Annotated in this window: 28 protein-coding genes (1 of these 28 running past the window's edge); 13 read left to right on the forward strand and 15 right to left on the reverse strand. The window is 62.9% G+C overall.

Features of this window, described 5'->3' with window-relative positions:
* A partial coding sequence (locus A6A04_RS17465; protein ID WP_156612672.1) for a PAS domain-containing protein occupies positions 1-667 on the reverse strand: 667 nt, incomplete at its 3' end.
* Between the two features lie 108 nt (positions 668-775).
* On the opposite strand from A6A04_RS17465, the gene A6A04_RS22510 reads away from it, so the two are divergent.
* The 4 genes from A6A04_RS22510 to A6A04_RS17480 all read left to right on the forward strand — a co-directional run bounded on the left by A6A04_RS22510 (position 776) and on the right by A6A04_RS17480 (position 3,027).
* The gene (locus A6A04_RS22510) at positions 776-1,078 is read left to right on the forward strand and encodes a hypothetical protein (protein WP_156612673.1); all 303 of its coding nucleotides are present in this window, start codon (positions 776-778) and stop codon (positions 1,076-1,078) included.
* 181 nt (positions 1,079-1,259) lie between these two features.
* Positions 1,260-1,943, forward strand: coding sequence for a hypothetical protein (locus tag A6A04_RS23250; RefSeq protein ID WP_068495203.1), 684 nt, complete (start codon positions 1,260-1,262; stop codon positions 1,941-1,943).
* A gap of 19 nt (positions 1,944-1,962) precedes the next feature.
* A complete protein-coding gene (locus A6A04_RS17475) occupies positions 1,963-2,313 on the forward strand; it encodes a hypothetical protein (RefSeq protein ID WP_068495209.1) in 351 nt (116 codons plus the stop codon).
* 390 nt (positions 2,314-2,703) lie between these two features.
* The gene (locus A6A04_RS17480) at positions 2,704-3,027 is read left to right on the forward strand and encodes a hypothetical protein (protein WP_068495215.1); all 324 of its coding nucleotides are present in this window, start codon (positions 2,704-2,706) and stop codon (positions 3,025-3,027) included.
* On the opposite strand, the gene A6A04_RS21875 is transcribed toward A6A04_RS17480, so the two are convergent.
* Positions 2,978-4,411: a tyrosine-type recombinase/integrase gene (locus A6A04_RS21875; RefSeq protein WP_172822809.1), complete on the reverse strand. Its 1,434-nt coding sequence runs from the start codon at positions 4,409-4,411 to the stop codon at positions 2,978-2,980. The genes A6A04_RS17480 and A6A04_RS21875 overlap by 50 nt on opposite strands.
* A 380-nt stretch (positions 4,412-4,791) precedes the next feature.
* On the opposite strand from A6A04_RS21875, the gene A6A04_RS21880 reads away from it, so the two are divergent.
* Complete coding sequence (locus A6A04_RS21880; protein WP_245651269.1) at positions 4,792-4,902, forward strand: JAB domain-containing protein; 111 nt, start codon at positions 4,792-4,794, stop codon at positions 4,900-4,902.
* Here the strand turns inward: A6A04_RS21880 and A6A04_RS17490 are convergent.
* The gene (locus A6A04_RS17490; RefSeq protein WP_068495221.1) at positions 4,880-5,728 is read right to left on the reverse strand and encodes a division plane positioning ATPase MipZ; all 849 of its coding nucleotides are present in this window, start codon (positions 5,726-5,728) and stop codon (positions 4,880-4,882) included. The genes A6A04_RS21880 and A6A04_RS17490 overlap by 23 nt on opposite strands.
* Before the next feature lie 91 nt (positions 5,729-5,819).
* On the opposite strand from A6A04_RS17490, the gene A6A04_RS17495 reads away from it, so the two are divergent.
* Complete coding sequence (locus A6A04_RS17495) at positions 5,820-7,340, forward strand: PAS domain-containing sensor histidine kinase (protein WP_172822810.1); 1,521 nt, start codon at positions 5,820-5,822, stop codon at positions 7,338-7,340.
* Between the two features lie 2 nt (positions 7,341-7,342).
* Here A6A04_RS17495 and A6A04_RS23255 read toward each other — a convergent pair whose 3' ends face one another.
* The 4 genes from A6A04_RS23255 to A6A04_RS17510 form a co-directional block, all read right to left on the reverse strand.
* Positions 7,343-8,008 (reverse strand): hypothetical protein, encoded by a 666-nt coding sequence (locus tag A6A04_RS23255; protein WP_245651270.1) that lies wholly within the window; start codon positions 8,006-8,008, stop codon positions 7,343-7,345.
* Positions 8,009-8,014: 6 nt separating this feature from the next.
* The gene (locus tag A6A04_RS17500; RefSeq protein WP_245651271.1) at positions 8,015-9,406 is read right to left on the reverse strand and encodes a protein kinase family protein; all 1,392 of its coding nucleotides are present in this window, start codon (positions 9,404-9,406) and stop codon (positions 8,015-8,017) included.
* 76 nt (positions 9,407-9,482) lie between these two features.
* On the reverse strand, positions 9,483-10,772 hold the full coding sequence (locus A6A04_RS17505; protein ID WP_068495227.1) for an adenylosuccinate synthase: 1,290 nt from the start codon (positions 10,770-10,772) through the stop codon (positions 9,483-9,485).
* A 13-nt stretch (positions 10,773-10,785) separates the two neighbouring features.
* Positions 10,786-11,919: an ATP phosphoribosyltransferase regulatory subunit gene (locus tag A6A04_RS17510; RefSeq protein WP_068495229.1), complete on the reverse strand. Its 1,134-nt coding sequence runs from the start codon at positions 11,917-11,919 to the stop codon at positions 10,786-10,788.
* Between the two features lie 387 nt (positions 11,920-12,306).
* Between A6A04_RS17510 and A6A04_RS17515 the strand changes: the two genes are divergently transcribed.
* Both A6A04_RS17515 and A6A04_RS17520 read left to right on the forward strand, forming a co-directional pair.
* Positions 12,307-12,777 carry a hypothetical protein gene (locus A6A04_RS17515; protein ID WP_156612674.1) on the forward strand — a complete coding sequence of 157 codons (471 nt, stop codon included), beginning with the start codon at positions 12,307-12,309 and terminating at the stop codon, positions 12,775-12,777.
* Positions 12,778-12,805: 28 nt separating this feature from the next.
* Positions 12,806-13,141 carry a hypothetical protein gene (locus A6A04_RS17520; protein WP_068495233.1) on the forward strand — a complete coding sequence of 112 codons (336 nt, stop codon included), beginning with the start codon at positions 12,806-12,808 and terminating at the stop codon, positions 13,139-13,141.
* A 12-nt stretch (positions 13,142-13,153) separates the two neighbouring features.
* Here the strand turns inward: A6A04_RS17520 and A6A04_RS17525 are convergent, their stop codons facing one another.
* Entirely contained in the window at positions 13,154-14,488 is a 1,335-nt protein-coding gene (locus A6A04_RS17525) for a methyl-accepting chemotaxis protein (RefSeq protein WP_245651272.1), read from the reverse strand.
* A 370-nt stretch (positions 14,489-14,858) separates the two neighbouring features.
* Here A6A04_RS17525 and A6A04_RS17530 point away from each other — a divergent pair, with 370 nt between their 5' ends.
* Positions 14,859-15,695, forward strand: a complete 837-nt coding sequence (locus A6A04_RS17530) for a radical SAM protein (protein WP_068495238.1) — start codon at positions 14,859-14,861, stop codon at positions 15,693-15,695.
* 48 nt (positions 15,696-15,743) lie between these two features.
* Here the strand turns inward: A6A04_RS17530 and serA are convergent, their stop codons facing one another.
* Together serA and A6A04_RS17540 are read right to left on the reverse strand one after the other, a co-directional pair.
* Entirely contained in the window at positions 15,744-17,321 is a 1,578-nt protein-coding gene (gene serA, locus A6A04_RS17535; protein WP_068495239.1) for a phosphoglycerate dehydrogenase, read from the reverse strand.
* Positions 17,322-17,390: 69 nt separating this feature from the next.
* Entirely contained in the window at positions 17,391-18,569 is a 1,179-nt protein-coding gene (locus A6A04_RS17540) for a phosphoserine transaminase (protein WP_068495241.1), read from the reverse strand.
* 145 nt (positions 18,570-18,714) lie between these two features.
* On the opposite strand from A6A04_RS17540, the gene A6A04_RS17545 reads away from it, so the two are divergent.
* Both A6A04_RS17545 and A6A04_RS17550 read left to right on the forward strand, forming a co-directional pair.
* Positions 18,715-19,509: a YkgJ family cysteine cluster protein gene (locus tag A6A04_RS17545; RefSeq protein WP_156612675.1), complete on the forward strand. Its 795-nt coding sequence runs from the start codon at positions 18,715-18,717 to the stop codon at positions 19,507-19,509.
* Between the two features lie 165 nt (positions 19,510-19,674).
* Entirely contained in the window at positions 19,675-20,046 is a 372-nt protein-coding gene (locus A6A04_RS17550; protein WP_245651273.1) for an argininosuccinate lyase, read from the forward strand.
* 59 nt (positions 20,047-20,105) lie between these two features.
* Here A6A04_RS17550 and thiD read toward each other — a convergent pair whose 3' ends face one another.
* On the reverse strand, positions 20,106-20,903 hold the full coding sequence (gene thiD / locus A6A04_RS17555; protein WP_068495245.1) for a bifunctional hydroxymethylpyrimidine kinase/phosphomethylpyrimidine kinase: 798 nt from the start codon (positions 20,901-20,903) through the stop codon (positions 20,106-20,108).
* Between the two features lie 161 nt (positions 20,904-21,064).
* Between thiD and A6A04_RS17560 the strand changes: the two genes are divergently transcribed.
* Positions 21,065-21,253, forward strand: coding sequence for a hypothetical protein (locus tag A6A04_RS17560; protein WP_068495247.1), 189 nt, complete (start codon positions 21,065-21,067; stop codon positions 21,251-21,253).
* A gap of 16 nt (positions 21,254-21,269) precedes the next feature.
* Here the strand turns inward: A6A04_RS17560 and glmM are convergent, their stop codons facing one another.
* A complete protein-coding gene (glmM, locus tag A6A04_RS17565; protein WP_068495250.1) occupies positions 21,270-22,625 on the reverse strand; it encodes a phosphoglucosamine mutase in 1,356 nt (451 codons plus the stop codon).
* A 182-nt stretch (positions 22,626-22,807) separates the two neighbouring features.
* Here glmM and A6A04_RS17570 point away from each other — a divergent pair, with 182 nt between their 5' ends.
* The gene (locus tag A6A04_RS17570; RefSeq protein WP_068495251.1) at positions 22,808-23,266 is read left to right on the forward strand and encodes a hemerythrin domain-containing protein; all 459 of its coding nucleotides are present in this window, start codon (positions 22,808-22,810) and stop codon (positions 23,264-23,266) included.
* Here A6A04_RS17570 and A6A04_RS17575 read toward each other — a convergent pair.
* The 3 genes from A6A04_RS17575 to A6A04_RS22515 form a co-directional block, all read right to left on the reverse strand.
* Entirely contained in the window at positions 23,241-23,594 is a 354-nt protein-coding gene (locus A6A04_RS17575; protein ID WP_068495254.1) for a PilZ domain-containing protein, read from the reverse strand. The genes A6A04_RS17570 and A6A04_RS17575 overlap by 26 nt on opposite strands.
* A 143-nt stretch (positions 23,595-23,737) precedes the next feature.
* Complete coding sequence (locus A6A04_RS17580) at positions 23,738-25,294, reverse strand: alginate export family protein (RefSeq protein WP_068495256.1); 1,557 nt, start codon at positions 25,292-25,294, stop codon at positions 23,738-23,740.
* A gap of 425 nt (positions 25,295-25,719) precedes the next feature.
* On the reverse strand, positions 25,720-57,671 hold the 3' portion of the coding sequence (locus A6A04_RS22515; protein WP_068495258.1) for a LamG-like jellyroll fold domain-containing protein. Its footprint extends 5,395 nt past the window's final position; only the last 31,952 of its 37,347 coding nucleotides appear in the window; its start codon lies beyond the right edge, outside the window; it ends in the stop codon at positions 25,720-25,722.

Genomic DNA, 57,671 nt, shown 5'->3' on the forward strand with positions numbered 1-57,671 from the left:
ATGTCTCTTCTTCGGCATGGAATGTCCCCTTCATGGTCAGTTGAATTATTACATTCAACCTGGAGCCATTCACGGGGGGAGGGTCAACGGGATCAGGAACCAATTGTCGGATGCTCTTGCCGATAACTTCGTCAGCCTTGAAATCAAAAATTCGCTCAGCGGCAGGGTTGAAGGTCTGAACGATGCCGTTCTTATCGACGGTGACGATACCGTCGGCCACGGTATTGATGATCCCTTCAAGCCACTGCTCTCGTGCCCGTAGGGCACGGGCGGACTTCAGATGATCCGAGATATTACGGGCCTCAATGATGAATATCTCTTCACCGGGCATCCCCAGGCGGTTGACCCACATTTCCACATCAATTTCCAAGCCATCCCGATGCAGAAGCTTCAGGGGGATCACCTGCTCTTCGGCAAGCAATTCAAGGCCCAGACCGACAAGCTCGGCATAATCAGGGTGAAAGAGCCCACCAATTTCAGATTCCAGAAGCACAGATTTTTCGTATCCAAGCCAGCGTAGCCCTGCGGGATTGATGAAAACGATTTGATGGCTTTGGACGAGAATTATGAGGTTCTGCATCTGCTCAAGAAGATCAAGCCTGACCTCCCAGCCATCCTTCGCCGTGCCGCTGATCAGTTCCAATTCACGGAGAAACTTTGAAGCCATCAAACTTCCTATGGTTCCAATTCGTTGGTCGTGCCCGCAGGTGGGATATCGGCTTTGACAAGCCCAATGAGATCAATGCTCTCCAGGCCGTCACCAGTTCACTCTACCATGAAGATTTTCTGTGCGACATCGCCGCCAGCCATGCTCCCTGCTCAATATGATCTGCCCAGTGATGGCGATACGAACGAACGCCACCTGAAGCATGGTGGAGTCCGTTTAGCGGACATTCCGTCGCCGCCGCTGCACCGAGATTTGAAGATTTTTGAAACCGTGACATTCGGGCCGCACACTTCCATACGCTGCGGGAAAATAGGCCAGGACAAGAGTGTTCACTTTAAGTTCCAAAAAGACCGGCCAATTATTTTAAAAGTGTGCGAAACCGCAAATCAGCCTGATTTAAATATCAGGTGATTTTCAGACTGAATACAACCATGATGATATAATATTATAAGAATGATTTTGAACATGAGTGTTATTTTTGGCGTTGACGAACACCACATTGCGGCCGTAGTACGCAAAATAACACGGCAGAACGATCCGTAATTTCGGATAACATTGCCATTTGATTTATGCGTAACAGGAGGCAGTTGTGATGAATATTAAACGTGGACGTTTCGATCAGATCGAAACTGTCGACTCGAAGCCCGCAACCAGCATTTTGGATCACTTCAAGGCCGCTCTCCCTGAGCGGTTCGTAAAGTTCGACAATGCATGTCGCGGGGATGCCTTAAACCTCGATCTCTATGGGGTTGACCCCGAACAGGATGTGGCCGTGGTCCAGGTCCGGCACTCCTTCCGCCGCTACCGCAATGGCTTTCTCAACCAGCACAAAACCTACGTCCTCTGTGGGTACAACGAATTAACCAAGCAGCCTTTCCGTCACCCGGTTGGTGCCGCTGCTGTTCGTGCTGCAATCCGCCGCGATCCGACCGATCCAACAGCACCAGTTCTGGCTTCCCAGAGGTGGATGTGGAAGGTGACCAATCGCCAATTGGCAATGGGAATTCGCCAGGGCGATGTGCTGCTGGTCCCCGAACGCGGTCAGCCCAAGGTCGCTAAGGAAATCGGCACCCAACACACTGTCGGCCAAAGCCATGAAATCCGGGCCGCCAGGATCGTAGTCACCATTGATGGGCGGGTCTGGGCCTTCTCCCCAAGCGTTTGGCACGCCAAGAACCAGCACGACCCGATCTTTGCCGACCATGAGGGCTGGCACTCGGTTCGGGTCGCCCGTGAGGAAATGGCCTGGAACTTCAGCGTCAGACTAGGCGATTGAGACCAAGGAGGTCGCAGAAATGGACAAGATCATCAAACTGCTCGCCGCCGCAGTCGATCCTGCTGCAACAGACCCAGAACGGCTGACGGCCATGAGCAAGATTGCAGCAATCCTCAACGCCAAAGGAATCCACGCAAGCCAATTGTCGATCAGGACGGATGACATCGAAATCGGCAGTTCGTCCATCGATTGGGAAAAGGAGGCCAAGGAATCGTGGGAAGAGCTTACTCGCCTGCGGCGGGAGCTATCCAAGCTCAAGACCGTCCATAAACGGGCGGCCAAGCCTAACGACTGCCGGGGCTGGTCCTCAACGGTGAAGGCCAACGTGGTGACTGACAAGGACGGGTACGTGGTTGGGTCTTGGTCGTGACCCTATGCCGACAGGCAGACGATCAATGGGTGATGTAGCTCACCGTAGAGCGGCGGCGAAAGTCGCAGGCGATGGGTCGTTCCCATCCATCACTCCCGATGGCGGCGTTGAACACTCGTTGATAACGAACGGACTGATGGTGCAGGCACCGGAATCTATGGTTCCTGCACCATTTCGGACACAAGACTGCACTCGCAGCCTAAATAAATATGAAAGCGAGGTGCGTCATGCATGATAAGCCAAATAACGTAATTCTATTTACGAAAACTATAGATATAAACCCGGACCATTACGCCAGAACATGCCCAAAGTGTGGAGGAATACACTACCTAATAACTCTTACAAATAAGATAATCTGCGATAACTGTTTTGTAGCCGCCGAGTTTCCTGATGATGAAATCTGAAGAAGAACTGATCTTGGTTGCCGCAATTGAGCGTCGATTGGCGGAACTGTCCTCCCGATATCCATCGTCAATTATGCTGGCTGTTGATAACGAGGGCCGAGCTTACCTGGACGCTGCCCTGGAGGATCGCCTGGGGGAGGTGGTGCTCACCGATAACGGCGGCGGCCCTTTGACCGAGGTGCATTGGAAGACGGTTATCAACCACATCGGTTTCGTCGCCGTGATCGTGTGGCTGAGCGATCCACGAGACTTGGCCTTGGTCAGGCAGGCGTGTCGTGAGGTGGAGGAGATGCATCAGACAAACACTTAATTGTCGCAATAAACGCCCTCATTTCAACGCTATTATATGTGTATTCACCGTGGAAATTCCTGATTTCACTTCCAATACACTCATCGTCCATGCCTATCCAGTTCACCCCAATCTCTTGCCATATTCGTATTAATTCACGGGCGTCAGAAAGGAATGGGTTTTTAATTTCTCTTTTCGCACCCGCCTTAGCATCTTTAAATACGTCGGCCAGCCCGATATCGATAGTCCCCGCAAGAGCCTCCAAATTTTCTCGCAGATTAATATCAGATGCATAGTGCTTTCTGATTTGAACTTCAGATGTCCCCATATTTGCAGCAAGCTTGTATAAGTTAAATGGCGTCATATTATGTATCATCCATTGGCAGTATGAATGCCGCATACTACCAAGTGTACGATAACCACCCTTTCCATCACTCCACAGGCCAGCTTTTTGCAGTAGAACCTGGACACCATCATTAATGTGACATGGCTTCAACGGATTAAATTCATTTGAAAAAACATATTCAAGTGGGTCTTCAGTCTTTCTGTGTGCGAGCATTTCCACATATGTATTCATTATTTCAGACCGACAAACGACAGATCGCACCGGCTTCAGTTTTGACCTTACATTGCTAATGTGCAGTGTTTTCCCAGATTGAACGGGAATTACAGCAATATCACCCCACTTAAGACTATGCACTTCCGCAACACGCAAACCAGAATACAGCACAAACTCAAATGCACAAATCACCCTTCGCAATCTCCATTTGTGATAGTCCCGTTTCTCAGCATTAATTCTTTTCTGCTGTAAGTCACAAATAGCTTTAAATTGGTCGGCTGTGATGGATGAACGTGGTGAATCTAGACGATCCGTGTAGACAGTTTTTGTGAGGCGATGCTCCGTCCTAAAATGTGTTTTCGAAAATCGCAAAACTTCATTGATTGTCATTGCATATTGATTAATTGTATTTCTATTGGATACGCCGAGCTTCCGCCTTGTAGTTTCCTGAACACGTCCATTCTTAACAAAGCTCAACTTACTAATATTTTTCCCAGGCCCTTCAGTCCAATAAGTTGCGAAATGGGTTTTTGCCCTCCTTATATCATCATCGCTTATATCCTTTATTTCCTTATCCGCAAAAAATGGGATCAGATACGAGCGTATGTGATTAATTTTCTTACCAAGTGTTTGAGGATGCCGCAGACGATCACCGTTTGGGGCACGCTCTCCATATTTCTTACGTGCCTTCAATTCTTCCTCAAGCTCTTCAGCTAATTTTTCGGCCACTATGCGGAAGGTCACATCCTTCCGGGGCTTTCCACTGCTGATTCTCGTCTGTAGCTTGATAAATTCAGCTTGGGCCTTTCTTCGAGCATCAGCCTCATCGGCGGTTCCGGTGGTCAAGCGAACCGGTACTCGCTCTCCTGGTCTCCTGAAAAGGCAGTACCAGCGATCCCCACGCCAATATAATTGCTGAGTTCCCTCTGATGCGGGCGTAAAGTTGAGCAGGATCGGTTCCCTGTGCTGCACTGTGTCCGTTGTTTTTTCAGCGTTTTTCGTGTGTCGCATTTGTGTTTTTACCACCAGATGGATGACGAATCATACAGGGTGGATTGGCAGGTTTCAACGGCCTCGCGACGCAACATTTTGGGCATCACTCGGAAAATTACAGCTTATATGGTAAGTGTTGGGTTATTTGCTCTTTAAAGCGAAAATAAAAGGTCACCGGCTAACGACACAACCACCCCTCGGGCGATCCCAAGCCGTCGCGCGCAGATATCGACATGACCCGTGCCGTCAAGGAGGCACTGGGCGCGGTCGGCATCGGAGTCCACGACCATGTGGTCATCGGCCGCAAGGGCCACGCCAGCTTCAAGGCGATGGGGATTTTGTGAGCCTGTCCAGCCGCTCCGCCACCCGGGGCAGCCACAGATTGGCCAGCAGGGCGCAGACCTCGTCGCGGGCGGAATGGTGGGAGCGGGTCAGTTCCATGCCGATGCCCGCCTGCTCCACGTCCAGCACCGTCAGCCCCCACAGGAACATATAGCGGTAGATCACCCGCTCGCCGAAGCCCTCGGCCAGACGGAATCCCAGGATGCGCTGCATCTGCGGCAGCACATCGGCCATCATCTGCTTGTTGCGATCCGCCAGGGCCGACAGGCGCGAGCGGGTCACCACCCAGTCGATGCCGGATTTGTGGCGGGCCCGGCGTTCCCGCCGCAGTTCCCAGACCAGATCGGAATAGACACCGGATCGCTTCAATTCGCGGCTGACCGGGTCCAGTTGCCCCAGCAGGTCCAGGTCCAGCAGGCTGTCGTTGAGCGGCGTGATCAGGGTATCGGCATGGGTATGGGCATGGCGCGACAGCGGCGCGTCGGCACCGGGACAGTCCACCACGATGAAATCGGCGGCGCCCGCCAGCTCGGCCAGGGCGGCATCCAGCGCCGCCTGTTCCTCCGCCACCGCTTCCGACTTCAGGTCCAGGGCCGAAGGCCGCACCACCGCCTGGGTGGGCATGGGCAGGGCGACGCCGGTACGCTCGACCCAGGACAGGCGGTTGGCGACATAGCGGGCCAGGGATTGCTGGCGGTGGTCCAGGTCGATACAGCCGACGCGGAAGCCCAGGCGCAACAGCCCCACGGCCAGATGCATGGCCACGGTGGTCTTGCCCGACCCCCCCTTTTCGTTACCGATCACCACCACATGGGCGCGTCCCGCCACTGCGTTCTTCCCTCTCCTGCCTTGCCGACCCCTCCCCTATGCTACACTATCCGGGCCGGGTAAACCCAAAGCATCGGAAAGCGCGCGCTTCATGCACAGGTCAAGTATCCAGTTCCACCCGGGCGGTGATGATGCCACGTCGCCGTTCTGCACGGTGGCGACACGCCTGCTGGCCGATATCGGCTGCATCGGCCTGCGGCGGCATATGACCCCAGAGGGAGAAATCACCTATCCGTGGTTTTCCGAGGCCCTGCACCGCATCCTGGGATTTCAGTCCGACCAGATGACAGTGAACGCCAAGGGCGCCCTGAACCCCATCCATTGGGCCGACCGCGACGACCACCTGCGCGAGATCCTGAAATCGGCCGCCTCGCTGCACCCCTGCCACGAATCCTTCCGCATCATCGATGCCCAGGGCGAGACCCGTTGGCTGACCGGCACCTCCTATCCCCGCCAGTTGCCGGATGGGCGGGTGATCTGGGATGGCGTCTGGATGGACGACACCCTTCTGCAACGCGCCCAGGACCAGCATGAAATGCTGATGGACGCCGCCGAGGACTGCATCTTCATCCTGGATGGCGATGGTGTCATTACATGGGCCAACGCGGCCGCGGCGAACTGTTTCCGCCAGGAGGCGGACCATCTGCCCGGACACCCTTTCGGCGAGTTGGTCGAGACGCCCGATCTGCGCCCCGGCAGCCACGAATTGAGCGCCCGCCGCCCCAATGGCGAAACCTTCCCCTTCCAGATGACGGTCAGCGAGATGCGCCGCGACGGCAAGCTGAACCTGATCGTCATCGGCCGCGATATCACCGAAGCTACCCGCATCCGCCAGGAACGGCGACATCTGGAACTGCTGTTGCTGGAAAGCCAGAAACTGGAGGCGCTGGGACGGCTGGCCGGCGGCATCGCCCATGAGCTGAACAACATGCTGGGCCCCATCCTGATGGGCGCCGAGATGGTGGCCCGCACGGCACCACTGGACCAACGGAACGCCGAGCGGGTCCAGCGCATCATCGACGCCGCCAAGAACAGCCGCGACATCGTCCGCAGCATCCTGGCCTATTGCCGCAAGGAGGCCAAGACGCTGGTGCCGCTGGACATGGTGCCACTGGCACAGGATTTCGCCGCCATGGCCGAATCAGTCCTGCCCGCCGCCATCAAGGTGGTCCGCCATATCCGAACAGACCGGGCGGTCATCATGGGCGATTCCGGGCAGTTGCGTCAGGTCCTGCTGAACCTGGCCAACAATGCCCGCGATGCCATGAACGGCGAGGGCACCCTGACCCTGGAACTGTCGCTGCCATCAGACGGGGAACTGGCGGCATTGGTGGCCGATGACGGCAAGACCCCGATCAATCCCCTGTCGGACATCACCCCCGGCTACCGCTATTTGTTGCTGCGGATCACCGATACCGGCCCGGGCATCCCCCCCCAACTGGCGGCCAAGATTTTCGATCCCTTCTTCACCACCAAGCCGGTGGGCCAGGGTACCGGGCTTGGCCTGTCGGTGGTCCAGGGCATCATCAAGGGCATGGCGGGATCAATCGCGGCACGCAGTCGCCCGGGCGAGGGAGCAACCTTCGACATCCTGCTGCCCCTGGCGGAATAGGATCAGAATACCGCCGAGATCACCGAGATGGTGGCGGTGATCATGGCGATGATGATACCGGTCACCGCCGCCGTCTGGCGACCGATGCGATCGGCCTCGACGGCGCGTTCCTCGGTTTCGGTAATGATCTGCCTGATTTCTTCCTCGGCGGCATGGTATTGCGCCTGGGCGAACTGGAACTCGTGCTCGTCGCGGACCTTTTCGTCGATATTTTCCAGCAGGTTGTAGATTTCGACGATGGAGCCCTTACGCACCAGCTTGGGAATTTCCTTTTCCAGCTCCTTGCGCTTCTGGCGGCCGTGGAAGGCCGCCACCACCGGCGCCATCACCGCTCCCATCCACCCGGCCAGGCCAGGCAGGGATTCCGGTCCCAAGCGGTATTGCAGAACCGCGTAGAGGTTGAGCACCGCCAGCATGGCGGCGCCCTGGCTGGAGTCGTTGAGCTGCATCAGGTTGCGGTCGATATCCGAGCGCATGCGGGCGCCCAGGAAGGCGGCGATGTGACGGTCCATGGGGCCGTGCTTGCTGTCGGAACGCTTGGCCGCGGCATTGCTGAGGGCGGGCAGCAGTTCCTTGACCTCGACCACATATTCCTCGCCCAGCAGCGAGCTTTGACAGGGCAGCGCGTCGTTCATCTCGTACAGGCAGCGCTCCAGCCCGAATCCCATGCCGGTCTAGGCGAGATAGGCCCGCAATTCCTTGAAGTTCGACTCCATCAGAGAATTGTCGAGCTGGTAGTCACCCCTGAAGCCGAACCACAGCTTGGGCACCTCGCGCAGGATGATCTCGGTCAGCAGCCTGGTGTCGCTGCGATTGGCCATCACCGCCGCCAAGGCGGCGCCGAAGCCGTCGGGCATGAAGTTGAAGCCCTTGTAGCGGATGGGCGCGTGGGGATCGAGAATGATCAGGACCTTGCACAACATCAGGTCGGTGGCGCTTTTCTTGTCGGCACTCTCGTTGAGCGCCATGCGCACCACCTCGGCGACGACATTGGCCTTGTCCTTGTCCTCCACCGCCCGGCGCAGCCACAGCTCGATCTTGCCTTCCACCACCGGCGGAATGGCCTGGTCCCAGTTCTTGGACATGGCCTGCGACAGTTCGCGGCCGTTGAAATACTCCTTGCCCTGGAAGGGGAAACCGCGGCTGGCACGTTTTTCACCGCGCGGCTGCAGGGGCGACATGCGCCGCCCGCTCATCCACAGGTCCAGGTCCTCCAATTCCCAGCGCTGGGCGGCGTCGTCGCACAACAGGCCGCGCAACAGCTCGATCATGGCCAGCGGCAGGCGTTCCTCGCCGATCAGGGTGTTGTAGCTGCCCTGCTGGATCTTGGCCGACAAGATGGCCTCGTCGCTCATCCCGCCGCAGGGATTGCGCCCCAGCAGCAGCAGCGCCAGGGTGACGCCGAAGGCATAGAAATCGTCGGCGAAGGTGCCCGAGCCGCGCGCGATGGGGGTACACATGCCGGATTCGACGGTCTCGAACAGCACCGGCTGATCGAAGGCGGCGGGCGTGGTGGCGCAATCGCCGCAGCCCAGGCGGTCGCCATTGCCACTGATATCAAACAGGTTGGTGGGGCGGATGGCACGGTGGGTGACACCGCGCGAGGCCATTTCCTTCAGCGCCCCGGTCACGGGCTCGATCACCTTCTTGATGATCTCGTATTCGTCGATGCGCTTGAATTCGCTCTTCATGTTGGCCATGAAGCGCCGCCCGCCGGGACGCTCGTAGACCACCGTCATGCACTGGCGTCCAGCGGGCGCCCAGAACAACGGCCCCCATTCCACCAGTTGCTGCAGGCCGGGGGCGGAGACGCCCTTCAACGCCCGCATGACGGTGACGCGGGGCGGCAGTTCCGGCTTGCAGATCAGGGCATAAAGGGCGCGGCTGCTGTCACGCTTGTCCTCGGCCACGAAGGCCTCGGCCCCCGGTGTCGACAGGTCGGGCAGCGGCTGGTTCGACCGGATCATGTAGCGGTCGCGCAGCATGCCGGGCGGGCTCGCGGTCTTTACGACCTCGACCTTTTCCTCGACCTCCTGCTCGACCTCGGCGTGTTCGGCGTCCGCCATCACCCTTATCCGTTAGCCGGTCAAACCACGGGGGCGACCGCCTCGCCAGTGTAGAGACAGGCGAGCCGCCCGACAATCACGTCGCGAAGGGGTCGTGCACCAGGATGGTGTCGTCACGCTCGGGGCTGGTGGACAACAGCGATACCGGCGCCTCGATCAACTCCTCGACGCGACGGATATACTTGATGGCCGAAGCGGGAAGGTCCTTCCACGACCGCGCGCCATAGGTGCTTTCCGACCAGCCGGGCATGACCTCGTAAATGGGCTCCACATCCGCCTGACGGGACTGCGAGGCCGGGTAATGGGCCAGGGTCTGGCCCTGGGACTTGTAGCCGACGCAGATCTTCAGCTCGTCCAACCCATCCAGCACATCCAGCTTGGTGAGCGCGATGCCATTGATTCCGCCCACCTTGATGGCCTGGCGCACCATGACCGCATCGAACCAGCCGCAGCGGCGGCGGCGGCCGGTGACGGTGCCGAATTCGCGACCGCGATCGCCGATGCGCTCGCCGATGGCGTCGAACAGCTCGGTGGGGAACGGACCCGAGCCGACGCGGGTGGTGTAGGCCTTGCAGATACCCAGCACATAGCCCACCTGCCCCGGCCCCACGCCAGCGCCGGTCCCGGCATTGCCGGACACGGTGTTGGACGAGGTCACATAGGGATAGGTGCCGTGATCGACGTCGAGCATGGCGCCTTGCGCGCCCTCGAACAGCACCCGCTTGCGGGTATGGCGGATTTCGTCGAGGCGCTTCCACACCACATCGGCGAAAGGCAGGATCTTGGGGGCAACGTCCAGCAGTTTGGCCAGAAGTTCGCCGCCATCCACCTCGGCGGCGCCGAGGCCGCGCAGCAGGGCGTTGTGATGGCGCAGCAGCGTCTCGATCTTGGCTTCCAGCACCGCACGGTCGTCCAGGTCGCAGACCCGGATGGCGCGGCGCCCCACCCGATCCTCGTAGGCGGGTCCGATGCCGCGCCCGGTGGTGCCGATCTTGGCCGAGCCGCTGGCCTCTTCCCGCGCCTTGTCGAGATGGGCGTGCAGCGGCAGGATCAGACAGGCGTTCTCGGCGATCTTCAGAACGTCGGGGGTGATGGCGATGCCCTGGGCATTGATGCGGGCGATCTCGTCCAGCAGCGCCCAGGGGTCCACCACCACGCCGTTGCCGATGATGGACAGCTTGCCCCGCACCACGCCCGAGGGCAGCAGCGACAGCTTATAGGTGACGCCATTGATCACCAGGGTATGCCCGGCATTATGGCCGCCCTGGAAGCGCACCACCACATCGGCGCGCTCCGACAGCCAGTCGACGATCTTGCCCTTGCCCTCGTCGCCCCACTGGGCGCCGACCACCGCGACATTCGCCATTCTCAACCCCTACCTATTGAACGTCCAAGAGTCCGTCCGGGCCGAGCACATGCCCACAACCCAGACGCTTCGCCTCACTCATGCCATCGCCGGGCTCCAGCCCCGCCACGGTAATCCATCCCTGTTCCCGCAGGGCTTTCGCCCGCTGGCGGTCGGTTCCGGCCGGAACCAGGACCCGGGGGCCGGGTTTCGGTCCCGCCAGGGCCGACAGCACCGAATCCATGAACAGGGTGGCGCCGGTGGCGGGCTCGGTCCCGCCCGCCAGATAGCGCCCGCCCCGGCCCAGTTCCGCACCGATATTACGGGCGAACAGGGTGAATCCGACACCGGTATGATACTCGAAGCCGCGATTTTCCACCGGATCGACGGTCAGCGTCAGCCCGGGCAGGTCGGCCCGCACCAGTTCCACCACCCGGGCGAGGCGATCGCGCTCGGCGGCGGCGGCGGGCGGCAGGGCCAGATCCTTCAAGGCGGCAATGGCGCGATCGGCCGGCCCGGCCGCGGCGATCAGCCGGGCCAACAGCGGCGCGGCGGTGCCCGCCTCGGCCACGGTGGCGGAATCCTTGTGATCCAGCGCCGCGCGCATGCGCTCGGCCAGGGCGCCGGTCAGGCCCAATTCACCGAACAGCACCGGGATCAGGGTCGGCAACGCCAAATCCACCGACACGCCCGGCACCGCCAGATTGATCAGCGCCTCGGCGGTGAGCACCAGCACCTCGGCATCGGCGGCGGGTGAATCGCTGCCGATCAGCTCGATCCCGGCCTGACCGAACTGGCGCTCGGGGCGCAACTGGGTGCCCTTGACCCGCAGAACCTGACCGCCATAGGACAGGCGCAACGGCCGCGCCACCTGGGCCAGCCTTGTGGTGGCGATGCGGGCCACCTGCGGCGTCATGTCGGCGCGCAGCCCCATCATGCGCTGGCTGAGAGGGTCCATCACCCGGAAGGTATGGGATGAGGTGGCGGCCCCGGCACCATCCAGCAGGCTTTCCTCGAATTCGATCAGCGGCGGTTTGACCCGCTCATAGCCATGGGCGGCGAAGCCGTTCATGAGCTGGTTGACCACATTGGCCTCGAAGGCGGCGTCGGGCGGCAGCATGTCGCGCAGGCCGGCGGGAAGCAGGGCGCGATTGGCGAAATCGGTCATCGGAGATGTCGCAACCTGGAACAAGGGCGGCGCCTGCCGCCCGATGAATCGAGCAACCGCCTAGGTATCGCTTTTAGCGCGGAACGGCAAACGGAAATGACAGGCAAGCCAGGCAATCGGATGAAGGACCCGATTCCCTCTCCCGCTTGCGGAAGGGAAGAATGCAGAAGTTTCTCCTTTGCCCGATGCCTCTGGACAGTCGGAAGAATTTGCTGCGGCGCAGCTAATACCCTTGCGTCGCCTCTCTAAACAGAGGGGCTCTATGCCTTCCGATCAACCCAGAGTACAGTCCTCGTCGTGAAATCATTCCATGGGGCCGCCGGATGCAGGCGCCCGTCCTGACTTCGGTTGATCATGTTCGCCCATGTCTTCGGAAGGAGTTTCGGAGTGACAACAGCCAATGCCACGGCACCGCGCCGCGCCGCTCGCCCTCAGCCGAGGAAGCCCGCCTCGGAGCCACCGACCAGCAATGTCATACCGCTGACGCCCTGGAGCGTGCCGCTGCCGCCGCTGGGCGAGGGAGACATGCTCGGCTGCGCCTGCGACATGGTCATTATCGACGGCGACATCGCCAATGCCGTCATCACCGCCCAATGCGACTACCACAAGGATCTGCTCGATCTCGCCAGCGACACGGTCGCCACCATGCAGGCCGTGATCGACCGGACCATCACCGCCACCGCATCGTCCGCTTTGCCCGGTGACGACGCCCTGCAACAGGACGGCGCCAAGGTCCTGGGCCAGATGGAGCGCTACGCGGCGGCCAATCTGCGGCTGGCCCGGCGCCTGTTCGATGCCCAGATGGCGGCGCTGGAAGGCTTGGCGGGGTTGCCGCGCCATTTCCTGCACCTGAACTGAAACCCAACGGCCGGACAGGAGGGGGGAGATGCCCGAATTTCAGAGCAACGATGCCCGTAGCGCCATGACGGAACAACGCCTGAAGCGGTGGACACAGGGTCGCGAGCCCATCGGCAGCCCGTCGCTGTGGCATGTCATCACCCATGCGGTCGAACGGGCGCAAGACCAGGGGTTGGGGGAAGCCCAGCAGTATAACCGTGCCGTCCATGCGGTCATGCGGGTGGAGCCGTCGCTGACGCTGCTGTCGGCCGCGCGGCTGGTCAATGCCCATCTGGAAACCGTGGACCCGCTGGGACTGCTGGCCCGCTACACCAGCACCGTCGCACGCGGCACCAAGCCCTTGGACGAGGCAGCCCCGCCCTGAGAGGGAGCCGAACTAGAACCGATTGCGATTGCCCAACTGGTCCAGGCTGGCCATCACCCCCTTGGAGGCTTCGGCCGCTAGGGCGATCGCCGTCAGGGCACCGTCCAGATCGCCAGCCTTGAAGCGGCGGGCCGCCTCGATACCGTGGCGATGGACCTCGCGATGGGGTTCCTCCAATGCCGCGAAGGCGGGATGACGCAAGATGGTCTGGTCCTGCAAGGTCCCGCACCACTTGCCCAAACGGCACTTGGTATGGTCGGCCAGGTCGTCGGGATTGAGCACTTCTCGCCCCACCACCATGTCGGCGAGGCGCTTGCGCCACAGCATGTGGTCGGACTTGGCCACATGCAGGGTGAAGTCCTCGATCTCCAGATCAGCCATGGAATTCAAGGTGGCGACCACCTTTTTCGAGGCCGCATCCATCTCTCCCACCACATCGGTGATGGCAGCCACATTGGCGGCCGCCAGATTGGCGATGGCGCCGACGCCTTCCGACACGTCCTGCGAGGCGGCGGTCTGCTGGCTGAGAATGCCCGCGATTTCCGCCATCTTGACCGAGACTCCCTCCACCTGGGCGGTCAGGTCGCGCATGCCGTCGCTGGTGGCGGTAATGACGTCCTCGCCCGTCCGCACCGCCTCGGCGCCTTGCTGCATGGTGCGCACGATCTCGTCCATGTCCTGGCGCAGCCCCTCGATGCGGTCACGGATGTCGACCGTGGCCTTGGCGGTCTGATTGGCCAGGGTCTTGACCTCGTTGGCCACCACGGCGAAGCCCTTGCCCGCCTCACCGGCGCGGGCCGCCTCGATGGTGGCGTTGAGCGCCAGCAGGTTGGTCTGGGACGCAATGTCCTCGATCTGATTGACGATATCGCCGATCTGCACCGAGGCCTGGGCAAGGCTGTCCACCTTTGCCGCCGCCATGGTCACCGCCTCGGCGATGGCATGCATGGCCGCAATGGCCTGGTTGGCCGCCGACTGGCCCTGCTGGGCGACCGAGCGCGCCGACTGTGCCTGCTGCGCGGCGGCATCGGAATTGCGGGCGATTTCACCGACACTGGCCACCAGTTCCTCGGAGGCGGCGGCGATGGCCTGGGAACGGCGATCAACCTCGTTGACGTCACGCATCATGGAGGCCGCCTTGGTGACCGCCTCGTTGATATTGACCGAAAGATCCACATCCAGCCGCAGGGTCTCCCCCGCCTTGGCCTCCAGCAGGGTCGCCAGTTGCTTGACCTTGCGCGAAACCGGACAACTTCCCTCGGGAACACTGCGGTACTTTCCCGCCAGCAGCAGGTCCAGGGTGGCATCGACTTGCGAGAAAGCAAGCATCTCTTGAGAATTGCTCACGTCTTGCGAGCTATCCGGCACAACGGAAGTCTGGGTTCGAGAAGAAAAAAGCCAGGACATAACACCCCCATCGGACTTCGCGCATGGCCAGCGCTAATTTTCGGCGGACGATATCAATCAGCCCAACCAGCGTCACCATACAATTGGATGCGCATACCTTTTATATATGGAATTGACTTGACTATTGCTTACAGCAGAGGACACAGCAACTTTTGATCAAGGAACGACTCCCTGAGTCGTAGATTTGATTGCTCAACATGCCAGGCGATCGGCCGCCCCTGATATCCGTGGCGATTGACCGGCCTTTCGGCCTCGGCGCACAATGCTCCACGCCCAGGCCGCGAAAGCGGCAAGATTCCGGAGTGCCCGCATGGCCGACGATATTTTCACCCTTCCCTTCGGGATCGAGATGGATATCGCCCAGTCATGCAACCTCCACTGCCGGTTCTGTTCCCATTACTCCAATTACGGCTTGAAGGGACTGGTGCCGCTGAAGGATTCGGCGCCGTGGCTGGCGGCCCTGAAGCGCCGGGTGATCCCGAAGCATTTCCAGTTGCTGGGCGGCGAGCCGACCCTGAACCCGGAACTGTGCGACTATATCGTCTTCGTGCGCGAACTCTGGCCCGAGGTGGACCTGATCGTCGCCAGCAACGGACTGCTGTTGGACCGCCAACCCGATCTGTGGCGGGTGCTGGCCGAGACCGGGGCGAAGCTGGCCATCAGCCGCCATTCCAGCCTGGATCAGGCCTATCTCGCCAAATTCGAGCCCGCCATGGACAAGGCCCGCGAACAGGCAAGCCGGTTCGGCGTCGATCTCACCATCCGCCAGGGCTACGCCGCCTTCGCCCGGACCTATCTGGGCGAGGGTCCAAGCATGCGCCCCTATGCCGAGGGCAATCCGGCGGCGTCATGGGAGTTGTGCACCAGCAAGTACTGCACCACCCTGTTCCGGGGCCGGTTGTGGAAATGCCCGCCCATCGCCTTCCTGCCGCTGGTCGCCGCCAAGTTCGGCCTGGACTCGGTGCCGGAATGGCAGCCCTATCTGTCCTATGGCGGTCTCGACGTCATGGCCTCGGCCAGCGATTACGCCGCCTTTCTCAACGCCAATTACGCGCCTCAATCCATCTGCGGCATGTGCCCCACCCGGTGGGAGATTCACGAGCATGTGGATGTGATGACGGCGCCGCGCTTCCCCGCCGCCCAATGAAAAGCCCCGCCGGACCATGATCCGGCGGGGCCGTTCTTTGCCGTTGTCTTAGAAGCTCAGCGTCTTGGCCTGCACCACCTGCGGCAGCGCCTTGACCTTGTCCAGCAACTCGGCGGAAACCGGCTGATCCACCTGGGTCAGCAGGATGGCGTCGCCGCCCGCCTCGTTGCGGCCCAGATGGAAGGTGGCGATATTGACGCCGTGCTGGCCCAGCAGCGAGCCCAGGGCGCCGATGAAGCCCGGCTTGTCCTGGTTGGTGACATAGAGCATGTAGGGGCCCAGTTCGGCCTCGATGGCGATGCCCTTGATATCGACCAGGCGGGGCTTGTCGCCGCCGAACAGGGTGCCCGCCACCGAGCGCTCGCGCTGGTCGGTCACCACGGTCAGGCGGATCAGGGTGTGGTAATCGCCCTCGCTGTCGGTCTTGACCTCGGACACCTTGATGTTGCGTTCCTTGGCCACCACCGGGGCGTTGACCATGTTAACGGCCTCGTTCATGGGCTTCAGCAGCCCTTCCAGCACGATGGCGGTCAGCGGCTTGGTGTTGAGGCCGCCCACATGGCCGAGATATTCGATCTTCACTTCCTTGATGCCGGTCTCGGTCAGCTGTCCGGCGAAGCTGCCCAGCTGGTTGGCCAGACGCATATAGGGGCGCAGCTTGGGCGCGTCCTCGGCCGAGACCGAGGGGATGTTCAGCGCATTGGTGACGGCGCCGGTCAGCAGGTAGTCGGCCATCTGCTCGGCCACCTGCAGGGCGACATTCTCCTGGGCTTCCGAGGTGGAGGCGCCGAGATGGGGGGTGCACACCACCTTCTCGTGGCCGAACAGGATGTTCTCCTTGGCGGGCTCGGTCTTGAACACGTCCAGCGCCGCCCCGGCAACCTGGCCGGAGTCCAGAGCCGCCTTGAGGTCCTCTTCCACCACCAGACCGCCACGGGCGCAATTGATGATGCGCACGCCCTTCTTCATCTTGGCCATGGCCTTGGCGTCGATGATGTTGCGGGTGGCGTCGGTCAGCGGCGTGTGCAAGGTGATGAAGTCGGCGCGCGGGAACAACTCGTCCAGCTCGACCTTCTCGACATTCAGCTCCTTGGCGCGCTCATGCGACAGGAAGGGGTCATAGGCGATGACGCGCATGCGCAAGCCCTGGGCGCGGTCGGCGACGATGGCGCCGATATTGCCGCAGCCGACGATGCCCAGCACCTTGCCGGTCAGCTCGACGCCCATGAACTTGGACTTCTCCCACTTGCCCGCATGGGTGCTGGCATTGGCCTGGGGAATGTCGCGGGCCAGGGCGAACATCATGGCGATGGCGTGTTCGGCGGTGGTGATGGAATTGCCGAAGGGGGTGTTCATCACCACCACGCCACGGCCGGTGGCGGCGGGAACGTCCACATTGTCGACGCCGATACCGGCGCGGCCGACCACCTTCAGATTGGTGGCGGCGGCCAGTATCTCGGCGGTGACCTTGGTGTTGGAGCGGATGGCGAGCCCGTCATAGCCACCGATGATGGCCTTCAATTCGTCGGGGGCGAGGCCGACCTTGACGTCGGTCTCGATGCCGCGATCCTTGAAGATCTGGACGGCGGCGGGGCTCAGCTTGTCGCTGATCAGAACTTTCGGCATGAATCTTCCCTCATGGAGTTCGGGCGCCGCCCCGGTGAAGGGCGGCGCCCGCGTTTATTGTTGGGATGGTCAGGCGACCTTGGCGGCGAACTCGGCCTTGACCTGGGCGAAGGCCCAGTCCAGCCAGGGCAGCAGCGCCTCGATATCCTTGGTCTCGACGGTGGCGCCGCCCCAGACCCTGAGGCCGGGAGGAGCATCGCGATAGGCGCCGATGTCGTAGGCCACCTTCTCCTTTTCCAGGATCGACACGATCTTCTTGGCGGCGGCCGCCTGATCGTCGGCGGACAGCTTGGCGAAGAAGGGCGCCTTGATGGACAGGCAGATGGATGTGCAGGAGCGCACCTTGGCGTCGTCGGCCAGATTGGCGGCCCAATCGGACTTGTCGGCCCAGGCCTGCACCGCCGCCAGATTGGCTTCGGAGCGGGCGATCAGGGCCTTGAGGCCGCCGATGGACTCGGCCCATTTCAGGGCATCGATCTGGTCTTCCACCGCGATCATGGAAGGCGTGTTGATGGTCTCGCCCTTGAAGATGCCTTCGGACAGCTTGCCGCCCGAGGTCAGGCGGAAAATCTTGGGCAGCGGCCAGGCGGGCTTGTAGGTGGTCAGCCGCTCGACGGCGCGGGGGCTCAGCACCAGCATGCCATGGGCACCCTCGCCACCCAGCACCTTCTGCCAGGACCAGGTGACCACGTCGAGCTTGTCCCACGGCATGTCCATGGCGAACACCGCCGAGGTGGCGTCGCAGATGGTCAGGCCCTTGCGGTCGGACTTGATCCAGTCGCCGTTGGGCACCCGCACGCCGGCCGTGGTGCCGTTCCAGGTGAAGACCACGTCACGGTCGCAATCCACGTCGGCCAGGTTGGGCAGCTCGCCGTAACCGGCCTTGAGCACCCGGACATCTTCCAGCTTCAACTGCTTGGTGATGTCGGTGATCCAGCCCTCGCCGAAGCTTTCCCAGGCCAGGGCATCGACACCCCGGGCGCCCAGCAGCGACCACATGGCCATTTCCACCGCGCCGGTATCGGAAGCGGGAACGATACCGATGCGATAGTCGGCGGGAATGCCCAGCACCTCGCGGGTACGGGTGATGACTTCCTCCAGGCGCGCCTTGCCGATCTTGGCGCGGTGGGACCGGCCCACCGGAGTGTCCTTCAGCGCATCCACCGTCCACCCGGGACGCTTGGCGCAGGGACCAGAAGAGAAATTGGGATTATTCGGCCGAAGGCTCGGCTGCGGAAAATCGGTCATAGGATGTAACCCTCCCTCTTAGGAAGGGACGCGGCCCGTTGGGGGGCCGTGGCCCGGCGGGAGTTTATGAGGGGGCGCGCCAGCCCGTCAACGAGGCAATTGGGGGCTTTCAAAGATTCCCCGGCACGGCTGGCGTCGGCTGGCTGTGCTTGCTATCCTCCCCGCCATGACCAGCCCCTTCACCGCCGAGTCCGCCCTCAAATCCATCACCGCCCCCCGCCAGGGATCGGGCCGCACCAGCCCCTTGCGCGATGCCGCCTTCGACGCCGTCCAGGCGGCGGTGACTCCCAAACTGGCCGATGGAGCCGAGGCGGCGGTTGCCGCCGTGGCGAAGGCCTGGGCGGTGGCCGAGGAGTTGTGGGCCAAGACCCGCGCCACCCCCGCTTTTGCCCTGGGAACCCCCAAGGCCGCCTGTGGCAAGGGCTGCGGCTGGTGCTGCCACCAGCGGGTCGGCGCCGCGGCGGTGGAAGTGCTGCATATCGCCGAGCGACTGCGCTCCCATCCCACCCGGGACGAGATGCTGGCAAGGCTGGAAGCCTGGCCCCAGGGGCGGGCTTGCGCCTTCCTGGTGGACGGCGCCTGTTCCATCTACGACATGCGCCCCCTGAAATGCCGGGGCCTGTACCAGTTGGATGCCCGCTGGTGCATGACCACCTATGCCAAGATGGACGTGCCGCTGTTCGGCCCCGCCCCCAGCCACGACTTCCAGATTCCTCCAAAGGACGTATTCGACGGAGCGGTGTTCGGCCTGGCCCTGCCCTTCCACCGCTCCGGCCACGACTGCCCCGGGGTTGATTTCATTCCCGCCCTGAAGGCGATCATCCACCGCCCCGACGCCGCCCTGGCCTGGTGGCGGGGGGAATCGGTGTTCCCTGCCGACACGCGCCTGCATGACTGGTTCCCGCCGCTTTCCAAGACGGGAAAGACGAAGCGGAAGTGATCAAAGCCATGCACTGGCGACACTTTCTTTACCTGCAATAAAATGCATTACTCCCCAGCGTTACATTGTGACGATTGATTACGACACCTTGCACTCTGAAACTTGGCGGAATAACATCCCACAGCAAGTACAATGCATGACGTTATGAATATGCAGGGGATGACTATGAGAACCAAACTTCTTGCAAGCTTGTTTGCTTTTGCCATTGCCGCTCCCGCCCTCGCCCTCGCCCAGGACGCCAAGCAGGATTTCACCCTGGTCAACCGGACCGGCTATGAATTGAACGCCGTCTATGTGTCGCCCAGCCATGCCGAGGATTGGGGCAGCGATGTCATGGGTCGCGATACCCTGGCCAATGGCGGCACAGTCGATATCCATTTCAACCGCGCCAGCAGGACCTGTAACTGGGATCTGAAGGTGGTCTATACCGTCGATGATTCCAGCGCGGTCTGGCACGATATTGATCTGTGCACGGTGAGCAAGATCACCATCCGCTACAACAAGAACACCGATACCACCACCGCCAGCTACGACTGAGACGCGGACCGGAGTCGGGAATGATGGGGCGGCCGAGGCATCGGCCGCCCCTTTGCTGTTCAGGGCATCACGACCGTATGGCCGTGATTGAGCGGTCCATGGCCGCCGCCCAGGCCCGGCGCGGTCTCGATGGCGCGGCGGACATAGTCCCTGCCCCGAGCCACCGCCTGATCGATCGCCATGCCCTGGGCGATGCCGGTGGCAATGGACGAGGCTAGGGTGCAGCCGGTGCCATGGGTGGAGCGGCCGGGGATCCGTCGCCCGGCGAAGCGTCGCACGCCCTCGCCATCGGCCAGCAGATCCACCAGATCGTCGCCCTCCATATGGCCACCCTTCAGCAGCACGGCTTGCGGCCCCAGGGCCAGCAGATCGACCACCGCCCGTTCCATGGCTGCAAGATCGGGAATGGGTCGACCGAGCAGGACCTCGGCCTCGGGGATATTTGGGGTCAGCAGCCTGGCGCGCGGCAGCAACTGACGGACCAGCGCCCCGGCGGCGCTGTCGGCCAGCAAGGCGGCGCCGCCCTTGGCCACCATCACCGGATCAAGCACCAATGGCACATGGGGGGCGAAGTCCTCCAGGGCTTGAGCCACCGCCTCGATGATGGCAGCAGAGGCCAGCATGCCGGTCTTGACGCAGTCGGCGCCGATATCGGTCAGAACCACTTCCATCTGGCGACGGACGAAGTCGGGCGCCACCTCGGAAATCCCGAATACCCCATGGGTGTTCTGGGCGGTCAGCGCCGTGATGGCCGTGGCGGCATAGCCCCCCAGGCAGGTCACCGCCTTGATATCCGCCTGGATTCCGGCACCACCGCCCGAATCCGATCCAGCCACCGCCAGCACCCGTCCGAGCATTCCCGTTCCTTTCTTTCCGTCACAAATGCGCCACAAACTACATATCGGTGATTTATTGTAACAACCCACTAAATAAAGCTTTAGTCGTGTTGTGCAGCGCAGCAGCCGTAGGTATGATTTTTCTTATACGAAAGATGACGCACCATCGAACGAGGTCCAAGATGCAATATCGCTGGGAAGAAATCGATCAGCTTGCTGAAATCCTCGAGGCCGAGGCCGCCGGGCATTCCATCGACCACGAACGCGCCCGCCATCTGGCGCAGCGCCTGTGCGAATTGTGCCCCGACATCGCCAGGACCATGAGCCGGGTGATCGAACGGGCCAGCGGACTCGCCGCCCGGGCGGCCTGACCCCGAAGCGACCGAATTACCCGGCCACCCGCTGGATGGTGTCGACGATCCCGTCGACCACGGCGGCGACCAAGGCGTCGTCCTTACCTTCGGCCATGACCCGGATCAGGGGCTCGGTGCCCGATTTGCGGATCAGCACCCGCCCGGTCCCGGCCAGACGGGCCTCGCCTTCGGCGATGGCGGCTACCACCGTCGTATCGGCCAGCACCTCGGCCACCGAGGACTTGGCCACCCGGACATTCTTCAGAATCTGCGGCAGCGGCAGGAACAGGCGCAGGATCTCGGAAGCGGGCTTGCCCGACTGCACCAGGGCCGCCAGCACCTGCAACGCCGCCACCAGACCGTCACCGGTGGTGGAATAATCCGACAAGATGATATGGCCGGACTGCTCGCCGCCAACATTGTAGCCGTTCTTGCGCATGTGCTCGAGGACATAGCGGTCGCCCACATTGGTCCGCGCCAATCCCAGGCCACGCTGGTCCAGGAAGTGCTCCAGCCCCAGATTGGACATGACGGTGGCGACCACGCCACCGCCCTTGAGCTGCCCCGACTTTCGCCACAGATCGCCGATCAGGGCCATCAGCTGGTCGCCGTCGATCAAGGTGCCATGCTCGTCGCACAACACCACCCGGTCGGCATCGCCATCCAGCGCGATGCCGAGATGGGCGCCATGGGCCACCACCTGACTGCGCATGGTTTCGGTGTGCAGCGATCCGCAATCCTTGTTGATGTTGAAGCCGTCGGGCGCCACCGCCACCGGCACCACCTCGGCACCCAGTTCCCACAGCACGGTGGGAGCGACCTTGTAGGCGGCGCCGTTGGCGCAGTCGATCACGATCTTCAGCCCATCGAGCCGCAGGCCCTTGGGGAAGGTGTTCTTGACGTATTCGATATAACGACCGTTGGCGTCGTCCAGACGCTTGGCACGGCCGAGATGGTCGGAGCCCACCCGATAGGCTTCCATCCCATTGGCCATGCTGGCCTCGATGGTCAGCTCATCCTCGTCGGACAGCTTGAAGCCGTCGGGGCCGAACAGCTTGATACCGTTGTCCTGATAGGGATTGTGCGACGCCGAGATCATCACGCCGAGATCGGCCCGCAAGGACCTGGTCAGCATGGCCACGGCGGGTGTGGGCAGCGGCCCCAGCAGCATGACGTCCATGCCCACCGAGATGAACCCGGCGGTGAGCGCCGGTTCCAGCAGATAGCCCGACAGACGGGTATCCTTGCCGATCACCACCATGTGGCGATGGGGACCGCGGGTGAAATGCCGCCCGGCGGCCATGCCCAGCTTCAACGCCATTTCGGCGGTCATGGGCTCGATATTGGCGGTGCCTCGCACCCCGTCGGTGCCGAACAGCTTGCGCGTCATGTGTCTGGATCATCCCTTCTGGCGGAAGAGCGATTGATTAGCAAGCCCCGGCGCCAATGGGAAGGGGAAAGGGACTCTCACGCCGCCGAGGTTCACGCGGGTGATACGCAGGCTTGTCATTTGACCTCCAGGGTCCGGCTACCTAACTATCATACGATAGGCAGGTAAGCCCCGGAGGTCCCATGCTTCACTGGAACATGTCCCTGGAAACCGGTATCGCCGCCGTCGACCATGGCCGTCGCCAGCTCCTGGAGGCCATGGTGGACTTCATCCAGATTGTCGACGATCCGGGTCTCAACCAGAAGCTGGTGGCCGAACGGACCGGCGCCATCTTCAAGGCCATGAAGGTCGCCTTCGCCGCCGAGGAGGAGTTCCTCAACGGTCGGCCCGAGGCGGACTCGGCCCCCCATATCGCCTCCCATGCCGCCTACAGCCTGGCTTATGTGGATCTGTGCAAGAAGCTGGTGCCCAAGATCAGGAATCTCAAGCAGGCCCAGCAGGCCTGCCTGGAAATCTATCGCTGCATCGAACACGGGGTGTTCAAGCATGTGGGCGAGGAAGCCCTGGCCTATAAGCGCATGCGGCGCCAAGCATCGTCACAATCGCCCAGCCCGGTCACGTCGTCGGCTTCGCCAGCTTAAGAGTGAATTTGCCGGTCATCAGAGTCACCACGTCATCCAGCGACAGATAGGCGTAGAATCTGGCCCCCGCCAAGCCATCCTTGGCCCACATCACCGTGGCGGAGAACACCGTCCCATGGCTGTTGGTGACCAGAAGATCGACCGGGGGCGGGGTCAAGTATCCCATAGCCCCCTCGATCTGCTCGAAGCGCAATTTGAAGCCGCCGGGCGATGCATCCACCATGAAGGCGCGGGACTGGAAGGCGTCTACCGTGAACACCCCTTCCGTGCCGCAATTCTGCCGCTGCCAGGTACGGTTCCCCAGCCCACCTTCAAGCTTCTGATCCATAGTCACCGTCTTCCCCTCGGGGCCGTGAGGCATACCTCCAGGTTAGGCCGACTGCCCCATTCTGTCCATCTTCCCCCTTAAAAAAGTTCAGCCCCGCCCCCCTCGCGCGGAGGGAGACGGGGCTGGCCTTGGGGGTCAGGAAACTAGAACTTCACGACCAGGGCGGTCTCACCCAGATACCAGGTCTTGTCCGCGTCCCAGCCATTGGCATTGTTCTTCAGGTATTCGCGGTAGCCGGTCCCGGCCTTGGCCATGCCAAAAGCCGCGGTCAGCAGCAGGTGGTCATTGATGGTCCACTCGGCGGTGAAGTCGATTTCACGGGCCAGATTGTCGGAGGTCACACCGGCATTCTGGGTCTTCTGATCGTAGTTATAGGTGAAGCCCAGCACGCTCAGCTTGACATTGTCCAGCGGATTGATGGACAGCGCCACTTCGTGGATGTTCACGTTGCTGTTGGAGATCACGTAGTTGCCGATGATCTCGCCGATGAACCAGGTGCCGTAGCCACGGGTGATGGCATTGTAGAAGAAGGGATCATAGGCCTTCTTGGTGGTGTCGCCCGGGGACTTGTCGCCGCTGAAATGCGCGTAGCGATAGGTCAGCTTGGGGGTCATCGGCAGGTCGGAGAACTGATAGCCCGGCTCGATATACCAAGCGTTGGCGTTCACCTTCTTATTGTTCGAGGAATTGTTCTCGTAGACATAGTTGCCGTACAGCGAGAAGTCCGGCAGGAACGGCAGGACATTGCCGCCCACATGGGCCGAGAACACGTTCATGCCGTCACGGTTGGAGGTCAGGGTATTGGTGACCGTGGTGTTGCCGCCGTTACCGGTATTGCCGAAGGCGAAGTTGTTGCCGTTGCTGGCGTCGAACACCTTGAAATAGGTGATACCGGCATACCACTTGCGGTCGGCATAGACGGTGGCGCCGTCCTTGGCGGGCTTGCCGTCCTCGCTGGCCAGGTTCTCGAAGATTTCGAGATTGCCACCGATCAGGCGGGTCTTGGCATTGTCGACCAGGCCGGGGTCCAACTTGCTGTTGGCCGACACGTTCTGCAGATAGAAGATGTCGCCGCGCACCGGGCCGCTGGCGGCCTTCAGGATGCCGGTCTGCTCGAAGGCGGTACGGGACTGGGTCCAGTACATGCCGCGCTTACCCTGGTTGTTGACGCCGTTGCTGATCAGGAAGCCGTCGGCGACGCGGAAGCTTTGACGGCCGCCGGAGATGTCGAGGCCGTTCTCGTCCAGGAAGGGAACCAGATTGCCGGACTTCCAGCCGCCATACAGATTTTCCAGCTCCAGCAGGATGGGACGGCCATAGGTGGTGGAAACCAAGCTGGCGTCGCCGTCGCCGCCGGTGGCGGTCACCTGGGCGCTGACATCGCCGTAGAAGGTGCCGTGGGTGCCGGTGTCATAGGCGGCCTTCAGTTCCGGATGGATGAACCATTCGGTCCAGGCGGGATGGCCGGAAATCCGCTTACCGGGAGCAGCCGCGCCGTTATTGGACCACGAACCGGCGCCGAACTGGGCACCCGGCGAGGAGAAGGCCGCGATACCGCCGGTGAAGGCGCCATCGATCTTCAGGCCGCCATTCTCGTAAAGCGACACATCGGCGGCGGCCGGGGTAGCGGCGAAGCCGAGAACGGCGGAGAGAATCGCGCCAGAAATCAGGCAGCGGCACCGGAGATTACGTTCAACCATCACAAACTCCCTTGCGGAACGGGACAACATTGCAAATCCGTAAAGCAACGCACATGCCAACCTTGCGTCGCTTGGCTGGCCTCGATTCCGCGATATCGCGAAAGAACCGCCATGCCATTTTGTTAAGCAAGGCTTTTCTAGCTGACTCAATATTAGGCAAGCAAGGTGGATTCAGCGTTTCCAGCCATCCGCCCCCATTCCGGCGGCGATTGTTGCAATCGCGCAACACATTCGCAAAGCGGCAACACAGCTACACCTATTCTAAACTTCCACCCACCACAGACTCCACCCCACACAACATGGAGCGCACCCAGACACGGGAAGTACCATATGAGGATGGCGCCTAACTCAGCCACGATTACGCAACAAGGGCAGGATGATTTCCATCACCCTGCCCCCATCGTCTCGCCCCTTTGGCCTATCCGTTAGCCGACGTGGATGTTGTTCTCCACCAGGACATGGGCATCCCCATTGCTGTACTGGGTATAACTGTCACTCTGACCATTCACGGTCAGATTGGCTTGGCCATCGGCATGCCAGCCACTATCGGAGAAATTGACATAGGTGCTGTTGGAACTGCCGATCACCACCAAGGTATTGGCGGTGCCGGTCACCGCATTGCCGTTGTTGGTCATGCCCAGAACATGGGCAACATCCAGCATGGCCCCGGAATTGTAACCGCTTAGGTTCAGGATATCGAAGTTCTGCAAGGCGTTGGTCTGCAGCTGGCTCATGTTGAAGGTGGTGTTGTTCCCCCCCTCCCAGACCAGTTCGTTGTTGCCACCAACACCACCGTCCAGGAAGTGGAAGTTGTGGCCGCTGATCCCTACCGAATTATAGCCACCCATGCCCACGAAAACGTCATAGCCCGACCCCAGATGGGCGATGTCGTTATTGCCGGTGGCGATGACATAATTGCTGGTCGTACCCGTATCAATGAAGCTGGTGTTCGAGCTGAGGACCGCCACGGAGGCGCCGCTTTGCACCGTCAGGCTGAGTCCGGTGGTGCTGAAGACCGGGTCGAGGACCCAGCCGCCGCTGCCACTGGCCAGTCCATAGATGCCTTCGAAAGCGCCGCTATAGCCGGTCCACTGCATCAGACTGGTGCTGGCGGTGGGAGTGGCGTGGGCGTAGAGGAACAATTCCCCTCCCAGCGTCACATGGCCGTTGACGTTGATGGCATCGTTATAGCCGGGTCCGCTGCCGCCCAGTGACAGGTCGAGGACCACATGGGAATCCGAGGCCAAGGTCATGTCGCCGTTGATCTGCAAGGTCCCGGCGGTGGTGCTGTCACCCGGCTTGAGATAGCCGTGATTGACGAAATCCGCATCGCGGACATCGATCTTGCCGACGCCGGAAATCAGCGCCCAGTTCTCGAAATCCGAATGGGTGGAACTGCTTGAGCTCTCGACGGTCAGGGTGGCGCTGCCGCTCATGGTCAGCGCCCCGTGATTGTCAAAGGACCCGCCGACCAGGATCATGTCGCGGCCGACCTGGATCAGGCCGTAATTGTCGATGCTGTCCGCTTGCAGGACATGGGTGCCCGCCGTCATGGAGCCGGTGGAGAGGATGGTGCCATGATTGGTCAGGGCGCCTTCCACTTCCAGGGCCGACCACCAGTTCGAGACATTGCCGGTCCCGGCGCTGAGATTGACGGTGCCCAGGTTATCGAAGCTGTGCTCGATCACCCCCACGGAACCGGTGCTGCTGATGGCCTCGACCAGAAGCAAGGTGGCGGCGGCGTTCTGGAAGGCGGCGCCGATATGGTTGCCGATCCCGGTCAGGCTCAGGGTTCCGGCGCTTTGGATCACTGTTCCGGAACCGGTCAGGGTGCCGCCATTCATCGACAAGGAGCCCGAGGACTTCAAGATGGCATTGGCGCCCAGGGACAGGGTGCCCCCCGACAGACACAACGCGGACCCGGCCGCCACCGAACTGCCGATATCGACGGTGATGGCGCCACCGCCCACCATCAAGTGCGAGGCGGATAGCAGGTTGAGCCCAGCCACCTCCACCGCGCCGCTGGAATGGGTGATGGTGGTGCCGGTCAGGCTCACCAGACCGGTAAGATCGGTGGCAATGGCCGTGGTTGCGGCGGTCTGGTGATTATACAGCTCGACCCGCTCGGTGCGGCTGGTGGTCAGGGTGCCGTCGCTGGCCCGCCAGGTGAAGCCGTCGATGCCGGTGATGGAGGCCGAGGTCGGGGTATAGGTATAGCCCCCGGTGGAGGAGTTGATGGTCAGCGTCCCCTGCGCCGGTCCCGTGACCGTGGCATAACTGACGGAGGAACCGTCGCGATCCACCGCCGCCAGGGTCCCGGTCAAGGCCGCTCCCGCCACCGCGTCCAGATCCAGAACCGACGAGGTCAGTTCCGGTGCCCGGTTGCCGATGGTCACCGCCATGGACTGGCTGGTCACCAGGGTATGGGCGGTGCCATCGCCGGACTTGTCCCAGACCTGGATGTTCAAGGTATCGCCGCCGACACCGTTCCAGGCCGGATCGGCCACATAGACCGCGGTGGCCAGGGCGGCGTTGATGCGGTCCAGGGCGCTGGATACCACCACCGTGGCGGAACCGTTGACGGTGCTCGAGCCGAAGGTCAGCCCCGAGGTGTCCTTGAGCAGGATGGTGCCATGGGCGGCGGTCAGCTTCAGCTCATAGAGATGATGCCCGCTCTGGCCGATGGGATCGCTGACGGAAATGGCCAGGACGTGGCTGCCCGAGGAACTGGTGGTGAAGGCCCCCGCCCCGGTCAGGAACGGCGCGTCCTGCACCGAACGCACGCTGACCCCAATAGTGCCATAGGTCAGGTTATTGCTGCCGTCATTGATGCCGACGATGAAGCTGTCACTGCCGACATAATTGGCATCGGGCGTGTAGACGTAGTTGCTGCCGCTGATGGTGACGGTGCCGTGGCTGGCCTGCTGGCTGAGGGTCACGGTCAGGCTGGCCGAGGCGTCATCGTGATCGATGGCGAACAGCGAGCCGCGCGCGACCGTGTCCTCGCGGGTGGTCAGCACATCGTCATAGATGGAGGCCTTGGCGCCGACCGAGGTCACGCTGGTGGCGCTGCCGCCATTATGGCTGGTGCTGTCGGGAACGGTGGTGCCCGAGATATCGTCGAGACGCCAGTTGTTCAGCAGCCCGTATTCCGTACCGGACAGACGGGTGTTCATATAAGACGAGATTTCGCCCTGGGTTCGCGCCGTGCTCCACGCCCGGACGTCGGAGATCAAGCCGGTATAGAACTGAGAGGCGGTCCCGCCATTCACCGAATTGCCGATGGCGAGATTGGCCGAGGAACTGCCCACCGCCGCGTCGAAGTGATAGGTGATGCTCCCCGAAGCCACGCCATTGACGTAGAGGGTAAAGACGTCGCCCGCCCGGGTGACGCTCACATGCGCCCACTGGTTGGCCGCCAGCGTCTGCGAGGACTGCAGGTCGTAGGTCGAGCTGAACAGCCCATCCCCGTTGACCGAGCTGTTGGCCTGGAAGAACAGATGGCCGCCAATCAGGCCAAGGCGCAACTGCGGCACGCCGATGCCCTGGTTCAACTGCTTGGACAGCAGCACCACCTCGCTACCCAAAGCCGCCGCACCGGGATTGATCCAGGCCTCCAGGGTGAAGTCGCCGCTGCCCAGGGTGGCGAGCGCACCCGTGGTCCCGCCGACGGTGATGCCGCTGGTGCTGCCGTTGAACGACGCCACCCGGCCCGCGGTATTGACATATTGCGGCATGGCCGAGCCATAGCCCGAGCCGGTCCCAAGCACCAGATCATGCCCCGAATAGGACGTGTCCAGCATATAGGGAAAGGTGGTTCCCTGGCTGGTGTTGAGTTGGCGATCCATGGCCCACTCGGCCAGCATATGGTCGGTGCTCTCAAGCTCCTTGCGATGGAAATCGTCATAGATTTCAGCGGCGCTGCGAACGTCGCTGAACAGGCGCACCATGTCCATCTGGCCCTGGAAGCCGCTGGTGACCGTGGTGTCGTCGCTCAGGGTGGCACCGACATAGAGGGTACTGGCACCGGTAAACGAAACCGGTGTCGCGTCGTTGACGCCCACCAGGGCACCATCCTTGTACAGGCTGATGACGCCGGTCGCATGGTCATAGCTGCCCGCCCAGTGGCCCCACTGGTTGACGGTGCTGCCCGCCGCCATCGTCACCGAGCCCACGCCAACCACGGTGAAGACCAGATTGTTGGAGGCGTCGAAGGCCACGGACATGGATCCGTTCTGATACAGGGCGGTCTCCGCCACGCCAACGACCGAGCGGCTGCTCCAGAATTCGAAGCTGAACGACTGGTTGGTCAGGGCCATGCCGGACGACTTGGCGTACTGGCTGCCGTTGAACTGCAGTGCCGCGCCGGACGCGCCGACGCCGATGGGGTCCACCGGGCTGGGAACCTCGATGGCGATGACCTTCTGGGTGACGGAACCGTCGGAGCCGGTGGCCCGGGCGGTGAAGTAGTCGACACCATGCCACCCGGATGTGGGGGTGTAGACGAAGCTGCCATCCATGGCCAGGGTGACACTGCCATGCTGGGCGGCTCCCACCACCGACCAGGCCAGCGACGAGGCCGAGGTCTCGGCCGCCAGGGCGCCATGATAGGGGGCGCCGTAATCGGCGGTGATCACCTGATCGTAGACCGGAACCTGATTGTCCACCACGGTCAGGGTGCCGGAAACGGTGCCGTTATGGGGGATCGCCGCCGAATCGGCGACGGTGGAGCCGTTCACCCCGTCAAGGCGCCAATAGCCGACCAGGCCGGTCTCACCCCCCGCCAGGGGCGCGTTCATATGGGATTCAATCTCGGCGGCGGTGCGAACCGTGTTCCACAGCCGGGCATCGGCCATATCGCCATTGTACTGGGCGGTCGTGCCATCATAGAAGGTCGCCAGCCGGACCGCGCCCGCGACATTGTAATTGCCGACCGTTCCGGTCCCATCGACCTTGCCGTCCACATACATGGTGTAGCTGGCGGTGGTGGCGTTCAGATTGGACAAGGTCACGGCCACATGATGCCACACCCCATCCGCCACCACCGCGTTGCCCGCGACGGAGCCGGCGTCACCGGCGACCGACAAGTGAATCTTGCCGTCGACGCTGGAGTAGATCCACAGCCCCTGCTCGGCGTTGTTAACGCCGGAGGTGAAGATCATCTGCGCCTGCGAGACATCGGATGTCCTGATCCAGGCTTCGTAGGTATAGCTGCCAGTTCCTTGGCCAATGGCCGAGCCCAGATTGACCGATTGGCTCAGGTTGAAGTGCAGCGCATTGGTGGGCGGATTGATCACGCGCGGTGAATTGGCGGCGGACAGGTCGATATAATGACCGTTGTGGGACTGGTCATCCAGGGCATTGCCGCTGAAATCCTCGCCGTTCCAATAGCCGATCAGGCCGGTCCCGCCATCCAGGCGCTGACTGTATTCGGCCGCGATTTCGGACGGAGTCCGGGCGGTGTTCCAGACCCGCACCTCATCCATGCTTCCCTTGACGCCATGGTCGAAGGTGCCGCCAAGAATGGTGCCGCCGATGACCAGGCCCGAGGCATCCGTCAGACTGCCCAGCGACCGGGTGATGGAGCCCTCGGCCTCGCCATTGACATACAGGGTGAAGGTATCGCCCGAACGGGTCACCGCTACATGGGCCCATTGCCCGGCGGTCAGGCTATTGGCGCTCTGAAACTCGTAGCCATTGTTGTAAAGACCGGTGCCCGAAGTGTCCTGGGCCATGAAGATCAGCTTGCCGTTCATGACCTCGAGGCGCATCTGGAGCGATGTGCCTGAATAGGCGGCCGACTCCTTGGCCAACAGGACCTGTTCGGTGGTCACGTCGGTCAGGTTGATCCAGGTCTCCATGGTGAAGTTACCGGAGCCCAGGGTGGTCAGATCGCCGGTATTGGACACGACCGCCCGCTGGGTGCCGTTGAACGACAGCACCGCCTGGCGCTCGCTGGCCCCCAGGATCTCGGTATTGCCCTGCACGTCCAGGCGGATCAACTTGAAGGTATCGCTGCGTCCGTCATTGACCTTGACGACGAAACTGTCGGCCCCGACATAGCCGTCGCTCGGGGTATAGGCGAAGCTGCCATCGGAATGGATCACCAGGGCGCCGTGCAGCGGCGTGGCCTCGACACCATAGCTGAGCGCCGCGCCCGAGTTGTCCGAGGCCAGGACCATTCCGTGATAGGACGACCCGCTGTCGATCTCGATGACCTCGCGTGCCGTGGGCACACCGGTATCGACAATGCCGACCGAGCCGGACACGGTCCCGACATTGCCATAACCGGAGCCATCGGCCACCACGCCGCCCTCGGCGGAATCCATCCGCCACAGGCCGACCAATCCCCCCTCGTAGCCCATGGGGATCTCGTCCTTGAAGGCACTGATCTCGGCGGCCGTCCGCGCGGTGTTCCAGACCCGGACATCGGCCATGTCGCCATGCAAATAGCCGGTGCCGAAATGGCTTCCCCCAAGCACCGCGAAGGCGCCGCTGGACTGGATATTGGGCGGCATGTCGCTGCGGGTGGCATCGGCGACGCCATCCACATAAAGCTGCACCACCCCGGATTTGACGGTGACGGCCACGTGGTGCCACTGGCCATCGGCGACGGTGGCGGTGGAGGACAGGCCATTGATCTCGTCCGAGAAGCCAAGCTTGCCATTCAGCAGGTAGAGATAGGCATTGTGCGTGCTTGAACCGGCATCGACCAGATACTGAAGATTCCCCGAGGCATCGGAGCTGCGGACCCAGCTTTCCCAGGTGAAATCAGCGGTTCCAGCGGCCAAGGTCGCTGGGGTGCTCAGGGCAATCGATGTCGAACCGTCAAAATGGGCCGCCCGGAAGGGCACGCCCGCGACGGTGGCCCCCTCCAGGGTCAAGCCGTGGCCATTACCCGAGGCATCGCTGGTGCTGTTGCCCTTCCAATCCGCGAGCAGGCTTTCGTCCGACAGGTCGCGCAGATACATGGTATCGGCGATGTCCTCGGGATTGCGACCGTCATTCCACAACCGGACCCCGGCGATCTGCCCCTTGAAGGTGGTCACGGTATCCAGGCCGCCGCTGCCGCTGCCCTCTCGGGCACCGATCAGCAGGTCAAAATCATTGGTCAGATCCAGTTGCGGCATTTCCACCGCCGCCACCGCCTGACCATTGACGGTCATGACATAGATGCCGTCCTCGCCGCGACTGACCGCCACATGCGCCCATTGCCCCGCCGTCAGGACCGACGGGGTGGCAAGGTCGAATCCTTGGGTATGGAAAACCAGCGTTCCGTCGCGGGTGAACAGCGACATCACCGGGTCGCTGGTCACGGTGGCGCTGTCCTTGGCAACGATCATGTGATCGCCGGTCAGGTCGGACGGATTGATCCAGGCCTCGATGGTGAATTCGCCACCACCGACATTGAAGATATTGCCGGCATTGGCCGCCGCGCCACCCCGGAAGGTCAGGGCGGTGTTCTGGCCACCGCCGCCCATGGCATCGGCATGCCCCTCGGACACGGAAACCGCCTCGGAATTGGAATAGCGGCTGTAGCCCACCCCACCCACGCGGGTGCCGTTCTGGTCACCGCCCGCCATGTCCGTCACTGCCGTGGTCTTGGCGTCATTGAAGGTATAATTGGCGATCAGCGTTCCGCCCTGGGTACCGCTCAGGACCATATCGTAGTTGTCGGAAATCTGCTGGCCGGTGCGAGCCACGTTCCACACCCGCACATCGTCCAATTGGCCGTCGTAATGGCTGCTGCCGGCGGTATCGAACTTGTCACCGATCCTGAAGGTGCCGGTGCCGGTGAAATCCGTGGTGCCGGTATAGGTCGCGACCTGGGTGCCGTTCTTGTAGAGCACCTTGGTATTGGTCGCGGCGTCGTAGCTGGCCGCCCAATGGACCCAGACTCCCACATTATCGGTGGTATCGGTGAAGACCAGATCCTCGCCCCAGAACGAGAAGATCACCTGGTTGCCGACATTGACGGGCTGGAAGTCGATATGAAGCCCCTGCCCGCCAACTCCCGCCGTCCCCATGGAGATGGCATTGTCCTCGGTGGAGCTGCTGGCGCGGTTGGCCCAGAACTCGATGGTGAAGGAATTGCTGGCCAGGGAGATGCCGCTCGCCGTCACCGCGTCATCGGTGCCGTCGAACTTCATGGCCAGATCGCGGGTGAACTGGCCGCGTCCCACGCCCTGTTCGCCAACCTTGCCCGCGCTGTAATCGTTCAGCGGCAGGTAATCCACCAGATCCACTTCACTCCCGGTCAGGCGGCTGTCCTTGCCGGACGCCAGGGCGCCGACACTCTTGGCCACCGACCAGATGCGGACTTCGGACATGTCGCCGAGGAAATTATCGGCGGTATATCCATTTGCGCCGATCCTGGCGCCGATCAACAGGGGATCGCCGCTGTTCAGATTGGGGGTTTGGCCGCCCCAATCATGGGTGGCCACCTGTGTGCCATTGACATAGAGGGTGAAGGCATTGCCGGAACGGGTGACCGCGACATGCTGCCAGGTATCGGCGACAATGGCGGCTCCGCTAGTGGTCTCGACCAGCGCGCTATAGCCCCCCACTCCATCGGGACCCGCGAAAACCAGGTTGCCGTTGGTAATGGTGAAGGACCACCCGTTGACATTGCCGGCCTGATCCTCGCTGAGGATAGCGCGCCCTCCCACGACAGTCGTCGGCTTGATCCAGGCTTCCATGGTGAAAGCCCCGGTTCCGGGATCATAGGGAGTCGAGGCCTGGATGACGCCGCCACTGCCCAGGGTGACGGCCTTGGAGCCATCTTCCCCGGCGCTCAGGCCAAGGCCCGCTCCGGCACTGGCACTGACATTCCTGGCGCTCGCCTGATCATGGCCATCATTGCTGATTTCAGCGAAGCCAATGCCCCCGGCATCATTAAGCGGGATATAATCCGCCAGACCGGCCTCGTTGCCCGCCAAGCGATTGTTCATGGTGGCCGAGATATCGGCCGCGCTCCGGGCGGTGTTCCACAGGCGCACATCGGACATGGAACCGGAATAGACCGTGCCCGACTCCACGCTGGTTCCCTGGTCGTACTGGGTGAAGCGACCGCCCAGGGACAACTGAATCTCGTTGGCGAAATCGTCCACCTGGGACGAGTGGTAGGTCGCGACCGAACTACCATTCAGGAACAGGGTGTAATCCTGGCCGGAGCGGGAAACCGCCACGTGCTGCCAGGTGTCGGCGGTCAGGACATTGGTCGCCACAAGGTTGGGAACCCATGTGGTTCCATTGAAGTAGATCAGTCCTGGCCCCGAAAGCTGCAGACTGGCGCCATTGCTCACCAGCGCCCAACCGTTGGTGTTTCCGGACTGGTCCTTGGCCACCAGCATCTGGGTCCCGGTCAGGCTGGTCGGCTTGATCCACAGTTCCACCGTGAAATTGCCGGTGGGCTCGAACTGATTCTCGGTCTTGAGCAGGGACGTACCGCTGAAGGTCGCCCCCTGATAGGGAGACGCATCTCCAATGATGGGAAGATCGCCCAGGGCCGCCTTGGTCACGCTACCGACCTTGGTGACAAGGCTCATATCCATGTCGGCCGAATCGTGGATGGCATAGCCGGATACCTCGTCCAGCTTCCAGTACCCCACCAAGCCGCTTTCATCGCCCCGAATGGGGTTCTGCATGGCGGAATGGATCTCGCTCAGGTCGCGAGCCTTGTTCCACAACTGGACATCGGCGATCTCGCCCCGGAAGTTCTCGGTTCCGATGGCACCGGCATTGCCGATGACGAACTGCCCCGGATAGGAGGCATAGTCCCCCATGCCGGTGGTATTGCTAGCGGCGAAGGAGGAATGGGACACGCCATCGACCACGATGGACCAGGCCCCATTCTCGTGTACCAGGGCGACGTTCTGCCACAGCCCCGTCGTCAGGCTGGCGGTGGTGCTGAGGTTTGCCGCGACGCCGCCGCACATATAGCCCAGCTTGCCGGTGGTGGTGTCCACATACAGGCCAAAACCGCTGTTGCTGGCATCACCGTTATAGGCGATGAAGCCGCCAGCGCCGGTATTGACACCGTCCCACTTGACCCAGGCCGACAGGGTCAGGTCGCCGGTGATGGGGCTTGCCGGGCCGGTCACGGCGATGGACTGACCAGCCTGGAACACCATGGCCCGCGAAGGCGGCGCCGACACGAAGGCGTTGGTCCCCACCACCATGGCGGTGTAGTCGCCACCCGCCAGATTCTCGACGACGCTGCCGCCCTCGTTGAAGGCCCAGTGCCCCACCAGCGCGCTGTCGCTGGACGACTCGGACTGGCCCATCTCGCTGATCTGGCGGGACGACAGCACCGTGTTCCACAGCTTGACATTGTCGATCTGGGCGGTCAGCGAGGTGGCATTGCTGTCGGGGCCGACGACCACCTTGGACAGGTTGCTCAGCATGTTGACGGTGGCGCCGCTGGCCGATCCCGCCCAATGGCCATTGAGGTAAAGGGTGGCGCTGGACCCGTCGAAGGTCACCGTCGCATGGGCCCAGCTCCCGGCCGTCACCGAGGTGAGGCCGGTGCCGGGTGTCCCGTTCAGGCCGACCATGATATGGCCGGTACTGTCGATGGCGACGCCGATCAGGGCGGAATTGCTGCTGTTCATCAGGCTGACCAGCCGCTGGGTCGAGCCCGAGATTGCCGTCGGGACCAGGAAATCGAATTCCAGGCTGGCCTGGTTGCCGCCGAACTGGCCGGTATCCATCTTGGCGATGGCCGCGGAGCCAGTCCCCTTGGCGGTCAGGACGCCGGTACGCTCGGACAGGCCGGAAATGGTGGTGCTGTCGGTCACGTTGACGGTGATGGTCTTGGTCGAGGTCAGGCCGCTGCTATCCGTCACCGTCAGGGTGAAACTGTCGGTGCCGTAGAACCCCGGATTGGGGGCATAGGAATAGGACCCATCCGCGTCCACCACCAAGGCACCGTTGCGCGGATTGCCGCCCGACGCCTTGGCGACGGTATAGGTGTCGCCGTCCACCTCCTTGACCACGACATTGCCGCTGAGGACCCCGCCCTCGCGCAGGGTAAAGCTGGTGGCCCCGGCCTTGGGCTCCATGTCATCGGCCAGATAGACGGTACCCACCACCGCCGCCCCGGCGTCATGGAAGGTATTGTCGATGATATAGCCGTCAGCCACCACGAATTCACGCAGCAGGCCGGTCTCTCTCCCGGTCAGGCCATGATTCATGTCGGCGGCGATATCCCAGCCGTTCCGGACGGTGCTCCACAGCCGGACATCGGCAAGATCGCCGGTCAGCGGAGCGGTGAGATCGCTGCTGTCGCCCATGCGCATCTTGGTGCCGGACGCCACGAAGGCGGTGGGGGAACCGGTGCTCACCCCCGTCCCTGCGGCAATGGCCACGCCGTCGATGAACACGTTCATGGTGTTGGTGGAAGCCACGTAGCTGTAGGCGACATGGTGCCACTGGCCGTCATTGAGGGCGGTTCCGGCCGGAGTCCATTCCCGGTAATCGGTGGCCGTGCCGATCCGGATCTTGAGGTTGCCGGTACCATTGACCATCACATCCACGGACTGGTCGCTCGCCGTGGCGGCGGTGGTCGAAATCAGCGAGTGGTATCCGGTGGTGGTATCGCTGGTCCGCACCCAGGTCTCGATGGTGTGGTCGGTAAAGGCCATGGTGGTGCTGGCATTGGTGGTGACCCGCCCCGCCCCCACCAGGGAAATGGCCTCGGAGGGCGGCGCCACCAGCGAGGCGGCGCCCGACACGGTCAAGGAGCGATAGCCGGTGACATCGGCAAGAGTCGAGCCGCCATTGGCGTCGAAGGTCCAGGCCCCCACCAGTCCGGACTCGGCCCCGGTATAGGGGCTGCCCGCCTCGGCGATCATATCGGCCACCGGCCGGGCGACATTCCACACCCGCACATTGTCGATGAGGCCGTCCAGGGTTCCGACCGCGCCACCACTGCCATCGCAGCCGATGGTGATGCGGTTGAGCGACGAGAACGAAGACGTGAAGTTGAACGGCCCCAGCGTATCCACCACCACGCCGTCCACCACGAAGCTGGCGGTGGCCATGTTCACCCCGGAGGGGGCGTAGTTGACCGCGACATGGTGCCAGGTGTCGGTGGTCAGAGTGTAGTTGGTGCTGGTCTGAACACCCGACCCGTTGTCCACATACAGACGGCCGGAGCTGTTGACACCAAACACCAGGTGGTTGCTCTGGCTGCTGGACGAGACCAGGCGGATGAATTCCTGACTCTGGGACAGCGAGTCCACCCTGACATCGCATTCCAGGGTGGCCGTTCCATCGGAGAACTGCCCACTGGGCAGGCTGCCCGCCACGGTGGCCGCCGCCCCTGTCATGGACAGGGCGGTATTGCGGGCCGTCAGACCCTGCAGCACCGGAGCGTCATTGACCGCCGCAAGCGACATGGTGGCGCTGCCATTGACGGTGCCGCCATGGCTGTCCGAAGCGGTGAAGGTGAACGTCGCCGTGCCGTTGAAATTGGCGTTGGGCGTGAAGGTGTAGCCGCTGCCATGCTCGACCAGGGTGCCATGCGCCGTCGAGATGGTGGCGATGGACAACGAGTCACCATCCGGGTCACTGATATTGGCCAGCAGGGCGGCCTTGGTGATGGTGACCGCCGTATCCTCGGTCCCCGCGGCCAGGGTGACGGCGCCGCTGCTGACCGGCGCGTCGTTGATGTCGTAGGTCAGCACCGTGGTCTGAAGGGCGGTGCTCGACGCATTGCCATCGCTGACCGTCAGGGTGATGGTGCGGGGTGTCATGCCCGGCGCATCGCCACTGTTCGAGAACGTCACCGATGTGATGGCCGCCTGATACTGGGCCACGGTCGCCGAACCGCTCAGGGTCAGCACACCGGTCGTGCTGTTGTAGCTGCCGGTGATGCCGTTGGCATTGGTGAAGGACAGCACATCGCCCGCCACCTTGTTGGTGATGGTGACGGTGGCCCCGGTCAGGGTGGCGTTGTCGGAATCGGCAATGCTCAGATTGGAGAACACCGGCATCGCCACGCTGCCCTCGGTGTAGACCGACGGGGTGGGCGGGGCCGAGACCGAATAGCTGATATTGTCCAGATAGGCCGCATCCGCCTCGGCATGGAACATGACCGAGTTCCACAGATACGGATTGGCGGCGGTGGTGCCGCTCCAGGACAGCCCGGCATTGATGTTCTGCAATCCCGTGGCCTGGACCCAATTGCCGCTATTGCCAAGATCGCGATAGGAAACGCTCAGCGCGCCCTGGCCGCCATTGGCGCTGGTATCCAGGGTGATCTGCAGGGTGCTCCAACTGGTCAGGTTGCCCACCGTGGCGGTAAGCGCGGTGCCATCGGCCTTGTACAGGGTCAAGACCCCGCCGCCTTCCTGGCGATAGCCCATGCCGATGGAATTCTCGTTCGGATCCAGCGGCCCATTGCCGGAATAGGAGCTGAGGGCAAAGGTGGAGCCGTCATAATCCAGATCGGCGCCGATGCGCATATAGCTGCCCCAATACGAGGCGGTGAAGTCATAGCTGAAGGTCAGGGTCGCGCCCTGGCTGACCGTGGCCAGTGTCAGATTGCCACCGGAGGCATGGGAAATTTCCCGATTGTAATTGCCCCCGGTCGACCCTGCATAGAAGGCGTTGGAGGAGGTATAGAGCCCGGAGGAGGTGGAGGTCGCCACCGTCCCCTGGGTGGTGTCGTTCATCACCCAGCCGTCCTGGCCGACGATGGTCTGGCCGACAGTCGTCGATTCGAAGCCATAATTGGCGGTTGATACGCTTGGGTTTTGAACCACCACCGGCGCCTGATTGATGACGGTGACCGTCGGACCGGCCAAGTCTCCCCCCGCCGGGGCCGAAGTGACGCCGGACAGCTTCACCAGGGTGCCATCCATGGCGCCGCCCTTGAAGACCATCCACCCATCGGTGCCATCGGTGACGAAGACCGCATTGGCGCCCGTCAAGCCGCTGAGGGCGGTGATGGAACTGGCCAGACTGCCCGCCCACGCTCCACCCGGAGTATAGCTGATGCCGCTTCCCGCCGCCGACAGGTCGAGCTTGTCGGTGCCGCTGACGAAGTCGGTAATCACCATGGGCGAGCCCAAGACCCCGGCAGTGGCCGCGACCACGAACTTGTCCGCCCCGGCGCCGCCGGTGAGGGTATCGCCGCCGGTCCCGCTATTGATTGTATCCGCCCCCGAGCCGCCGACGATGGTGGTCAGGGCCGCATCGGCGCTGGCATCGATGACCAGCGCGGCGGAGGAGCCGCTGCCGTCCAGCTGGGTGATGCCCGCCGCCTGGGCCGAAGCCCCCATGGTCAGGGTGCCGCCGCCGCTGATCTTCAGGGTCTCGATCCCGGACAGCTTGGCGAAATTGGAATCGGTCAGGGTGCCGCCGCTCGACAGCATCAGGGTATCGGTCCCGGCACCGCCCGCCACCGTGGTAGTGGCGAGGTAATCGGTTCCCGACAGCTTGATGACGTCATCGCCCAGTCCGCCATCGATGCTGGCGAAGCCATAGCCAATATCCAGCGTATCATTGCTGGCACTGCCGGTCACCGAGGCGGCCGCCGTCCCCAGGGTCAGGCCGAAGCCACCCGAGAATTCTGCCGTCTCCACATTGATCAGGGTGTCGGTGCCGTCATTGCCGTCACCGGCATAGCTGTCCATCACCGAAATGGTCCCGGCGGCCACGGACGAAATGCGATAGTCGCCCATGCTGCCGTGGAACACGACCTTGTCGGCGCCCGCGCCGCCGTTGAGGCTGTCATTGCCCGCGCCGCCGGTCAGGGTATCGGCCCCACTACCGCCGATAACGGTCAGCGCCGCCGAGGTCTCGGCCGAGCCGTCGATGATCGCTTGGTAGGTGTCGGCGGCATTGATCAGCAACCCGCTGGTATTGTTGGCGTCGTTGAGGGTCAGGGTGGTGATGATATTGGAACCATAGCCGTAGGACGCCCCCAGGGTCAGGGTCTCCCAGCCGGTGATGTTGGACATCTCGGTGGCATCCAGGCCATAGCTCCAACTGCCCAGGATGTTCAGATTGTCGGAACCGCCGCCGCCGTCAACGATCCGGCCGGCGCCATTGGTATCGAGAACGCCGCGGTCGATGGTGACACTGTCATTGCCGCTACCGCCGATCACCGTCTCAACATCGGTCAGGATCACGCTGACACCGCCATTGTCCAGGAAGACCATGTCGTTGCCGCCGCCGCCTTCGACCACGGCGATGCCGGACCCCACATTGAACGTCTCGGCCGCCGAGCCACCGGTCAGCATCACCGAACCGGCATGAAGGGCCTTGCCCTGGGCATCGAAACGCTGGGCATAGACACCATAGCTGGACCCGTCCTGGCCCTCGCTCTGCCAACTCACCACGAAACCGCCATCGGCCAGCACCGCGACCGACGGTAAAGTTTGCTCACCGCTGAGGGCGGCATTGACCCGGAACTCGGACCCGACCACCTGGCCGAGGGAATCATAGCGCTGGCCATAGATCTGGGAACCGGTCCCGGTGCCGCCGCGCCAATCCGCCCACACCGCCACGAAGCCGCCATCGGGCAAGGCGGCCAGGGCCGGTACCGATTGGTGAGTGGAAACAGAGCAGATGGAGAATTCCGTGCCCTGAGGGGTCCCCGAGGCATCATAGCGCTGGGCCTGGATATCATAGTTACCGGTAGCCAAACTCTGCCAGGCGATCACGTAACCGCCACCGGTCAGGGCCACCACCGTCGGATAAGTCTGCACACTGGTGACGGTGCTATTGACCAGGACCTCGGAGCCCAGGGCGGTGCCGGAGGAATTGAAACGCTGGGCATAAATGCCAAAGTTGTTGCCGTCCGATCCGGTATCGCTCACCCAGGTGGCGACCATGTCACCACCGGTCAGCCCCGCAACCGCGACGGCGGTCTGTGAGCCGCTGGTGGTGGTGTTGAAATGGATTTCCACGCCCTGGGCCACGCCGGAGGCATTGTAGCGCTGACCGTAGGTGCCCCAGTTAGTCCCACCGCCCTCGTAACTGCTTTGCCAGCCGATCAGGAAGCCGCCATCGGCCAGCGCGGTGATGGAGGGAATGGTCTGGGCATTGGTGACGACGGTGTTGACCCGGAACTCGCCGCCCTGGGCGGTGCCGGAGGTGTCGTAGCGTTGGGCGTAGATGCCTTCCGCCGACCCGTCCTGGCCAATGCTCTGCCAAGCCACCACGAAGCCGCCGCCGCTCAGCGACGCCACCGTGGGTGCTTCCTGCGCCAGATTGGTGGTGGTGTTAACCCGGAACTCGCTGCCCTGGGCCACGCCCGAGGCATTGTAGCGCTGGGCATAGACGCCGTTGCCCGATCCGTCCTGGTTGGCGCTTTGCCAGACCACCACATAGCCGCCGCCGGGCAGATTGGCCACCGCCGGAGCGGACTGATTGCCGGTGGTGGTGGTGTTGACCCGGACTTCCACCGGGGAAACGGTGAGGCTGGTATCCGCGAAAGCCAGCGTCTCGACCCCCACCAGGGTGTCGGTGCCGTCATCGCCATTGCCGGTATTGATGTCGGTCACCGTGATGGTGCCGCCAGCCAGGCTGCTGATGCGGTATCCCGACAGCGAGCCATGGAAGATCGCCTTGTCAGTGCCCGCGCCAGCAACGAAGGTGTCGTTGCCCGAGCCGCCGGTCACCGTATCGGCCCCACTGCCCGAGGTCAGCGTCAGACCAAAGGAACTGCCGGAATTGTCGACCACGATGCCGCCGGTCATGGCCGAGGCATCGACCTGCTCGATTCCCGACAGTTTGGCGAAGTCGGCGGCCGTTAGGCTGGTGCTGCCGGTCAGTATCAACTGATCAAAGCCCGCGCCACCGCTGACGCTGCTTGCCGCCGCCAGACCGGCGGCGGTCAGCTTGATCACGTCGTTGCCGTTGCCGCCGTCCAGTTGATAAATACCAGTCCCCACATCAAGCGTGTCTGCCGAAGCGCTGCCAACAAGCATTGGCAACGGCGTGCTCGACTGAACCGCATTGTGAACGGCCATGGTCTGGGCGCCCGATGCGCCGGACACGTCCGCAACCGTGTTGCTGGTAGTGATATTTCCCAGCTCCCAGGCGCCCTTGAGGCCGCTGGCGACCTGGGCGCTTCCCAGGGCCGTCGCCATGTCGGTCTGGATCTGTGCCGGGGTGCGAGCGCCGTCCCATACCGCGAAATTGGCGACCTGCCCATCCATCGCGGTCACGTCGGAATTATATCCCCAGCCCTTCTGATCGCCGATCACGAAACGGGTCGGACCAACCCAGGCATTGGGCAAAGCCACCGAAGCTTCCTGGACACCGTCCACCACCAGCTTCATGGAACCGCCACCCTGGGTCAGGGCGACGTGATACCACTTGCCCGCCTGGATGGTGCTGGTGCCGTTGGCATAGGTCCACTGGTTGGTGTTGTCCCAGGCATAGCCAGCGAGTTTGCCGGTGGCGGCGTCGTAGTACACCGCGTCGGTATAAGCGAGGCCGGCATTGTTCGGCCCGGTGAAGGTCGTTGAATTCCAGTCGGCATCATTCATCCGGAAAAAGACGAAACTGGTGCCGCTGGTGGGCAGGGTATCGAACTTGACCCAGGTCTCCACCGTCATGGTGCCGCTGGTCACGCCGCTGATGACCGATGCGCCGGAATCGGCGGCACCGTTGAAAGCGGCGGCGGTGGGATAATTGGCCATGCCAGAGCCCTGAACCACACCGGTCAGGGACAACGAGCCATCGGAGAACTGCAACGTCTCGATATCGCGCAGAGTATCGGTACCGTCATTGCCGTCGGCGGTATTGATATCGGTGACGATGATGGCGCCGTCATTGGTGCTGAAGCGGTATCCGGCCATGGCGCCGTGAAGCGCGACCGTGTCGGTCCCGAGCCCACCGGAGAAGCTGTTATTGGCGGTGCCGCTGACGAAAGTGTCGGCGGCACTGCCGCCCCTGGCACTGATGGATGTGCTTCCGGCATCGAGGAACAGCGAACCACTCGAAAGGGAGGCATCCACCATGGTGAGGCCGGCATTGACGCCCGACGCGCCCATGATCACGCTCGCCGCCCCGGTCACGGACAGGGTTTCGACCCCGCTGACATGGCCGAAGATGCTGTCAAGCAGCGTACCGCCGCTGACCTGAAGCGTGTCTTTGCCAGAACCGCCGGTAACGGTATCCATGCTGTCGAGATTGGCGCCCAGCTTGAAGGTGACATTGCCCGATCCGGTATTGATCAGGGTGTCGCTCCCGCTGCTGCCGGCGTCCACCACGTCGATACCGTAACCGACCCGAATCAAGTCGCTCCCAACCCCACCGGCCACGGTGGAAAGGCCCCCGCCATAGACCAGCGAAACATGGCTGGAATCGCTGTAATACAGCTCCTCGACACCGGTCATGCTGATATAGGAACTGCCGCTGCTGGCGGAGAAATTCCCCGAACTTCCCATCAGCGTCGTGGTCATGGCCATGAAGGAAGCCTTGACCACATCACTGCCGCTACCGCCCAGGATGCTGCTGTAGCCGCTACCGATTGCAACGGACAGCCCCGAGGAGAACCCCGAGGCGTTGACGGTGACATTGCCACTGGTGGCCGAGGCATCCAGGGCACCGATCCCGGCCGCCATTGCCTGCGCCCCCAGGGTGATGGTCCCGGACATGCCGGAGGACAGGGCCAGCTTTTCCACATTATGAAGGTCGGAGAAGAAAATATCGAAAGCAGTGTTACCGACGATACTTGTCAGAACCAGCGTGTCCGTGCCGGAACCAAGATCAATATTGCCACTACTGGTAAAGCTATCATTCAGGGTCACCAGGTCATTGCCGGTGCCCCCGATCAGAGTCTCGGCCCCGGCCACCGCCAGGGTCATGCCACCGTTCATCAAGGTCACCGTGTCGGTGCCGAAGCTGCCATCCACATAGGTGACACCGGTGCCGATCACCAGCTTCTCGTCGGCCGAAGCGCCGATGATCGAGGAGCCTCCGCTGTTGATGGAGGTATGTCCGCCGCCGTCATTGTACTCGATCCACATGGTGTTGGCGGACAGGGTGTCGTTGGCCCCGCCGCCGGTCACGGTGGTGGTGCCACCCGCCACGGTAAGAGTGTGGTTCGAGCTCTGCATCATGAATCGGTTGATACCGCTGCCACCGATGAAGGAATCGGCCCCGGCGCCCTCGATCATGCTCACTTCGCCGCTCATGGCGGAGGCATTGACCGAGACGGTGCCACTGGCGGCGGAAGCATCGATGACCTGGAATCCGGCCTGGGTCGCCTCGGCACCCAGCGCCACGGTCGCGGCCCCGGTCAGGCGCAGGCTTTCAACCTGGGTCACGTTGGTGAAGGCGGAATCCGTCAGGGTGCCGCCGCTGATCGTCAGAGTATCGGCCCCGGTCCCGCCGGTAACGGTATCCGTGCTGTCTAGGCCAGAGCCCAGATTGAAGGTGACAGGAACAGCCCCGGAATTGATCAGCACATCGGTGCCGCCCGAACCGGCATCGATGACGCCGATGCCGCTGCCGACCCGGATCACGTCATTGGCGGCTCCGCCGGTCACGGTAACCGTGCCGCCGCCCGCAGCCAGCGACAGGGTCTTGGAATCCGAGAAGCCGATGGCCTCCACGCCATAGAGGCTGAGACTGGCCCCCGAATGGGCGCCGGTAAAGGCGGCGGTGATGGTATCGCCGCTGGCCGACAGCGTCGCTTCCGCCTCGGTGGACAACACCTGAATCCGGTCGGTTCCGGCACCGGAACTCCAGGAAACCCTCCCCTCGCCCGCCAAAAGTGTCAGATTGTGGAAATCATAGCCGGTATCCAGGGTCAGAGAACCAGTGGTCAGGGACATGTCCATGACATTGATGCCGGCATAGCGGCCGAATTCTCCCAAGATCAGGGAAATGGGCGTCGAGCCCGACACGGTCAGGGTCTCGATACCGGTCAGTTTTCCCGTCAAGGCGTCGGGAAGATTGCCCGCATTGGCCAGGATCAGCTGGTCCTCGCCCAAGCCACCATCGACGGTGGCCATGATGGCGAGATCGGCGGCGTTCAGCTTAATGACATCGTTGCCGCCGCCCGCATTGATGGCGGCTATGCCTGCGCCCGCATCGATGATATTGGCGGCAGCGTCACCCACAAGGTTAGCTCTGCCAGACAGGACCGTCAGACGCTGCACGAAGATGTCTTGGCCGCCGCTGCCATTTTGCAGATAGCTGACAACAACATCGCCATTGGCGAGGGTCGATGCGGAAGGCTTATGCTCGATACCGCTCGCGGAAGTAAGCGTCAGCTCCCCCCCCACTTGCAGGCCATCGGCGCCATAGATTTGCGCCTTGACCACAAATGAGCCGGAAGACTGATCGTCCCAAACCGCCAGGAAGCCACCATCGGCTAGTTTCGTGATGCTGGGCCAGGCCTGCCAGCCGGTAACGTTGGAGGTGTTGACCAGGAATTCCTGATTATTGACCGCCGTGCCGTCAGCATTGAACACGCGGGCATACACACCGAAATTGGCGCCGCCGTCACTGACGGAATCATGCCAGATCACGGCGAAACCACCACCGGTCAGCGCGGTGATACTCGCACCGAATTGTTGGCCGGTAGTCAGGCTGTTGACAGGGATGACCCCGCCGACCAGAGCGCCGGTCGAGGGATTGATCCGCTGTGCGAAGACACCCTGGACATTGGTATCACTCCCATCCCAGCACACCACCACGGTGCCATCGGCCAAGGTCACCGCTCCAGCGGTGGGCTCACGTCCGCCGGACGCGATGGATATCTCGCTACCCACCTTGGTCCCGGTGGCATCAAAGCGCTGCCCCGTGATCAATCGGCTGGTGACGGTCGCCCCGCCATGGCCATCCCAGGCGGCGAAGAAGCCACCATCATTGGTGGAGGTTACGACCGGCCACGCCTGATAGCCGGGCGTGGTGGTGTTGACACGGAACTCGGAGCCCGCGGTGCCGCTGGTGGGCCAGGTGGAAGGGTAGATGCGGGCATAGACACCAAAGCTATCGGTATCCTGGCCATTGTCGTGCCACATGGCGACGATCCGGCCATCGGACAACTGAGTGAAGTTGGCAGCCCATTGTTCGCCCGCCAGCCTCTCGTTGACGACGAATTCAGAGCCCACCTTGGCGCCGTTGGAATCAAAGCGCTGGGCAATGGCTCCCCAGTTGCCATCAACATTGTCCTGGCCCTGGGTCCGCCATGTGCAAATCCAGCCACCATCGGCCAGGGACGCAACAGCTATCTCATCCTGAGCGCCTGCATTGAAGACATTGACCTGGCTTCCCGTTCCAATGGCAATGCTCGTAGCGGCCGGAGAGGCCGACAGCGAGCCATCGGAGAACTGCAAGGTCTCGATATTGCGCAGCGTGTCGGTACCGTCATTGCCATCGCCGGCATTGATGTCGGTGACGATGATGGCACCGTCATTGGTGCTGATGCGATATCCGGCCATGGCGCCATGCAGGACCACCTTGTCGGTGCCCGCCCCGCCATCAATGACATTGTTTCCGGTCCCCGTGGTGAAGGTGTCCGCACCGCTGCCGCCCTTGGCACCCATGGCGGTGCTGCCCGCGTCAAGGACCAGCGAGCCGCTGGAGGTGGACGCATCCACCAGGCTAATCCCGGCCGAGGTCGCCGAGGAGCCCAGGGTCACCGTAGCCGCCCCGGTCACGGACAGGGTTTCGACCGAGCCGACATGGGCGAAGGCGCTGTCAAGCAGCGTACCGCCACTGATCTGAAGGGTGTCGGCGCCGCTGCCGCCGGTCACGGTATCCGTGCTGTCGAGGCCACTGCCCAGCTTGAAGGTGACAGGAATGGCCCCGGCATTGATCAGCACATCGGAGCCGCCAGTACCGGCATCGATGACGCCAATGCCAGAGGCAACCCGGATGAAATCATTGCCGGAACCGCCAGCCACGGTGGACACGCCGCCGCCCGAGGCCAGCGACAGGGTCTTGGAATCCGAGAAGCTGATGGCCTCGACGCCAGAGAGGCTGAGGCTGGCCCCCGAATGGGCGCCGGTGAAGGCGGCGGTGATGGTATCGCCGGTGGCCGACAGCGTCGCCTCGGAGGAAGCGGAAAGCACCTGGATCCGGTCGGCTCCGGCGCCGGAACTCCAGGAGACCCGCCCCTCGCCCGCCAGCAGGGTCACCCCGGCCGGGTCGGCGGAAGCATTGACGGTCAGGCTGCCGGTGGTGGTCGCCGCGTCGATGGTGGTCAGACCCGAGCCAGCCGCTCCCGTCCCCATGGTCATGGTCAGCGGGTCGGCACCGCCGAGGCTCAGCTTCTCGATGCCGTTGAGCCGACCGAAATCCGCGTCGGTCAAGGTCCCGCCGCCAGAGACGACCAACTCGTCCGTTCCCGCCCCACCGATGACGCTGGTCATGGTGATCAGATTGGCGGCCGAGACCTTGATGACGTCGTCGCCAGCACCCGCGTTCACCGTTAGAAGGCCAGCCCCCACATCGATCACCTCGGCACCGCTGGTGCCGGTCAGTTCGGCGACCGGGGTGCCGGTGGCGACCGGGGTGGCGTTGTTCACCAGCGCCGTGGTCGGAGTGCTGTTGCCGGACAGGTCTGCGACGACACCGCCACTGGCGGTACCCAGGTTCCACAAGCCGATCAATCCCTGAGCCGCCTGCGACGGCCCCAGATTGGTAGTCATGTCCGAAGCGATTTGCGTAGAGGTACGTACGCCGTTCCAGATGGCAAAATCAGCGAACGCGCCGTCAACGCCGATCAGGCCGCTGCCCGGCAGGGCGGCGCCAATGACAAAGTGGTCTGTTCCAGACAGGTCCGTGGCCGTCCGACCATCTGTCGTGGCGCCGTCAACGGCGCCGTTCACGAACAAGGTCAGGCCGCTCGGCCCGGTTGTAAGGGCAATATGATACCATTGGCCGGTCTGTAGCACCGTGGTGCCGCTGGCGCTGGCCCAAAGATTAATACCGCCGCCATCAAATGCATACGCGACCAGCTTGTGGGTGGCCGGGTCAATCTGCACCGCCGGGCTATGGAAATCCGCGGTATTAACGAAGTTGGCCTGATCCCAGTTGGCTGCGGGGACGCGACTGAACACATTCGTCCCAGTCACGCTAGATATGGTGTCAAACTTGACCCATGTTTCCAGCGTCATCGCACTGGTCTGACTGTTCACCAAAACGGCGCCGGAACCGCTTCCACCGGTAACGTCTAGCGCGCTAGCCGCACCGGAATAAGTTGGCCCCATGCTGGCCAAAGCCGACAGCGACCCATCGGAGAACTGCAGCGTCTCCATATTGGTCAGGGTATCAGTGCCGTCATCACCGTCGCCGGTATTGATGTCGGTCACGGTGATGGTTCCGCCGCTGGCAGAGATCCGATATCCCGCCATGGCGCCATGGAACACCGCCTTGTCGGTGCCCGTGCCGCCGTCGAACGTATTGGCGCCCGCGCCGCCGGTGAAGGTGTCGGCCGAGGAAGATCCGGTGAGCGACAGGCCGGTGGAACCGGTATCGATCACCACCGGTCCGCTGGAGGTGGAGAGATCAAGCGTGCTGATTCCCGACGCCAGGAAGGATGTCCCCAGGGTCAGGGTGGACGCCCCGGTGACGGCCAAGGTCTCGATGCCGCTCACATGGGAGAAGGCTGCGTCGGCAACGGTACCGCCATTGAGCTGAACGATATCGCTACCGCCACCGCCGATCAGGGTGTTGAGCGCGGTCAGGTCACTTCCCGACACGGTCAGGGTGTCATTGCCGTCTCCCAGCAAGACGCCCTTGAAGCCACTGCCCAGGCTGAACACTTCACCGCCGACACCGCCGGTCAGGGTCTGCGCCCCGGCCGAGCCGGACACGCCCAAGTCGGTGTTGATGAACCGCAGCGTCGAGATACCGACCAGGGTATCGGTCCCGGTCGAGGCTCCGGCGACCGTCAGTGTGCCAGAGGCATTGGTCGCGATCGTATAATCGTTGGTGAAGCCACTAAACACCACCGTATCCGACCCACCACCGCCCGTGACGGTGTCGTTTCCGGTGCCGCTGTAGAAGGTGTCGTTGCCAGTGGTGCCGGTACTGGGCGCCGTCACCAGCACCGAGACCGTCTGAATGCTGGATGTTCCGCCATGAGCATCCATGGCGACGATCTGGAAGCTGTCGGTGTAGCTCGACCCGATGGACTGGGTCACATAGGTCGGACCGGGCGCATAGGTATAGGCGCCCGTGGAGCTGTTAATGGAAATGGAGCCCTTGCCGCCATTGGTCATGCCCGAGATCAGCGCATTATAGCCATCCCAGATGGCATAGGTCAGGGTATCGCCGCTATCGACATCGGTGGCGACGGCCGTGGCGGTCCCCGACCCCAGATTGGTCAGGGTCAGTTGCGCCGGTGCCGCCAGGACGGGCGCGTCGTTGACCGATGTGACGCTCAGGTTGACGGTGCCGGTGCCGCTCAGCGGCCCGCCGCTGCCGGTGTGGCCCTGGTCGTTGACGGTGACGACAAGTTGGTCGGTGCCGTTATAATTCTGGCTGCCCCGATACGATACGGTGGCCAGCGCCGTATTGATGGCCGACTTGGCGCCGGTGAAGGTCATGGTGGCGTCGCTGGCACCATCGCCGGTGGTGAAAGTCAGCCCGGTGGTGGTCCCCAGGGTCACCTGACCATGCCCGGTCGACAGCGTCACCTGCATAACGTCGGAGGCGGAGGCATCCACATCTGCGACGGTGATGGCACCGACCGCGATGGAGGTATCCTCGTTCACGGTCAGCGGGGAGGCCGCGGTGCCCGAGCTCCCCAGCTTGGTGACCATGATATCACGCCCATTGGCGGCCAAATCCCAGACGACGGCCAAGCTGCCGTCCGGCAGGGCGGCGAGCCCCATGGTATGGAACCACTCGGCGCCGCTTCCCACCGTGAACTCGTCGCCACGCGGCGTATCGTCGGCATTGAACGTCCGACCATGAACCTCGTTGACGCTGTTGACAGTGGTAATCCAGGTCACCGCGTAGCCACCATCCGGTAGGGCGACGATGGCTGGAGGCTTCTGTTCACCGGTCACCGAGACATTGGCGAGTATCTCATGACCCGTATTGCCGTTGCCCACGGTATTGAGCGGGTTGCCGGACGCGCTGTAATGGCGAACGGCGATGTCGATCCAGTTGCCCCCCGGCTGACCATCGGACATGAAGGCAACCACGAAGCTACCATCGGCCAGGCCGGTCACACGCGGTTCCAGATTGGTACCGGCGGTGTTGACGGTAATTTCATTGCCGACCGGACTGACGGTCCCGCCGCTCACCGCGAACACCTGTCCCTTGATGGCGCCGCTGCTCTCCCAGGTCACAACGAATTTATCGTCCTGCAGGGCCGCGATGGCCCCGGCACGCATATATTGCGAGCCAGACATGTTGGAATTGGCGAGAATTTCGCCACCAACCTTGGTGCCGCTGGCGTTGTAAACCTGCAAAGCCACGCCGTTATCACTGTCCCCGGTGGCCGGGTCGGCGGTGGTGAACGCCACGACAAAACCGCCATCGGTCAAGCCGCAAATCGCCGGATAGGCCTGCATTCCAACCAGGTTGGTCGGAACGGTGATCTCGGGCCCCACGGCGCTGGGCGTGCCGTCGCCACCGACGGTGAAGCGCTGGGCGAAGACAGTGGAGCTATCGTCCCAGGTCACCACGAAACCGCCACCATTCAGGGCAGCGACCGAGCCGCGCACCTGGGATCCTCCCGTGGTGGCGTTGACCAGGGTTTCCTGGGTTCCGAACGGTGTGCCATCGGCGGCGAATCGCCGGGCATAGATGCCGCTTGTGTCGGCTCCGGCAATGCTGCTATTGCCAAACCAGACCGCGACAAAGCTGCCATCGGACAATGCCGCCGCCGAGGAATAGTCCTGGTTGTTGGCATTGGCGAGATGGGCGGTGGTGGGGTTGCCACTGGCGACGAAGCCACCGGAATAGCTGACGGTCGGCGCGTCATCGACGGCGGTGATGCTGGTCCCCAGCACGACGGTTCCCGACGACAGCGAGGTGCGGCCCCCCGTCACGCTGGTATCGACGGTGACGGCGGAACTGGTGGCGCTGTCCGAGAACGACCCGGCATAGGTGCTGTCGATGGCGCGAACGCCCAGCCCGGTGGGCGTGCCGTTGTAGTCGGCACCGGGAAGGAAGCGAAGCTTGCTGGCCGCCGACAGCGCCAGCGCCGTCGCGCCATCCGCCACGGTCCCCACATCCTGCCAATGGGCGCCGGAATCACTGGAGAACTGCCACTTGCCCATGGCCACCGTGGCGGCATTCGAGATCACCGCCACGCCCGCCATGGTGCTGTCGGGGTCGGTGAAATTGCCGCCGAACAGCGACGACACCGTCGCCCCGGCCGGAGAACTGGCATCCTCGGCAATGGCCGTCAGAGTCGCCGTCCCCGTCAGGGTCGGCGCGTCATTGACCGAGACGACCGAGATGCCATAGCTGGCCGTGGCGGTCTTCGAGCCGCCCGTGCCGAAATGGCCCAGGTCATTCATGGTCAGAGTCAGGGTGTCGGACCCCGAATACTCCGAATCACCACGATAGTTCAGGCCTTGAAGGGCGGTGTTCAAATTGGCGATGGTGCCGGTCAGTTCCAATCCGTGGGCGGTGCTGGTCACCGTCAGGCCGGTGGAACTGGACAGGGTCAGGCTGCCATGGGTGGTGCTCAGCGTCAGCTTTTCCGTGTCGGACCCGGCCGCGTCGGAATCGGCGACGGAAATGCCGTATAGTGAGATGGCCTCATCCTCACCACCCGCGAATCGGCTGAAGGCGGTGGTGCTGGTGCCGGTATAGCTGCCATTGGTCGAGGTGATCTGGGTGCCGCTGGTCTCGTCCATGCGGAAATTGGCGACCAGACCGCTGGTGTCCAGCGGCATCTGCTGGAAGCGGTTGTCGGTGATCTGGCTTCCGCTACGGGCCACGTTCCAGATACGCACATCGTCGATCTGGCCCGCGAAATTATTCGGAGCCTCGAAGTAGTTGCCCTGGCCGATGCGGATGGTGTCGGTGGCGATATCGGCGTTGCCCGCCGCGTAGGTGTTGGACCCCGAGCTGCGGTCGACACCGTCCACATAGATCTTGCCGACACCGGCGGAGCCTGAGCCGGAATAGTCCCAGACCACCGCCACATGATGCCACTGGCCGTCATTCACCGTGACGGTCCCGTCGATGTAGCTATTGCCGTAGCCGACGAAGCTGAGATAACCGCCGCCGTCGATGAAGAAGCTGCGCCCGCCCTCGGTCCAGGTGCCGCTGTTGTCGCCCTTGGTGACAATGCCCTGGTTGACGCCGGTGGTCTTGATCCAGGCCTCGATGGTGAAGTCGCCCACCGACAGTTCGACCTGATTGGCCAGGGTGGTCTGGATCACCGAGGCGGCGGTGCCGTTGAAGCCGATGCCGGTATCGGCACTGATCGTCGGCGCCTCATTGGGATGCAGCACATCCACCACCATGGTCTGGGTGGCGGTTTCGGTGTCGCCACCATCGGTGGATGTCGCCTGGATGGTCAGGGTCGAGGAGCCGTAATAGCCCGAGGCAGGGGTCATCACCAGACCCGACAACTGGGCCGGGGTCAGGGTCAGGGTTCCGGCCGAAAGGGTTCCGGCACTGAAAGTGGCCCCCGACGGAATGCCGGTGATGGTGACGCTGACGCTATCGCTGGTATCGGGATCGGCCACCGACAGCGACAGCGGGATGCTGGTGTCCTGGTTGCCCGAGGCCGCCGTGGCGGTGATGGTGGGCAGGGTGGCATTGGCCGCCACCGTCAGATTGACGCTGGTGGACGAAGACTGGCTGGCGGCTCCATCACTGGCGACGGCCAGCACATTGAGGCTAATGGCTCCGTTGAAATAGGCCGGGGTGTGAAGGCTGAGGCCGCTCAACTGCGCCGGAGTCAGGGTATAGGTGCCGTTGGACAGCGAGCCCGCGGACAGGGTGGCGCCCGTGGGCAGGCCGCTGATCTTGACCGCCACCGCGTCGGAGGTGTCGAGGGTCGTGGCGCTGATGGTCAAGGGGATGGTGGTGCCGCTGGCGCCTTCCGAGCCGTTGGGGCCACTGGCGGTCAGGGTCGGGGCGGTCGCCACCGGGGCGATGGTGAAGCTCTTGGTGGTGGTGACGGTCTCGGTATCGGTGCCGTCGGTGGTCAGCGCGACCACGTTGAGATTGACCGTGCCGTTGTAATAGGCCGGCGTGGTCATGGTCAGGGTCTTGCCGGCATCGGCCGCCGACAGGGTGAAGGTGCCGTTGGTGGGCAGCAGGGTGGTACTGCCGGACTTCAGACTCGCCCCGCTGGGCAGGCCGGAAATCTTCACCCAGGACAAGGTGTCGCTGGTGTCCGGCTTGTCGAAGGTCAGCGGCAGGGTGAAGCTTTGGCCCCCCGCGCCGCCCTCGGTCACCGACATGGTCGCCAGGGTGACCGTGACCGGACTGGCCACCGGCGTCACGTCGATATGCAGGGTCCCCACCCCCTGCTTGGTGGCGGTGGCCCCCGCCCCGGTCGAGGTGGAGGTGGCGGTGATGGTCAGGTCGATACCGGCATGGGAATACTGGACCGGTTCAAGCTTGAGGCCGCTCAACTGCGCCAGATTGAGCACATAGGCATTGGCATCATTGGCGGTCAGCAGGGTATTGCCGCTGTAGAGCTTGGCCCCCGAGGGCACGCCCGTGATGGTGATGGAACTGATGGTGTCGCTGGTATCGGGATTGCTCACCGAGATGGAGAGCGGAATCTGGGTCGCCGACGAGGTGTATTCCACCCCGGTGGCATTGACGGTGGTGATGGTGGGCGCCGTCGCCACCGGCTTGACCGACAGGGTGGCGGTGGCGGTGGCGGAATAGAGCAGCCCGTCCGAGGCCTGCCACGAGAAGGTGAAGTTGCCGTTGTGATACAGCACCGGCCGATAGGTCAGGTTGCCGAGATTGGCGATGGCGATTTCCTGACCGGCGGTGACGGCCACGCCACTGAGCAGCAGGCTGCCTTCCGAGGGCAGCGCCGTGATCTTGATCTTGGCCAGGGAATCACCCTGGTTGAGGTCGGTGAAGGCGTTGGTGAAGGTGGACGCACTGATGGACAGCGCCGACGAGCCCGAGGTGTTCTCCAGCCCGACCACCGTGACATTGGCGATGGTGGGCGCCACGTTGACGTGGTTGACGGTGATGGTCAGGGTGCCGGTGGCGGAGCTGACCTTGCTCAGGGTGGCGGCCGCGGCGTCGGTCTGGGTCACGCTCAGGGCGGCGGTATTGGTCAGGGTATAGGTGATGGTTTCGGTGCCGTAGAAATACTTGTCCGGCGTATAGGTGATGGTGTTGTCGGCATTGATCACCACCTTGCCATGGGCGGCGGTTCCCACCGCCGTCAGCACCACGGATTCCGAGGTGATGGTGGCTCCGCCACCCTGGCTTCCCGGACCGAAGGCGGTGCCGCTCAGATGCTTGTCGTTGGACAGCACATTGATGGTGACCGAATTGACGGTGTTGCCGACGCTCTCGTTCACCGAGGCGGTATCGTTGACCGCAACGGCGGCGACATTGGCGGCAGCGGTCTGGACGGCGGCGGCATTGGCCGCCTTGATGGTCTGATTCACCTGGGACTGGAACTGGGTGAAGGCGTTCTCGATGGCGGCGACATTGCTCTTGGCCGCCAGGACAGCCTGGGCGGCGGCCTTGGTGATGGCCAACTGGTTGGTCGCGGTCTGCGCCAGGGTGTCCGAGGCGCTGCCCTCACCCTGGGCCGAGGTGACGTTGCCCGCGCTGGGAGTTCCGATGGCGGATAGCACACCGATATCGATGACATTCTGGTCCAGGCCGCTATCGGCGGAAACCACCGCATTATAGGCCGCCAGGACATCACCGGACTTCGTGGTGGCCGACGTGTCCAGCGCCGTCGCCTTGGAAATCAGGGTGGTCAGGACGCTGGTGTCGATGCTGGGATGCGACGAGATATAGGCCTGCATCTGGCCGATGATGGTCCCGAGGCGGGTATGGGTATCGGTATAGGCGGCATCGGCGGCGGTCTTCTGGGCCAGGGCCTCGGTCTTGGCCGCTTCGGAGGCGGTCGCCTGGGCGGAAATGGCCGTCTCGATATTGTCGATGGCGGCGGCCCGCGCGGCATCCGCACCGCTGGAGGCGGCGGTGGCCGAGGCGGCCGCCTTGGTATCGGCGGCGGCGGCGGCGTTATACGAGGCCGCCGCGTTGTCCTTCGAGGTCAAGGCAGTGGCGACCGAACTGGTCGCGGATGTGATATATGCCGCGATGGCGGTCTCGCCCGACAGCCCTCCCGCCGCATCCGAGGCGGAATTCTTCGCCGTCACGGCGGCATTATAGGCGCCAAGGGCATTCCCCTTCGCCGTATCCGCCGCCAGGGCGGCGGTATGAGCCAAGGCGGCATGGGCGGCGGAACTCGCCACCAACGCGTCGATCTGGGTCTGGGTCAGGCCTCCGGCGAAGGCGGCCATGGCATCGGCCGCCGCCAGGGTGGCTTCCGACTTGGCGGTGGCGGCCTGGGCAGTCGCGGTCGCTTCGTACTGGGCGGCCAGGGCCGCCTGTTGCGCGGCGGTGGTCGCGAAACCCTTGACCGTGGTCGCGGTGCTCAGCAGCGTCCCCGCCGTCTGGGCGGCGGTCAGCTTGACGTCGACAGTGGAGATATTGGCATCGACCACCGCCTTGGCGGCCAGGGCGGCGGTCTTGTACTGGGCCACCTGGGCGGCGGCATTGGCGGCTTCCTGCCCCAGCTTGACCGCGTCGGAGACGGAAATACCCGCCACATGGGCGGCGGTCTTGGCCGTGGTCGCCGCCGCCAGTTGGCCGACGGCATCCAGCGAAGACCCGGTCTTGTCGAACAGGTCCAGCGCCAGCGCCTTCGAGGTCGTGATCAGGTCGTCGGCCTGCTTGGCCTGCTTGTAGAGCGATTCGATCAGCGCCCGGGTCTGGGCATCCGCCGAATTGGCTGCCGTCTGGTTGACCACCCAGGTGTTGTAGAGGGCGGTGAGTGAGGCGAACTTGGCCGCCTCGGTCCCCGCCGTGCCGCTGGTGCCCACCGAGGAGACGACGGAATTCTTCGCCTCCTGGATGGCGGCATGACCAGCCGTCGCCGCCTCGAACGAGGCATCGGCGGTGGAGATGGCGGTGATGCTGACCGCCTTGTTGACGGCGGCCGAGATCATGGTCGACAGGCCGCCCACGCTGTCGCCGACGGAGCTCTGCAAACCGGCAACGTCGGAGACCTTGCCCGCCGCTACGGTCGCCTGGGCCTGAGCGGCGGAGGCGGCGTCGGCGGCCTCCTTGGCCAGGCTGGAGGCCAGGACGGCGGCGGCCTTGGCGGTATTGAGATCCGAGGTGGCGGCGGCGATATACTTGGCGGTGGCGGCGTCGGTGGCGGTCCCGGCCAGCACCGTGTCGAAATTGCCCTGACTGATGGCAAGGGGATTGTTCGAGCCGTCGACGATGGAAACCACATGCGCCAGACCGGTTCCAGAGCCATCCAGGGTAATGGTCCCGGCACTGGTCTTGAGATGGGTGGAATCGCCCGCCTTGGCCTGGGCGGTCGCCAGGTAAGTGGACGCCGAGGTGGAAGCCGAGGCAGCGGCCACCGCCGCCTTGTAGGCGGTCGCCAACTCATTGGAGGCGGCACCGGCCAAAACCGTGTCGTAATTGCCCGAATTGAGGGCCAGGGTGTTATTCTGGCTGTCCTTGATGGCGGTGACATTGGCGAAGCCGATGCCGTTGCCGCTCAGGATCAGGGTTCCGGCGGCGGTCTCGATCTGATTGACCACGCCGTTCATGCTTCCCGCCGCATCCCCGATCTCGGACGAGGCGGTGGAGACTTCGGAGGCATTGGAGATGGCGGTCAGGGCCGCCTTCCACACCTGGGTGATGGGATCATTGGTTTCCGCGGCGGTCGCGGCGGCGGAATAGGTCGCGCCCCCGTTCAGCGCCTTGAACGCCGCCACACTGCCATTGAACGGCGTGTTGTTGGCGTTGTAGTGGTCCAGCACCGCCTGGTCGTAACTGGCCTGGGCGGTTGACGAGATATTGTTCATGGTGGTGACGGCATTGCCCAGCCGGGTCACGCCGTCCGAATAGGCGGTATTGAACTTGCTCAGCACATCGGTGACGCCCGAGCCGTCATCGGCGGCACCGTTCAACAGGGTGGCCGCCTTGGCGGCGCTGGTCACCGCGCTGGTCGCCGCCGTGACCGCCGCCGTCGCCTGGGTGGCGGCATCCGCCGCGGCCGTCTGGGCGGGAATGATGTCGATGGCATCCTGGGCGGCTTGCTGGGCGGCCACCACCTGCGCCTGGGCCAGCGACTTTTCCGCGTCCTGCCAGCGCTCATAGGCCAGGTCGGAATCCTGGCGAACCTCGGCGGCGAAGGCGGTGGCCTTGGCGTAATCGGCTTCCGCCTGGGCCTGGGCCTGCA

It is taken from the genome of Paramagnetospirillum marisnigri, from assembly GCF_001650715.1.
GTDB classification, from domain to species: domain Bacteria; phylum Pseudomonadota; class Alphaproteobacteria; order Rhodospirillales; family Magnetospirillaceae; genus Phaeospirillum; species Phaeospirillum marisnigri.

Bases quoted from the DNA above. Each gene is read 5' to 3' on its own strand.
- A6A04_RS22510 (WP_156612673.1), top strand. From the start codon at position 776: ATGAAGATTTTCTGTGCGACATCGCCGCCAGCCATGCTCCCTGCTCAA.
- A6A04_RS23250 (WP_068495203.1), top strand. From the start codon at position 1,260: ATGAATATTAAACGTGGACGTTTCGATCAGATCGAAACTGTCGACTCG.
- A6A04_RS17475 (WP_068495209.1), top strand. From the start codon at position 1,963: ATGGACAAGATCATCAAACTGCTCGCCGCCGCAGTCGATCCTGCTGCA.
- A6A04_RS17480 (WP_068495215.1), top strand. From the start codon at position 2,704: ATGATGAAATCTGAAGAAGAACTGATCTTGGTTGCCGCAATTGAGCGT.
- A6A04_RS21880 (WP_245651269.1), top strand. From the start codon at position 4,792: ATGACCCGTGCCGTCAAGGAGGCACTGGGCGCGGTCGGCATCGGAGTC.
- A6A04_RS17495 (WP_172822810.1), top strand. From the start codon at position 5,820: ATGCACAGGTCAAGTATCCAGTTCCACCCGGGCGGTGATGATGCCACG.
- A6A04_RS23255 (WP_245651270.1), bottom strand. From the start codon at position 8,008: ATGGGATTCGGGCTGGAGCGCTGCCTGTACGAGATGAACGACGCGCTG.
- A6A04_RS17500 (WP_245651271.1), bottom strand. From the start codon at position 9,406: ATGGCGGACGCCGAACACGCCGAGGTCGAGCAGGAGGTCGAGGAAAAG.
- A6A04_RS17505 (WP_068495227.1), bottom strand. From the start codon at position 10,772: ATGGCGAATGTCGCGGTGGTCGGCGCCCAGTGGGGCGACGAGGGCAAG.
- A6A04_RS17510 (WP_068495229.1), bottom strand. From the start codon at position 11,919: ATGACCGATTTCGCCAATCGCGCCCTGCTTCCCGCCGGCCTGCGCGAC.
- A6A04_RS17520 (WP_068495233.1), top strand. From the start codon at position 12,806: ATGCCCGAATTTCAGAGCAACGATGCCCGTAGCGCCATGACGGAACAA.
- A6A04_RS17530 (WP_068495238.1), top strand. From the start codon at position 14,859: ATGGCCGACGATATTTTCACCCTTCCCTTCGGGATCGAGATGGATATC.
- serA (WP_068495239.1), bottom strand. From the start codon at position 17,321: ATGCCGAAAGTTCTGATCAGCGACAAGCTGAGCCCCGCCGCCGTCCAG.
- A6A04_RS17540 (WP_068495241.1), bottom strand. From the start codon at position 18,569: ATGACCGATTTTCCGCAGCCGAGCCTTCGGCCGAATAATCCCAATTTC.
- A6A04_RS17550 (WP_245651273.1), top strand. From the start codon at position 19,675: ATGAGAACCAAACTTCTTGCAAGCTTGTTTGCTTTTGCCATTGCCGCT.
- thiD (WP_068495245.1), bottom strand. From the start codon at position 20,903: ATGCTCGGACGGGTGCTGGCGGTGGCTGGATCGGATTCGGGCGGTGGT.
- A6A04_RS17560 (WP_068495247.1), top strand. From the start codon at position 21,065: ATGCAATATCGCTGGGAAGAAATCGATCAGCTTGCTGAAATCCTCGAG.
- glmM (WP_068495250.1), bottom strand. From the start codon at position 22,625: ATGACGCGCAAGCTGTTCGGCACCGACGGGGTGCGAGGCACCGCCAAT.
- A6A04_RS17570 (WP_068495251.1), top strand. From the start codon at position 22,808: ATGCTTCACTGGAACATGTCCCTGGAAACCGGTATCGCCGCCGTCGAC.
- A6A04_RS17575 (WP_068495254.1), bottom strand. From the start codon at position 23,594: ATGGATCAGAAGCTTGAAGGTGGGCTGGGGAACCGTACCTGGCAGCGG.
- A6A04_RS17580 (WP_068495256.1), bottom strand. From the start codon at position 25,294: ATGGTTGAACGTAATCTCCGGTGCCGCTGCCTGATTTCTGGCGCGATT.